Raw genomic sequence first — 55445 nt, 5'->3', positions numbered from 1 at the left:
ACAGCGGACAGGCTCGCCGACGCCTCGCCGAGCCAACGCCCGAGCTGCCGAAGGGCGGCCACGGCGCCGGGATCCTCGGAGGCGATCAGTGCGCCCACGATCGTGCCGTCGAGCGCACCGTGCTCCTCGCGGGCTCGCGCGAGGCTCTGCCCGATGCCACCGGCATCCGCGATCTCGTTCGCCATCCGCAGCAGCGCCCGTCCTGACCCGTACTGCTCGAGGCATCCGTGCTGGCCGCAGCCGCAGGCGACACCGTTCGGCACCAGTCGGATGTGACCGAGTTCGGCCCCTGCACCGAAGCCGCCGCGGAAGAGCCGATCGCCGGCGACGATCGCGCCGCCGACCCCGGTGCCGATCGTGAGCATGACCATGTCGCTGACCATCCGCCCCGCACCGAACCGGAACTCGGCCCAGCCGGCGGCGTTCGCGTCGTTCTCGACCACGACGTTGCCGCCGACGCGGGCCTCGAGCTTCTCGCGGAAGGGCTCGTTCCGCCAGTCGATGTTCGGTGCGTAGTACACGGTCGACTGGGCGGCGTCGATGAAGCCCGCTGCGGCGACCCCGACCGCGTCGATTCGCTCCCCGCCGGCGAGCTCGCCGATCATGGCGACCACCGAATCCTCGAGGGCCGCGGTGTCGACGGGCGTCGGCACCCTGGCCGAACGGACGATGGCTCCGAGCTCGTCGACCACGGCGCCCGCGATCTTGGTGCCGCCGATGTCGATGCCGATCGCGTGCACGTCGAACGCCTTTCGCCAGGGGTGGGTGGGTGCGAACCGCCGGTCCGGCCGGTGCCGCACCGACTAGAGTGTAGTCAACCCCACTGCCGTGGTCGTGCGGCCCGAACCCGCCGACCCTCCCGGTGCCGAAGGAGCTACCGTGATCGAGTTCACCACCGCGCCCCTGGTCCCCGCCGACCCCGACGCGAACACCACCGACCTCCTGGTCGAACGGGTCAGGGCGACGCCCGACTCCGTGCTCTTCTCGCTGCCCACCGCCGATGGCGGCTGGAGCCCGGTCACGACGCGCGAGTTCCACGAGCAGGTCGTTCGCCTCGCGAAGGGCTTCGTCGCGGCCGGCATCCAGCCCGGCGACAAGATCGGGCTCATGAGCAAGACCCGGTACGAGTGGACCCTCATCGACTTCGCCGCCTGGTTCGCCGGCGCCATCCTCGTCCCCGTCTACGAGACGAGCTCGCCCGCACAGGTCCGCTGGAACCTCGGCGACTCCGGCGCCATCGCCGTGATCCTCGAGACGGCCGACCACTTCGCCCGGTTCGACGAGGTGCACCCCGACCTCCCCGCGATCCGCAACGTCTGGCAGATCGACCTGGGCGACCTCGACAAGCTCGCCTCGTCGGGTTCCGAGGTTCCCGACGATGAGATCGAACGACGCCGCAACCTCGCCGTCGGCTCCGACATCGCCACGCTGATCTACACCTCGGGGTCCACCGGCAAGCCCAAGGGCTGCGTGCTCACCCACTCGAACTTCGTCGAGCTCTGCCGCAACTCCGCAGTCGCGCTCGAAGAGGTCGTGCTCGACCCGAACGGCGCCTCGACGCTGCTCTTCATCACCACGGCGCACATCTTCGCCCGATTCATCTCGGTGCTCTGCGTGCACGCCGGCGTCCGCGTCGGCCACCAGCCGGACACGAAGCAGCTCCTCCCCTCGCTCGGCAGCTTCAAGCCGACGTTCCTCCTCGCGGTGCCGCGCGTGTTCGAGAAGGTCTACAACGTGTCCGAGCAGAAGGCCGAGGCCGGCGGCAAGGGCAAGATCTTCCACGCGGCGGCCGAGACGGCCGTCGCCTACTCGACCGCACAGGAGGCCGGCGGCAAGATCCCGCTCGGGCTCCGGCTCAGGTTCGCGCTGTTCGACCGCCTCGTCTTCTCGAAGCTGCGCGCGGCGATGGGTGGCAACGTCAAGTACGCGGTCTCGGGGTCCGCTCCGCTCGGCCCCCGACTCGGCCACTTCTACCACGCGCTCGGCATCACCATCCTCGAGGGCTACGGCCTCACGGAGACCACCGCTCCGGCGACCGTGAACCTCGCCACCCGGTCCAAGATCGGCACCGTCGGTCCGGCGCTGCCGGGCGTGTCGGTCCGCCTGGCCGACGACGGCGAGATCCAGGTCAAGGGCGTCAACGTCTTCAAGGAGTACTGGAAGAACCCCGAGGCCACCGCCGAGACGTTCGACGGCGAGTGGTTCAAGACCGGCGACATCGGCGAGTTCGACACCGACGGCTTCCTCACGATCACCGGCCGCAAGAAGGAGATCATCGTCACGGCCGGCGGCAAGAACGTCGCTCCCGCCGCACTGGAGGACCCGATCCGCGCCAACCCGCTCGTCGGACAGGTCGTGGTGGTCGGTGACCAGAAGCCGTTCATCTCGGCGCTGGTCACCCTCGACCCCGAGATGCTGCCGGTCTGGCTGAACAACCACGGCGAAGACGCCGGGATGAGCGTCGACGACGCCGCGAAGAACCCCGTCGTCCTCGCCGAGGTGCAGCGTGCGATCGACGCCGCGAACGAGAACGTGTCGCGCGCCGAATCGATCCGGAAGTTCGTCATCCTCCCGATCGAGTTCACCGAGGACAGCGGGCACCTCACTCCGAAGATGAGCATCAAGCGCAACGTCATCCTCGACGACTTCTCCGCGGAGATCGACGGGCTCTACTCGGGCGCGCCGGCGACCGAGGGCCACTCGATCATCAGCTGATCGACATCGGACTCGGATGCCCCGCGGCTCGTGCCGCGGGGCATCCGTCGTCTCCGGACCGTGTTCGCCCGCTCAGCCGAGCGAGCCGGAGCACGGTCGACTCAGAACCAGTCGGATTCGCGGACGGCACGCATCGCCGCGCGACGCTCGTCCTTCTCGAGGCGGTCGAGATAGAGCACGCCGTCGAGGTGGTCGGTCTCGTGCTGGAGCGCCTGGGCCATCAGCCCCTCGCCGGCGAGCTCGATCTCGTTCCCGTCGAGGTCGATGCCCCGCACGCGGGCGAACGGATGCCGCGGAGTCTTGTGCCAGAGACCCGGCACCGAGAGGCAGCCCTCGTCGACGAGCTCGGGATCGCCCACGACCTCGACGAGGACCGGGTTGATGATGTAGCCGATCTCGCCGTCGACGTTGTAGCTGAACACACGGAGGTTCACGCCGATCTGGGGGGCCGCGACGCCAGCGCGCCCGGGAAGCCGGACACTGTCGACGAGGTCTTCGACGAGTGATCGGACGCGGTCGTCGACGAGGTCGACAGGGCTCGAGACGGTCTTCAGGACGGGGTCGCCGAACAGGCGAATGGGACGTTCCGGCAATGATGCTCCGTGTTCAGTGCCCGCGTTCGACGGGCAGGCCTTCCACCACGAGGGCGGCGAGTTCGCGGGCCGAGTGCTGGGTCACCGGACGCAGGTCGCTCCAGTTCACCACCGACCCCGCTGCGAGCTGCGGGTCGTACGGGATCCGTACGATCTCGCGCACGCGAGACTGGAAGTGGGCCTCGATCTCGTCGACCTTGACGAGGTGAGTCCCCTGCGTGGCGAGGTTGATCGCGACGACGGCATTGCGGACGAGTTCCCCGTACCCGTTCGCCTCGAGCCAGGTGAGCGTCTCGCTGGCGAGTCGCGCCTCGTCGACGCTGCCGCCCGAGACGATCACGATCGAATCGGCACGCTGCAGCGTCGCCCGCATCACCGAGTGCACGATGCCCGTACCGCAATCGGTGAGGACGAGCGAGTAGTAGCGCGCCGCAAGCCCGGCGACGACGTTGTAGTCGTTGTCGTCGAACGCCTCGGAGAGCGTGGGATCGGTGTCGGAGGCGAGGATGTCGAGTCGGGTCTCATCACGCGAGACGAACCTCGAGAAATCGGTGTAGCCGCCGATGGACGACGCCTTCGCGACGACGTCGCGCACGGTTTCCCTCGTCTGCCGGTCGACCCGTTCCGCCAGCGTGCCGCGATCCGGGTTCGCGTCGATCGCGATGATCCGATCGTCGCGTGCATCCGCGAGGGCCATGCCGAGCAGTGCGGTCACCGTCGTCTTGCCGACGCCGCCCTTGCGGGTCAGCACCGGGACGAAGCGCGCCCCGCCCTCGAAACGGCGACGGATGCGCTCGCTCATCTCCTTGTGCGCTCGGACCTTCGCGGAGTCACCGAGGTTGACCAGGTGGAAGGTGGCCTCGTAGAGGAAGCGGTTCATGCCGCCCTGGGGGGCCGGTCGCGTCGTGCGGTTGAGGTCGATGAGGCGGTCCGCCGTCAGTGACTCCGCGGTCTCCGGCACCTCGGCCGGTGCGACCGCCGACTCACCGTCGGCGACGATCGCGACATGCGAGCCGGTGTCGGTCGTGACCCGCTCACGGCGAAGCCGTGCACCGTCGGCGGCGAGGAGCGCCCCGTACGGCGACGCGTCGTGCCGGCCGGCGGATCGGTAGCCGGCTCCCGCGAGAGCGGGCACCACGTCGACCGAGGTCGTTCCCGTCGTCACCGCCGTCAGATCGCCCGGGTCGACGGCGACATCGTCGATCGCGACGGCCACCTCTTCGTCGGGCATGACGCGAGCCGGGGCCGGCGGAAGGTCGACGTGCACGTCGATGTCGTCGGCCGCGTGCGCACCGCCCGACCGCGCACGGTCGGCGGTGGTGCGGGAGACGGGACGGCGTGGTCCGCGGTTCGTATCGTCATCGTGCTCTGCCACCGATTCCCCTCCTCATCAGTGCGGAACAGTCCCGAGTCTAACCCGGGCGTACGACGACGAGCAGATCACCCGCCTCCACCTGCTGGGTCTTCGGGATGGCGACGCGCTCGACGACGCCGGCGACCGGCGACGTGATCGCGGCCTCCATCTTCATCGCCTCGATGGATGCGACGGCCTGGCCTGCCTCGATCCGGGCGCCCGCCTCCACCTGCAGGGTCACCACGCCGGAGAACGGGGCCGCGATGTGGCCCGGCTGCGAGGCATCCGCCTTCTCGGCCGCGCGGGACTCGACGGTGATGCTGCGGTCGCGGACGAACACCGGCCGGAGCTGGCCGTTCAGGATCGTCATGACGGTTCGCATGCCCTTGTGGTCGGCCTCGCCGATCGCCTCGAGACCCGCGTAGAGGCGAACGCCCCGGTCGATCTCGACGACGTGCTCGGAACCGGGCCGCAGGCCGTACAGGTAGTCGGCGGTGTCGACGACCGAGAGGTCGCCGAACAACTCGCGGATCTGCTCGAACTGGCGCGTCGGCGCGGGGAACAGCAGCGAGTTGAGCAGTGCCTGACGTTCGACTCCCGGTTCGGACAGCCCGCGACGCTGCGCGTGGGTGAGTTCCGTGACCCCGACGCGGACGTCGCGCCCTGCGAGCACCTTCGTGCGGAACGGCTCCGGCCAACCGCCCGGCAGGTCGCCAAGCTCGCCCGCCATGAAGCCGATGACCGAGTCGGGCACGTCGTACTTCTCGGGGTTCTCCGCGAAGTCCGCCGGGTCGGCCTTGACGGCTGCGAGGTGGAGCGCCAGGTCGCCGACGACCTTCGACGAGGGCGTCACCTTCGGCACGCGACCGAGGATCTCGTTCGCCGCGGCGTACATGTCCTCGATAAGCTCGAAGTCGTCGGCGAGCCCCAGTGCGATCGCCTGCTGGCGGAGGTTCGACAGCTGCCCACCGGGGATCTCGTGGTGGTACACCCGACCGGTCGGGCCGGGCAGGCCCGACTCGAACGGCCGGTAGATTCGTCGCACGGCCTCCCAGTACGGTTCGAGGTCGGACACCGCGTCGAGCTGGATCCCGGTGTCGCGGTCCGTGTGCGCGAGCGCGGCGACGAGCGCGGACGCCGAGGGCTGGCTCGTGGTCCCCGCCATCGGCGCACTGGCCACGTCGACCGCGTCGACTCCGGCCCGGCTGGCGGCGAGCAGCGTCGCGAGCTGTCCGCCTGCGGTGTCGTGCGTGTGCAGGTGCACGGGCAGGTCGAACCGCTCACGGAGGGCCGCGACGAGCTTCTCGGCCGCGGCCGGACGAAGCAGGCCGGCCATGTCCTTGATGGCGAGCACGTGGGCGCCGGCCGAGACGATCTCGTCGGCGAGGCGCAGGTAGTAGTCGAGCGTGTAGAGGTCCTCGCGCGGGTCGAGCAGGTCGCCGGTGTAGCACACCGCGACCTCGGCGATCGCGGTCTCCGTGCCGAGCACGGCCTCGATCGCCGGACGCATCTGAGCGACGTCGTTCAGCGCGTCGAAGATCCGGAAGATGTCGACGCCCGTCGCGGCCGCCTCCTGCACGAACGCGTCGGTGACCTCGGTCGGGTACGGCGTGTAGCCGACGGTGTTGCGGCCGCGCAGGAGCATCTGGATGTTGATGTTCGGCAGGGCCTCGCGCAGCGCACCGAGCCGCTCCCACGGGTCCTCGCCGAGGAAGCGCAGGGCGACGTCGTACGTCGCGCCGCCCCAGGCCTCCACCGACAGCAGCTGCGGCGTCATGCGGGCGACGTACGGCGCGACCGCGACGAGGTCCTTCGTCCGGACGCGCGTCGCGAGGAGCGACTGGTGCGCGTCGCGGAAGGTCGTCTCGGTGACCGCGAGCGGCGTCTGGGCGCGGAGCGCCGCCGCGAAGCCCGCCGGCCCGAGCTCGAGCAGGCGCTGGCGCGACCCGGCCGGAGCGGGCGCGGTCAGGTCGATCTCGGGCAGCTTCTCTGCCGGCGACACGGTCGTCGGCGCCGGGCCGTTCGGCTGGTTGACCGTGACATCGGCCAGCCAGTTCAGGATCTTGGTCCCCCGATCCTTCGAGACGCGCCCGCGCACGAGCTGCGGTCGCTCGTCGATGAACGAGGTGCTGAGGTCGCCGCTCATGAAGTGCGGGTCGTCCATCACCGCCTGGAGGAACGGGATGTTGGTGGAGACGCCGCGGATCCGGAACTCGGCGAGGGCGCGCTTCGTGCGCGTGACCGCCTGCTGGTAGTCGCGGCCACGGCAGATGAGCTTCGCGAGCATGGAGTCGAAGTGCGGGCTGATCTGCGCGCCCGGGTTGACCGTGCCGCCGTCGAGACGGATGCCGGCACCGCCCGGCGAGCGGTACGTGGTGATCTTGCCCGTGTCGGGGCGGAAGTTCGCGGTGGGGTCCTCGGTCGTGATGCGGCACTGCAGCGCCGCGCCGCGCAGGTGGATGCGATCCTGCGTCAGGCCGAGGTCCGAGAGGCTCTCCCCCGCCGCGATGCGCATCTGCGCGACGACCAGGTCGACGTCCGTGACCTCCTCGGTCACGGTGTGCTCGACCTGGATGCGCGGGTTCATCTCGATGAAGACGTGCTGGCCGGCGCGTTCACCCGCCGTGTCGAGGAGGAACTCGACCGTCCCGGCGTTCGCGTACCCGATCGACTTCGCGAAGGCGACCGCATCGCGGTAGAGCGACTGACGGATCTCGTCGGAGAGGTTCGGCGCGGGCGCGATCTCGACGACCTTCTGGTGACGACGCTGGACGGAGCAGTCGCGCTCGAAGAGGTGCACCGTCTCGCCGGTGGCATCCGCCAGCACCTGCACCTCGATGTGCCGCGGACGGAGGACGGCCTGTTCGAGGAACATGGTCGGGTCGCCGAACGCACTGTCGGCCTCGCGCATCGCCTCCTCGAGGGAGCGGCGCAGGTCCTCCCGACGGTCGACGCGACGCATGCCGCGGCCACCGCCGCCCGCCACGGCCTTCGCGAAGATGGGGAAGCCGATCTCATCGGCCTGCGCGAGGAGCGCCTCGACATCGGTCGACGGCTCGGTCGACTTCAGCACCGGCACGCCCGCCGCGATCGCCTGCTGCTTCGCGGTCACCTTGTTGCCCGCCATCTCGAGCACACGCGTCGGCGGGCCGATGAAGGTGATGCCGGCGTCGGCCGCGGCCTGGGCCAGCTCGGGATTCTCGGACAGGAAACCGTACCCGGGGTAGATCGCGTCCGCGCCCGACTCCTTCGCGACGCGGATGATCTCCGAGACGTCGAGGTACGCGCGGACCGGATGTCCCTGCTCGCCGATCTGGTACGCCTCGTCGGCCTTCAATCGGTGCAGCGAGTTGCGGTCCTCGTAGGGAAAGACGGCGACGGTCTTCGCACCGAGTTCGACGGCGGCTCGGAACGCGCGAATGGCGATCTCACCGCGGTTGGCGACCAGGATCTTCGAGAACATGCAGGCCTTTCCGATGGGGGTCTTCCGCACAGCGAACATTTAGGTATCGCCGTGCGAGTAACGGTAACGTATTCGCTCGTGCACGTTCTCTCGGTCAGTTCCCTGAAGGGCGGGGTCGGAAAGACCACCGTCACCCTCGGGCTGGCGTCGGCTGCCTTCGCGCGAGGCGTGCGAACTCTGGTGGTCGACCTGGACCCGCAGTCCGATGTCTCCACCGGCATGGACATCCAGGTGTCGGGTCACCTCAACGTGGCCGACGTTCTCGCGTCGCCGAAGGAGAAGATCGTCCGCTCGGCGATCGCTCCCAGCGGATGGACGAGGTCGAACCCGCAGTCGACCATCGACGTCATGATCGGCAGTCCGTCCGCGATCAACTACGACGGACCGCACCCGTCGATCCGCGACATCTGGAAGCTCGAGGAGGCGCTCGCGAACGTCGAGTCCGACTACGAGCTCGTCCTCATCGACTGCGCGCCGTCCCTGAACGCCCTGACCCGCACGGCATGGGCGGCGAGCGACCGAGTCGCGGTCGTCACCGAGCCCGGGCTCTTCTCCGTCGCGGCCGCCGATCGCGCGCTCCGCGCCATCGAGGAGATCCGGCGAGGACTCTCCCCGCGCCTCCAGCCGCTCGGCATCATCGTGAACCGCGCACGTGTGCAGTCGCTCGAGCACCAGTTCCGCATCAAGGAGCTGCGCGACATGTTCGGACCGCTCGTCCTCAGCCCGCAGTTGCCGGAGCGTACGTCGCTGCAGCAGGCGCAGGGTGCGGCGAAGCCGCTGCACATGTGGCCCGGCGAGAGCGCCGAGGAGATGTCGAGCCACTTCGACCAGCTGCTCGAGCGGGTGCTCCGGGCCGCTCGAATCGGCGAGTACGGGCCGTCCAGCGCCGCCCGGATGGAGCTGGACGCGCCGCAGCGCTGACCCGTTCGGCCGACGTCACACGGCGTCATCTCCCGCCGCGGGCGCAGTCGCCGGCCGATCGCGGCGTCCGGTGCACCGGGGTCACTCGCGCACGAGCGCGGTCGACGTCAGGAGATCCTGCGCGATGCGCGCGCCCGCCGGGCCGCGAGTTCGTCGACCTGGTCGGACGACTGCGTGTCCAGCTGGACGAGCGTCGACTCGACCTCGCGCAGCACCTTGCCGACCGCGATGCCGAAGACGCCCTGGCCACGGTTCACGAGGTCGATGACCTCGTCGTCGGACGTGCACAGGTACACGCTCGCGCCGTCGCTCATGAGGGTCGTCTGCGCGAGGTCGTCGATCCCCGCCTCGCGCAACTGGGTCACGGCGACCCGGATCTGCTGGAGCGAGATGCCCGTGTCGAGCAGTCGCTTCACGAGCTTCAGGACCAGGATGTCGCGGAAGCCGTACAGCCGCTGCGAACCGGAGCCCGCCGCACCGCGCACGGTGGGCTCGACGAGCTGGGTCCGAGCCCAGTAGTCGAGCTGGCGGTAGCTGATGCCCGCGGCGCGTGCGGCGACCGCGCCGCGATAGCCGGTGCCGTCGTCGTGTTCGGGGAGGCCGTCGGTGAAGAGCAGTCCGAGGTCGTAGCGTGTTCGTTCGCTCCGATCGAGCTCGCTCATCCGATCGCCCCTCTACTCTCGTCGTCGCCGCGGCGGCGCGGAGTCAACGCTACCCACGGCGACCACCGGAGTCGAGGACATCGGGCCGAGCGTCACGGCGTGTCGCCCGCTCAGTGCGCGTGGCGGTCGAGCGTGTCGCGGAGCACGGCGGCGTGGACGACCGCGAGCCGATCGCCGAGTTCCCTCGCGCGCTCCGCGCTCCGGGCCCGGCCGGCCGGGTCGGGACGACGCTCGGGCGCGATCGCCCGTTCGACCAGTTCGGCCTGGCGCTCGACCGATGCGCGCAGCCCGCGCAGGTGTCGCGGCTCGATTCCGCTGGCGCGCAACGCGGCCAACGCCGTGAGCAGGTCCCTCACCTCCGGACCGTACACCTCGGCGGGACGGATCAGCGAGGCACCGATGGCCTCGTCGAGGAGCGCAGCACCGGCGCCCGCAGCTCGAAGCAGCTCGTCGCGGGAGTACCTGGTCGCCGTCGCCCGGAACGCCGCCGCGTCGACGACGCCCGGCAATGCCGGCGTGCGACCCGCGTCGATCTCGTCGAGGTGGGCCCGGATGACCTTCAGCGGCAGGTAGTGGTCGCGTTGGATTGAGAGCACGACCGTGATCCGCTCGATGTCGGACGGGGAGAACTTGCGGTAACCCGCCGCCGTTCGCGCGGGGGTGATGAGGCCCTGTTCCTCGAGGAAGCGCAGCTTCGACGGAGTCAACTCCGGGAACTCCGGCTGGAGTCTCGCCAGGACCTGACCGATGCCGAGCAGCGGTGGGGCATGAGCCGGACGCCGCGCCGCGGCGCCCTCGCTCACCCGGCACCCGTCGGAGCGAGGTCGTGTCGCGATGCGTAGAACGTCAGACGGTACTTGCCGATCTGGACCTCGGCGCCGTCGCTCAGCAGCGCGGTCTCGATGCGGATGCCGTCGAAGTAGGTGCCGTTCAGCGAATTGAGGTCGCGGACCTCGAACGCCGTACCGTGGCGCACGAACTCGGCGTGCTTGCGGGAGACCGTGACGTCGTCGAGGAAGATGTCGGCGTCGGGGTGCCGACCGACCGAGGTGACCTCGGTGTCGAGCAGGAATCGCGCGCCGACGTTCGGACCGCGCCGGACGATGAGCAGGGCGGACGCGGACGGCAGCGCCGCGATGGCCTCCTGTTCGGCCGCGCTCACGTCGGCGTCGAGCGCGCTCAACTGCGCCGCAGCCTCGCGGCTGAACCCCATCGTGGTGTCGTTCGGCTGGCCGACGCGATGCGCCGACGTATCAGCCGACGGCTCGCGCTCCTCGCCGTTCGCGCCGGTCTGGGTCATGTCGGAATCCGTCACCGCTAACCTCCCGGCTCAAGCGTATCGGATGCCGGTGGCCCGGACACCCGCGTCGCACGGACGACACGCGCGGTCTCGATCGCGTAGATGACCCCGGCCCACCAGTACAGGAACGCACCCCAGATCGTGACCGCCCACCCGAACGGCTCGCTGACCGGGAGCAGGGCCGGGAACGCCAGCCCGAGCATGATGATCGGGATGCCGGTGAAGAGGGCGAACGTCGCCGCCTTGCCGAGCTGGTGGACCGGGAGCGGCCCGTACCCGTGGTTCGCGAGCACCACGCCGAGGACGATCAGGAACGCGTCGCGTGCGACGATCACCACCACGATCCACCATGGGACGAGGTCGTTCGCGGCCAGGCCGATGAGCGCCGCGAAGATGTAGAGGCGATCGGCTGCGGGATCGAGCAGTTGGCCGAGCCTCGTGACCTGGCCGAGCCGGCGCGCGAGGAACCCGTCGAGCAGGTCGGTGAGGCTCGCGACGACGAGCACGACGAGCGCGGGCACGTACTCGCCGAGGATCACGAGCACGAGGAATACCGGCACGAGCAGGAGCCGGAGCATGCTCAGCACATTGGGCAGCGTCCAGACCCGGTCCGACACCCCCGTGCTCTTCTCGGCCACGTTCCGATCCTAGCGAGCAGACGGGTCCCGGAGCCGCGCGCGCAACGCGGGCCATGCCTCGGCGAATCGCGGATGCAGCGCAAGACCGTCCACTGCGGCGAGCGGTGTCCACCGCAGGGCGATGCTCTCGGGGTCGGCGAGGCGGGGCTCGAAGCGCCTCGTGGCATCGGCCACGACCGTCGTATACGACCAGAATCCGAGGTCGAGCACGCTCTCGAACCGCGCTTCGACGATGCCCGACGGCATCCCCGTCTCCTCGGTCGCCTCGCGCACGGCCGCGTCCAGCGCCGACTCGCCGCGATGACGCGCCCCGCCCGGAATCCCCCAGGTCCCTCCGAAGTGGCTCCACGCCGCGCGGTGCTGCAGCAGCACCGAGCCGCCCGGTTCCACGAGCAGCAGTCCGGCCGCACCGTACAGACCCCAGTACCGGGCACCACCGGGTCCCTCGGCCCAGCCGTCCCCGCTCTCGCCCGTCACCCGTCCAGCATGACGCACGATGCACCCTGCGCGACATCCGTCGACCGCCGCGCCGCCGCGGTCCAACTTTCGGTTGTTCCGCCACGGTCGGGCCCGCTGCTAGCTTCGGGGACACGAACCCCGGTTCGTCGCATCGCCCAACGGACGAGGAGGCCGACATGAACCACACGACCGAGACCGTCGAGGACGAGGTGGTCCTGCTCGACGAGTCGGGCACGCCCATCGGCCGAGCCCCGAAGAGCGCGGCGCACGGACCCGACACCGCGCTGCACCTCGCATTCTCCTGCCACATCGTGAACCCGATCGGCGAGGTGCTCGTCACGCGGCGCGCCGTCACCAAGCAGACCTGGGCGGGCGTCTGGACGAACTCGTTCTGCGGGCATCCCAAGCCGGCCGAGCCGCTGCTGCACGCCGTCCGTCGCCGTGCCGACTTCGAGCTCGGGCTCGAACTCGACACCGTCGAGCTGGCGCTGCCGCTCTTCCGGTACCGGGCGACGGACGCCAACGGCATCGTCGAGAACGAGGTGTGCCCGGTGTACCTCGCGACCGCAGCCGGCGAGCCCGACCCGAATCCGCGCGAGGTGGCCGAGTACCGCTGGGTCGACCCGCGAGCCCTCGCCACCGCGGTCGACGCGGCGCCGTGGGCGTTCAGCCCGTGGCTCGTGCTCCAGGCGAAGGAACTGGAGCTCTTCCGTGCCTGAACTCCTCGATTCCGCGATCGACGAGGAACTGCGCCGGTTCTTCGCCGACGCGCGAGGCCGGGCCGGCGCGTACGGCAGCCACTACACGGCGCTGTGGGAGTCGATCGAGCAGCAGAGCTCCGGAGGCAAGCGCGTTCGACCGCGGCTCGTGTGGGCCGCCTATCGCGGGTTCGGCGGATCGGACCGTGCGCTCGTCACGCGCGTCGCCCTCGCCTTCGAACTCCTCCACACGGCGTTCCTGATCCACGATGACCTGATCGATCGCGACACCGTCCGGCGGGGTGAGCCGAACGTGGCGGGGCGCTTCGCGGCGCGGGCGCAGAAGCACGGCGGCGACGCGCGAACGGGCGAGGTCTGGGCGGCGACCGCCTCCGTGCTCGCGGGAGACCTCGCCCTCAGCCGGGCGCACCGCGAGCTCGCGATGCTGCCGGTCGACCGACCGTGCCGCGAGTCGCTGCTCGACATCCTCGACCACGCGGTGTTCGTCTCGGCCGCCGGTGAGCTCGCCGACGTCGTCTCGGCGCTCGACGGATCGACGCCGGCCCTCGAGGGTGTGCTCGCGACGCTCGAGCAGAAGACCGCCGTCTACTCGTTCGAGGCGCCGCTCGCCGCCGGCGCGGTGCTGGCGGGTGCGCCGGAGTCGGCGGTGGAGGCGCTGTGCCGCTTCGGCCGTCTCGCGGGGGTCGCCTTCCAGATCGTCGACGACGTCCTCGGAGTCTTCGGCGACCCCGTGGTGACGGGCAAGTCCGCCTCGGCCGACCTCCGCGAGGGCAAGCGCACCGCGCTGATCGCGCACGCCGCGACCACGCCGTCGTGGCCGAGCATCCGGGAACGACTCGGCGACCCGTCGCTCGACGACGAGTCCGCGGCCGGACTCCGTGAGGAGCTCCGCGCCTGCGGCGCCCTCGACGCCGCCCTGGCCCTGGCCCACGAGCACGTCACCCTCGCCCGGTACGAGCTCGACGCCGCCGACCTGCCGCAGGAGCTCCGTGCCGAGCTCGGCGAGTTCGCGCAGCGCGCGACGGAGCGGGTGCGATGAACCGACGGCACGATCCCACGCTGCTGGAGCGGTACTCGGATGCCGCCGAGGCGAGTTCGGCCACGGTCATCGCCCGGTACTCGACCTCCTTCGGCGCGGCGGCCCGGCTCCTCGACGCGGAGTCCCGTCGGCGGATCAGGTCGGTGTACGCACTCGTCCGCGTCGCCGACGAGGTCGTCGACGGCGCCGCCGCCGAGGCGGGGCTGACGATCGACGAGCAGCTCGAGGTCCTCGACGGGCTCGAGGCGGAGACGGAGCGTGCGATGGCGTGCGGCTACTCCGCGAACCTCGTCGTGCACGCGTTCGCTGGCGTCGCCCGTGACACCGGGTTCGCCACAGAGCTGACGCGGCCCTTCTTCGCGTCGATGCGGCGCGACCTCGATCCCGCTCCGTTCACCCCGGAGGAGATCGGCCCGTACATCCACGGCTCGGCGGAGGTCGTCGGCCTGATGTGCCTGCAGACCTTCCTCGCCGCCGAACGGCACGGCTCCGCTCCGGTCGTCGAGGCCGAACGGCGCGAGCGCCTCGAGCGCGGCGCGATCCACCTGGGCGCCGCGTTCCAGAAGATCAACTTCCTCCGGGACCTCGCCGTCGACTGGCGGACCCTCGGTCGGAACTACTTCCCCGGTGTCGATCCCGACGCCTTCACCGAGGCCGACAAGACCGCGATCCTCGACGACATCGACCACGACCTCGCGATCGCCGGCGACGCGCTCCCGGAGCTGCCGCGACGAGCGCGGAGCGCGGTCGCCGCGGCGCACGGCCTCTTCGCGAGCCTGTCGGCGCGATGCCGCGCCACGCCGGCGGCCGAGATCATCGCGACGCGGATCCGCGTCCCGGACGGCGAGAAGCTGGCGATCGCCGTCCGTTCAGCGCTCACCACGGGAGGGAATCGACGATGATCGGGACGTCCGAGCGGATCGTGGTGATCGGCGGCGGGATCGCGGGACTCGCGGTCTCCGCCCTCCTCGCCCGCGACGGCCACCGCGTGACGCTGCTCGAAGCGCGTGATGAGCTCGGCGGCCGGGCGGGGTCCTGGTCGAGCCACGGCTTCCGGTTCGACACGGGGCCGTCCTGGTACCTGATGCCGGAGGTCTTCGACCACTTCTTCCGCCTGTTCGGCAGCAGCGCCGCGGCCGAGCTCGACCTCGTGCAGCTCGATCCCGGCTACCGGGTGTGGGCCGACGGTCACGACGAACCGCTCGACGTGCAACCGACCCGCGCCGGGAACGTCGCGCTGTTCGAGTCCATCGAGCCGGGCGCCGGTGCCGCCCTCGAGCGATACCTCGACTCGGCGGCATCCACGTACGACATCGCGCGGCGGCGCTTCCTGTACACGAACTTCGACGATCCCCGGTCGCTGCTCTCCGGCGAGGTCCTCCGCCGGGCGGGGCGGTTCGCGACGCTGCTCACGACGCCGCTCGAGCGGTTCGCGGCCCGTGCCGTCCACGACCGACGACTCCGCCAGGTGCTCGGCTACCCGGCGGTGTTCCTCGGCTCGTCGCCGGATGCGACGCCGTCCATGTACCACCTGATGAGTCACATGGACCTCGAACAGGGCGTGTTCTACCCGCGCGGCGGGTTCGCCGAGCTCATCGAGCGCGTCGCCGCGACGGCTGTCGCGGCGGGGGTGGACATCGTCACGGGGGCCCGGGTCGAGTCGATCGAGCTGTCCTCGGCGGGCGCCCGGCCCGCGGTCGCCGGGGCGCGCTTCCGGACGGCGTCCGGCCGCAGCGTCGTCGCCCCGGCGCACCGCGTCGTGTCCACCGCCGACCTGCACCACACCGAGACCGAGCTGCTTCCCCGCCACGCACAGACGTACCCGGAATCGTGGTGGCGCCGCCGCAACCCGGGCCCAGGAGCGGTGCTCGCCATGCTCGGCATCCGCGGTCAGGTGCCGGGCCTCGCGCACCACACGCTCTTCTTCACCGAGGACTGGCACGCGAACTTCGGCGCGATCTTCGGGGCCGACCCGCACGTGCCCGATCCGGCCTCGTTCTACGCGTGCATGCCCAGTGCGACGGATGCCTCGGTGGCACCCGCCGGAGACACGAACCTGTTCCTCCTGGTGCCGGTACCCGCCGACGCGGCGATCGGACGCGGCGGCGAGGACGGCACGGGCGACCGGCTCGTCGAGGAGACCGCCGACCGCGCCATCCGCCGTGTCGCCGAGGTCTCGGGCCTCGACGATCTCGAGGAGCGCATCGTCGTGCGCCGGACGGTCGGCCCGGCCGACTTCGCGGCCGACCTCAACTCGTGGCAGGGCGGAGCGCTCGGTCCCGCGCACACGCTCCGGCAGTCGGCCATGCTGCGCGGAACGAACCGGTCGCGCCGTGTCGACGGACTGTACTACGCGGGCGGGTCGACCGTGCCGGGCATCGGTCTGCCGATGTGCCTGATCAGCGCCGAGAACGTCCTGAAGCGCGTTCGCGGCGACCGATCGCCGGGGCCGATCGCGGAGCCCGCCGCCACGGTCGCGCACGAAGCCGCAGACCCGACCACGACCGTCGCATGACGGCCTTCGCGTACCTGGCCGGCCTCCTCGTCGTCATCGGATGCATGGTGCTCATCGACGCCCGCTGGCGCCTCGTGTTCTGGCGGGCCCCGCTCGCCGGCGCACTCACCGTCGCGACGGGCGTGGCGTTCTTCCTCCTGTGGGACGCGGCGGGAATCGTCACGGGCGTCTTCTTCCGCGGCACGTCGGAGATCGTCACCGGGATCGAGCTCGCACCCGAGCTCCCCCTCGAGGAGCCGGTGTTCCTCGTCTTCCTCTGCTACCTCACGCTCGTGCTGGTGCTCGGCGGCGAACGCGTCCTGGCGTCGCGGGGCCGCCGGACCGCCGCCGCCGAACGGGAGGAGCGCCGGTGACGTACCTGCTGATCAGCGTGCCGTTCCTCGCGGTCGCCGCGATCGCCGCGTGGGCCGCACGACCTCGCGATCGCGGGGCGTTCCGACTGCGGGCGATCGCCACCGCGATCGCCGCGGCGGTGCTCCTCGTCCTCACGGCCGTCTTCGACTCGCTCATCGTCGGGACGGGCATCGTCGCGTACGACGACGAGCACCGGTCGGGTTGGACGGTCGGGCTCGCCCCGGTCGAGGACTTCCTGTACCCGCTCGCCGGGGTCCTGCTGCTGCCCGCCGTCTGGAGCCTCAGCGCTCGCGCAAACCGGAAGCGCACCGCGGAGGTCGACGGATGACCGCGGCGGAGGCCCGCGGCGGACCGGCGCACCGGGCAGGCCAGGTGCTCCTGTCGTCGCGGCCCGTCAGCTGGATCAACACGGCCTTCCCGTTCGCCGCCGCCTACGTGCTCACGACCGGTCGGGTCGACGCCCTCCTCGTCGTGGGCACGCTGTTCTTCCTCGTGCCGTACAACCTGCTGATGTACGGCGTGAACGACGTGTTCGACTACGAGTCCGACCTGCGGAACCCGAGGAAGGGCGGCGCCGAGGGGGCGCTGCTCGATCCGAGCCTCCATCGCACCGTGGTCTGGGCGGGCATCGTGACCGCTGCGCCGCTCGTGGCGGTCATGCTGTGGCTCGGCGGCACCGGGGAACCAGGGTCGTGGCTCGTACTCGCGGTCAGCCTGTTCGCGGTGTTCGCCTACTCGGTCCCCGGTCTGCGCTTCAAGGAGCGCCCGGTGCTCGATTCGGTCACGTCGAGCACCCACTTCGCCAGCCCGGCGGTGTACGGCCTCGCGGTCGCCGGCGCGGACTTCACCTGGCCGCTGATCGCGCTGCTCACCGCGTTCTTCTTCTGGGGCATGGCCAGCCACGCGTTCGGTGCCGTGCAGGACGTGGTCCCCGATCGCGAGGCCGGCATCGCGTCGATCGCCACGGCGCTCGGCGCGGCGACCACGGTGCGGATCGCGCTCGGGCTGTGGGCGGCGGCCGGCCTCCTGATGCTCGCGACGGAGTGGCCGGGGCCCCTGGCGTCGGTGCTGGTGATCCCCTACCTCTGGGCGGCGTGGCCCTACCGCTCGGTGACGGATGCCGCGTCCGGCGCGTCGAACCGCGGCTGGCGTCACTTCATCCTCATCAACTACGTCGTGGGCTTCCTCGTGACGATGCTGATGATCTGGTGGGCGTTCGTGCGCTGACCCGGAGCCCCGAGCTCCGATGCGGTCATAGGCTGAGGGGATGGCGGAACTCGACGCGGCGCGCGTTGATGCGTGGCTCTGGGCGGTCCGGGTGTGCAAGACGCGCTCGGCGGCGACCGCTGCCTGCCGCGCCGGCCACGTGCGGGTGAACGGCGAGCGCGCGAAGGCGGCGCAGCCGGTTCGGCCCGGCGATGAGGTACGCGTCCGGCTGCACGGGTTCGACCGGATCCTCATCGTGCGTCGGCCCATCGTGAAGCGCGTATCGGCCGACCTCGCGGCGGCGGCCGCCGACGACCGCACGCCCGCACCGCCTCCCCGGGAGGCCGTGGCATCCGTTCCGCTGCGCGACCGCGGAACCGGGCGACCGACCAAGCGCGAACGGCGCGACCTCGATCGACTCCGAGGTCGCTGACCCGTGACGAGCCCGGGCGGGCGTACCCTTGGGCGCGTGAAGGACCTCGTGCACGAACCCGAACTGCGCCGGTACCTGCTCCGGATCGACGGTCAGGTCGCGAGCGTGCTGGACTACCGCGAACTCGGCGACACGGTGGCGTTCGTGCGGACGTTCACCAATCCGCCGTATCGCGGTTGCGGCCTCGCGGCCGAACTGGTGCGCTTCGCGGTCGACGACGTCGAGTCGCGGTCGAAACTGCGGATCGTTCCGAGCTGTTGGTACGTCGAGCACTGGTTCGACCGGCACCCCGATCGACGAGCGCTGCTCGACCCGAGAACGGCGTGAGCCGCCGACCCCTCGGGTCGGCGGCTCACTCGACGCGCTCGGCGATCAATACCAGTTCACGGACTGCGAGTGCCCCCACGCGGCGCACGGGCTGCCGTACCCGCGAGCGATGTAGTCGAGGCCCCACTTGATCTGGGTCGCGGCGTTGGTGCGCCAGTCGGCTCCAGCCGTCGCGAGCTTCTCGGCGGGCCAGGCCTGGACGATGCCGTACGCCCCACTCGAGGCGTTCACGGCCTGGTAGTTCCAGCCGGACTCCTTGGTCCAGAGCTGCACGAGGCACTGGAACTCGGCCTCGCCCCAGCCGTACTGCGAGGCGGCCATGGCGCGCGCGGTCTGCTTGGCGCCCTCCGGGGTGTTGGCTCGGGCGAGCGCCTCGGCGGCCTCGCGCTCGGCGACCTCGCGGTCGTGGGCGGCTGCAGCCTGCTCCGCCTTCTGGATCTCGGCGCGGGTCGAGAGCGTGAGTTCGCGGACCTCGTCGATCGGCAACGCCTCGTAGTCGCCGAGGGTCGCGACCGACGACGCGAGCGTCTCGGCGTCGATCTTGCCCTCGACGTCGGAGAGCGTGTCCTCGGCGAGGGTCAGCGTGTCCTCCGCCTCGGCATGCACCTTCGACTGCGCGACGCCGGCGTAGGCGCCGAGCTGCTCGGCTGCGAGGCCGGTGGACGCGGTGAGTGCGCTGGTCTCCGCGACGCGCTGTGCGGCGAGCGACGAGTTGACGGTGAGCCCGGTGCCGGCGACGGCCCCGACGGCGACGAGCGCACCGGCGAGGATGAGGCGACGGCGGCGGACGAGGCGGTTCCGGCGGGCGAGGCGACGGGTCGCGGCATCCGTGCGGAACGGCGCGGGCTCGTCGGCGACGGTCGCCGAGGTGGTGCCGGTGGAAACGGTGGTCTCGGTGGAGGCAGGCGTGATCGAATTGGAGTTCAGCATAGGCATGGGTTTGCTCGGATCCTGGGGGTTGATGGCCCTCCGAGCCGGGGCATGGGCGGGCCCGAACCGACGGTCCGGGCACACGAATCCCCTACTCTGCACGGTATTCCTGAACGGAACCTCGACTTCTGCTGGGCAGACCATGACCGTGCCTGCGGGAGACTGGGCTCCATGGTTCCCGACCGGATGTTCTCGACGCCGCCCGACGACAGCCGCTGCCCGTGCGGGAGCGGGAGCACGTACGGCGAATGCTGCGGTCCCCTGCTCGACGGACGCGCCGCGCCGACGGCGGTCCAGCTCATGCGGTCCCGCTACACGGCGTTCGTCGTCGGCGATCGCGCGTACCTGCTCGCCACGTGGCATCCGTCGACCCGACCGGATCGCCTCGAACTCGATGCGGAGCTCAGCTGGCGCGCGCTCGAGATCGTGCGCACCGAACGCGGCGGTCCGCTCGACCGCGAGGGCCTCGTCGAGTTCGCCGCGCGCTACGCGCATGGCGACGAGCGCGGGGTGCTGCGCGAGACCAGCCGATTCGTGCGCGAGGATCGCTGGCGGTACCTCGACGGCGCCTGACGTGCCGGAGCGTCCGACGGCTCGCGACCGCGCGACGGCCACGCATGGCGGGCGCATCGGTCCCGCAGAGCGAACACCGAGGTTGGCACCGTAGCGTGGGCCGCGTGACGCCGCTCGACGGAACCCCGCCAGCCCGACCCGCCCCGCAGCCGATGCTGACCGACCGGGCGCAGCGCACGCTCGACACCATCGACGGGCAGACCCTCGATGAGATGCGTGCGCTGCGCGATGAGACCGAGCGCTTCATGCAGCGCTACAAGTTCGGCATGGACGAGGTGATCACGAAGCTGTCGATCCTCCGCGAGGAGTTCAGCCAGGCGCATTCGTACAACCCGATCGAGCACATCTCGAGCCGGCTGAAGAGCCTCGACAGCGTCATCGACAAGATGCGCCGGAAGGGCATCGCCCCCTCCTTCGAGGCGATCCGTGCGACGATCACCGACATCGCCGGGGTCCGTGTGACGTGCAGCTTCGTCTCGGACGCGTACCGGATCGCCGAACTCCTCACCGCGCAGGAGGACGTGCGCGTCCTCAAGGTGAAGGACTACATCGCCGAGCCCAAGGCCAACGGGTACCAGAGCCTGCACCTCATCGTCGAGGTCCCGGTGTTCCTCTCGACGGGGGCGCATCCGGTTGCCGTCGAGGTGCAGATCCGCACGATCGCGATGGACTTCTGGGCGAGCCTCGAGCACAAGATCTACTACAAGTTCGATCGCATGGTCCCCGACGAGCTCCTCGACCAGCTGACCGACGCCGCGCGCACGGCCGCAGAGCTCGACACGCGCATGGAGCGACTGCACCGCGAGGTCCACGGGCCGCCGCCGCCGGCCCGCGGTGCACTCTCGACCGAGGTCTGAGCCTCAGTCGTCGTCGGGCCGGCGTGCGCGGCTCGGCTGCACGCGAGTCGGCTCGCCGGGCATCTTGGGGAAGTCGGGCGGGAACGGCAGTTCGCCGAGGCCGGAGTCGAGGTCGCGCTGCCACCAGTCGAGCAGCGTGTCGATCCGGCCCGGTGCGTCGTGCATGCGTGCCCAGGGGTCGCCGTGCGCGGCGAGACGCTCCGGCACCGTTCGAACCGTGTAGGACGCGGGATCGGCGCCGTCGAGCTCGTCCCACTCGAGCGGGCACGAGACCGCCGCGGTCGGCAGTGCCCGAGGGCTGTAGGCGCCCGCCATCGTGCGGTCGCGGTTGGCCTGGTTGAAGTCGACGAAGATGCGCTCGCCGCGCTCCTCCTTCCACCACGCGGTCGTGATCCGGTCGGGCATCCGACGCTCGAGCTCGCGACCGAGCGCGATGACCGCGTGCCTGACGTCGAGGAACTCGTGCTCGGGCTCGATCGGGGCGAAGACGTGGATGCCGCGGTTGCCCGAGGTCTTGACGAACCCCGTCAGGCCGACCTCGTCGAGCAGGTCCCGTAGGGCGAACGCCGCCGGGACCGCGTCGGCGAAGCCCGTGCCTGGCTGCGGATCGAGGTCGACGCGAAGCTGGTCGGGCAGGTCGGGCGCCCCCGCCCGGGAGGCCCAGGGGTGGAAGACGATCGTGTTCATCTGCGCGGCCCAGACCGCTCCGGCCGGTTCGTCGATGACGAGCTGCGGATGGCTCCGACCGCTCGGATACGTCACCGTCACGTCGCGCATCCACTCGGGCGCACCCTTCGGCGGGTTCTTCGAGAAGAAGGACTCGCCCCCGATGCCGTCGCGGAAGCGCTCGAGCGACACGGGCCGATCGCCGTTCGCGGCGACGAACGCCGCTCCGACCGCGACGAAGTACTCGGCGAGTCGGAGCTTGGTGATGCCGGCATCGGGCCAGACGACCCGCTCGGGGCTGGAGACCCGGACGACGCGCACGCCGTCGGGTCCGTCGATCTCGAGGGTCGTCGCGTCGCGGGCCATGTCGGCGACGCTACCGCGCTCCCCCGACGGCGCGGCTCATGTGCTCGCCGTGGCGTAGCGCTGGGCGGCTCGGGCCCGTGCCTTCGCGGCCTCCACCTCGCGGTCCTTCGGCGGCGCCGAGGTCACGAGGTGGTCGAGGAGATGCTGTGTGATGTGCGCGATCTCCTCCACCGCCTCATCGAACGCCGCCTGGTTGGCCTTCGAGGGGTGCGTCGATCCGCTCACCTTCCGGACGTACTGGAGCGCCGCCGCGCGGACCTCGTCGCTCGTCGCGGCGGGTTCGAAGTTGTGGAGGGTTCGGATGTTCCTGCACATGCGGTGCAGCCTAATCCGGGTCGGATGACGCGTCGAGGGGTCCGTCGGCGGACGCGTCCGCCGCTCGGGGTGGTCGTGCCACCTCGGCGATCGGCTGCAGGAGGAACAGCCGGACCACTCGACCGGAGTCTCGCTCGTATCCGCGGTAGCCGGGCCACTGGGCTTCGATCCGCGCCCATGCCGCGTCGCGGTCGGCGGCCGCGATGCGGCCGGCACGGATCCGCAATGTCCGGTCGCGCACCGTGATCCACGCGTCGGGGTGCGCGATGAGGTTGTACGTCCAGCCCGGGTGGCGGTCCCGAGCGAAGCTCGTGCCCGCCACGATCGCGCATCCGTTGCCGTCCGGCGTGTACATCAGGTGCACGTCGCGCCGAGCTCCGGTCCGGGCCCCGAGGGTGTGCAGGACGAGCGACGGCACGAGCAGCGACGCGAGCTGCAACCGACCGCCGCTCAGCGCGCCGAGCGCCGCCTCGATCGGCGGCAGGAGCGTCGGGGCGAGACGTCGGAACAGGCGCGTACGTGTGAGCGCTGCGACGACGGACCGGGTCAGCTGCAGGGCGGTCGGCACGCGACCAGTGTGGCGTGCGAACGACCCACCGCGCCACCGATGCGCTACCGGGGCGGCGCACGAGCGTCAATCCCCTGACGGTCCGTCGTCGGGCTGCCTAGCGTTGATCCGTCCGCCTGACGTGGCGGACCGCCGAAACGGAGAAGGAGGGCGAATCATGGCCGCACGAGTACCGCACGACCCGACGGAGGGCGAGTACACCGACTCCGACCTGCCGCCGGATGCGGAGGTTCCCAAGGACGACGAGGGCCTCGTCGACGACCGATCGGGCACGGAGGACGTGGACGCGGTCGTCATCGAGGAGGTCGAGATCGTCGAGATCGACCGCAATCCCGACGCGATGCGCTGAGCCGATGCGCTGAGCCGCTCGACCGCGGACCGTGTCCGATCGGTCCGCCCCGACACCGCGGCGGAATCCGCCGCGGTGTCGGCATCAGCGCGTGGTGCGCGCGGCCGGGTCGTGCACTCCCGGCAGGGCGTCACGCGCCGCGGCGACCTCCGCCGCGGCATCCGCGGCCCGCCGTTCTGCACGCTTCAGCCGCCGCAGCGCCATCGACGTCGCGCCGTAGCGCACCGCGACGCGATCGCGTTCCTCCTCGACTCCGGTCACGACGTACGCGCTGGCGATGAGCACGACCTGGCTCGACAGGTTCAGCCAGATCAGCAGCGCGATGAGCGAGCCGAACGAGGCGAGCAGCGGATTGCTCGTGGCACCGCCGACGAAGAGCCCGGAGAGCACCTGCAGCACGGTGAGCCCCGCGCCGCCGACGAGCGCCCCCGACCACAGGGCCCGCGCGCTCGGGCGCAGTCCGGCCAGCAGCCGGAACAGGCCGACGATGACGACCGTGTCGATCGCGAACGCGACGAGCACCGAGAGCGTCCGCGATCCGGTGTCGAACAGGACGTCGCCGAACGGGAGTCCGAGCCAGCGGACCACCGTGTCGAGCGCGCCCGTGCCGACGACCGTCACGACCGCACCGGCCACGAGGAGCCCGCCGAAGCCGATCGCGATGGCGAGGTCGCGGAGCAGCTGCCAGAGGAAGAAGCTCGTGTCCTCGGGGCTCCCGGCCAGCTGGCGGAGCGCGATCCGGAGCGAGCGGATCGCGCCGATCGCGGCTCCGATGAGGCCGATCAGCGCGAGCGTTCCCGCGATGCTCAGGGTGATGGGCTGGATGAGCGCGTCCGGGTCGATCACCGCCCCCTCCCCGATGAGGCCGGGGATGACCCCGCTCACGGTGGCCGTGATGGCCTCGATCGCGTCGGGGTTGCCGGCCAGCCAGATACCCGCGACCGCGAACCCGAGGAACGTTCCGGCGAACACCGAGAACAGCGTGCGGTAGGTCACGCTGTCGGCGAGCATCGCCCCGTGCTGCTCCTGGTAGAGCAGGAACGCCCGAGCGGGCTTCGTGCTCAGCACCCATTGCACCACCCGCGTCAGGCGTTCCCGGATGCCGCCTCCGGCGGTCGACTCCCTCGTGCGCTCGTCGCCCGTCTGCTCGCTCATCCCGTCAGGGTAACGACCGCGGTGCGACGGATCACGGCCTTGACGCGCGTGCCGCCCGGCCTCGGGGCGGACGCGCGGCGCGATCGGCCTTCGCCTCCGCGCGTGCGCGGGCGGACAGCTCCGCCGCGATCCCCTTGGTCTCCTCGACGTCGCCGGTCGCCGGTCGCCACCACGCCAGGGACGGGTCGGCGTCGAGCAGGACCGCGCGCACCAGGAGCGTGAGCGGCACGGCGAGCACGGCGCCGATCGGCCCGACCACGAGGGCCCAGAACAGCACGGAGACGAACGTGATCGTCTCGCTCAGCCGGACCGCGCCGCCGACCACCTTGGGCTGCACGATCGACTGCACCACCGCGTTGACGACGCCGTACACGAGGAGCACGGCGATGAAGACCGGCCAACCGCCGGACAGGAGGCCGAACACGAGGGGCGGCACGATCGCGATGAAGTACCCGATGTTCGGGATGAAGCTGCAGATGAAGGACAGGACGCCCCAGAGCAGTGCACCCGGCACCTGGAGGATGAGCAGCGCGATCCAGTTGAGCACGCCCTGCGCGACGCCCAGGCCCGTCGTGACGACCATGTACCGCCGGACGTTGCGCGTGTAGAGGACGAGCGCGTCGACGAGCGCAGGGCGGCGCGGACGCATCTGCGCGAGGATCGCCGGGCCGTAGGTCCCGTCCATCGCCATGAGGATCAGCAGCGTGAGGATGACGACCAGCGAGAATGTGATACCGGCGACACCCCCGAGCACCGTGCCCACGACGTCGATGATCCGCGACGGTTCGAGCCCGTCGACGATGGTCTGCGCCTGCTGCGCGCCGATGCCGAGGCTCTCGAGCGCGTCGCTGAGGTCGGCGCCGGCCGCCTGGATCTGCGGGGCGTACTCGGGCAGCAGGGTCGTGAACTGCGCGAGTGCGAAGACCAGCGTCGCCACGAATCCGGCGAGGAGGGCGAAGACCGCGACGATCGCGGCACCGGTCGCGAGGCCGACGGGAACGCCGCGTCGCACGAGTCCGATCCGCACCGGGTGCACGCAGATCGTCAGCACGAGCGCGAGGAAGGCGGGGGCGACGACCGAACGGGCGGCCGCGAGTCCGAACATGACGACGACCGCCCCGGCGAAGCCGAGCAGGATGACCGCCGCGCGCGGCAGCGCCACCGAGACGGGGGCCCTCGATGCCGTGCCGCCGTCGGCCGGTTCGATGTCAGACGCGGACGCATGCTTCCGCCGCCACCAGCCGAGCGCCATGATCCCCCCGATCCGCCGCCGCCGGAGCCGTGGGCGCGGCACTTGGGGCGCACGTTAGCAGTCGGCGGCCAGGGGCGCACGGACTTCGGTCCGCCGTGCGCTCGCGACCAGCGGACCCCGGGCCCCGGCGACTGCACGTCTGCCGGTCCGCCTGCGGACACGGTCGAGGGACCGTCGGGCGACCGGTCGTCCGAGGACGACTCCGACGAGCACGATGGCGAGACCGGTGAGCTGCCACCCGTCGAGCCGCTCCCCCGCGACGAGCACACCGAGCAGCACGCCGGTGACCGGGTTCAGCAGCCCGATGAGTCCGACCGTGCCGGCGGGCAGGCGTGAGAGTCCGACGAACCAGGCGACGAAGGCGACGGCGGTCGCGATCACGCTCAGGTAGGCGAAGGCGACGACGGCCGGGCCGTCCACCGGCGGCGGCGCTCCTTCCACCGCGAGCGCGACCGGCAGCAGGAGGAGACCGCCCGCGAGCAACTGCCACGACGTGACCGAGAGGACGTCCGAGCCCTCGCGCCAGCGCTTGGCCAGGATGTAGCCGAGCGAGGACAGGAGCATCGCGAGTACGGAGGCCGCGATGCCGAGCGGTGCCGCAGTCGGACCGTTCCCCGCGAGCATGAGTGCGACGCCGGCGATGCCGAGGCCGGCGCCCACGAGCGGGACGACCCTCAGCCGCTCACCGGCGAAGATCCACGCGAGGAGCATCATCGTGGCGGGCGACGTGGCCATGATCGTCGAGGCGAGGCTCGTCGGCAGGAGCTGGGCCACGAGGTAGACGAGCGCGAAGAACGCCCCGACGTTGAGGATTCCGAGGACCGCCGCCCGCCACCACCACGCGCCGCGCGGGCGCCGCGGCCGGAGCGCGAGCAGCAGCAGGCCCGCCGGGAGCGCGCGGAGGACGGCACCCCAGAGCGGAGCGTCAGCCGGGAGGAACTCGCGCGTCACCCAGTACGTGCTGCCCCACGCGACCGGCGCGATCATCGTCACCAATACCCACCGCCATGTAGTTTCCATGGAAGACAGTATAGCTTCCATGGAAGATATACTGGTGCACATGACGACGGATGTCACGGAGGATCGGGTCGCCCGCATCATGCGCGAGTGGCGCCGCGAGCGCCCCGACCTCGACGTCTCCCCCCAGGGCGTGATCGGCCGCCTGCATCGGTTGGCGAACGCGCTCACCGACGAGCTGGTCGCGGTCTACGACCGGTTCGGGCTCTCCGAGGGCGAGTTCGACGTCATCGCCACGCTCCGCCGGGCGGGCGAGCCGTTCGAGCGGACGCCCGGCGACCTGGCATCCTCCACGATGGTGACGAGCGGCGCCGTCACCAAACGCGTCGACCGGCTCGTCGCACGCGGACTCGTCACGCGACGCACGAGCGAGGTCGACGGCCGCGGCCGGGTCATCGCCCTGACCCCGAGCGGCCGAGAGCTCATCGACGATGTCATGACGGCGCACATGGCGAACGAGCACCGCCTGCTCGCGGCGATCGACGCCGACGAACGAGCGGTGCTCGAGCGAGTGCTCACCCGGTGGCTGTCGGCGTTCGAGACGCCGTCGGCCACCGGGTGAGCGGGATCCGACCGGATCCGACGATCAGTACCAGCCGACGGACACCGAGTGCGACCACGCGCCGCACGGAGTGCCGTAGCGACCGGCGATGTAGCCGAGGCCCCACGTGATCTGGGTGGACGCGCTCGTCGCCCAGTCGGCGCCGGCGGTCGACATCTTCGATCCGGGCAGCGCCTGCGGAATGCCGTACGCGCCGCTCGAGGGGTTCTGGGCGTAGACGTTCCAGCCCGACTCCTTGTTCCAGAGATCGACGAGGCAGCCGAACTGGTCGGAACCCCAGCCGTACATGGAGGCCATGAGGTCGCGGGCGATCGCCTGCGCACCGCTCGGGTTCGCGGGACCGCTCGGGTAGGACGGCGTCGAGGGGGCCTGCTGCTCCGCGGCCGCGGCTGCAGCCTCGGCGGCGGCCTTCTCCGCCGCGGCCTTCTCCGCCGCAGCCTTCTCGGCGGCCTTCCGGTCGAACTCGGCGACCTTCGCCGCCACGTCGTCGGCCTTCGCGGAGGTCAGGCTGGCAAGCTCGAAGACGCGCTCGGGCGCCAGATACGTGTAGTCGGAGAGAGTGGCGACGGTCGAGGCGAGCTCGGTGGCATCCGCCTTGCCCTTCGCCTTCGCGATCGTGTCGCCGGCGACCTTCAGCGTGTCCTCCGCCGTCTTGACGGCGTGGGCCTCGAGCAGGCCGCCGGCCGCGTCGAGCTGGTCGATGCCGCGGTCGGCGCCCTCGGCGATCGCCGCGGTCTCGGCGACACGACGCTCCTGGTCGGCAACCGCCGACTGGACCGCGAAGCCCGAGCCGACGAGCGCGCCGATCGTCACGACCGCGCCCGAGGCGATCCAGGCGGCACGTCGGTTGCGACGCGTGCGGCGGACCCGGGCACGCGTTGCGTCGAGGGTCTCGTCGGAGGTGGTCAGGGTGGTACTGGGGGAACTGTTCTGGTTGCGCATAGATCTCACGGGCGACGCGCGAGGTGCTGCCCTCGGGCGTCGCGGTTCTCGTCTCGGTGCTTGGAGGATCGGGGGGTCGCCGCGGCGAAGTCGCCAGTCTGCACACCCTTCCTCCACGAGTCGTGCCCGTTCCCTGTGAAAGTCATCCGAACAGTCGACGGATGCTCACGTCCGTGAGAGAGGGATCCTCACGGCTCAGCAGGCGAGAAATCGGGGTATCCCTGCCATTCCCCGGGCCCGTGCGAACGCACGAACGCATGGTGGACGCGCTCGCACGCGCCGCGCAGCGTCGTGCCCCATCCGATCAATCGCCCCTCGAATTCGGCGCGGTATCGGACGTCGCCGCCCATGCGCACGATGCTGACGCGGCCGTACTCGCGGCCCAGCGAGTCGACGAGTCGCCACCGCCCCGGTTCGGGCTCGTCGGCGGCGAGGATCGGATGCCAGGTGGCCAGTGGTGCTCCCTCCAGAGCGCCCCGGCCGGCGTGCCTCGATCGTATGTCGGGCCGCCCCGGTCCGTCACATCGCGGCGGACGCACGGTGCACGTGGCTCCGCGCGTGCGCGACCGCGCTCGGCAGGTCGTCGAAGAGGTGGTTGCGGTGACGCAGCGAGTCGATGACGCCGACACGGCGGGCGAGCTCCAGATGGCGGGCCTGGATGCCCTTCACGAGCACGGTCACTCCGCGGCGCTCGAGCGCCTGGACCAGCTCGGTGATCACCTGCGCGCCCGTCGCGTCGAGGATCTGGAGCTGCGACATCCGGATGATGACGACGTCGACGTCGCGCATGGCCCCGACGCGTTCGAGCATGCGCTCGGCCGCCCCGAAGAAGAGGGCGCCCTCGAGTCGGAACAGCCCGACGCGTTCGTCGCCGGGTTCGGCCGGCCCGGGCAGTTCCTCCCGGTGCACGCCGCTCGAGCGCGCGAGCGCGCGCAGCGCGAGGAAGGCGGCGACCGCGATGCCGACGAGCACCGCGGTGATGAGGTCCACGCTCACCGTGATGATCGCGGTCGCGACGAAGACGATCGCATCCGCGCGGGTCGAGCCGACGACCGAGCGGACGGTCGCGACGGAGATCATGCGCGTGGCGGTGACCATGAGGACGCCGGCGAGCGCCGCGAGCGGGATCGATGCGACGACGGACGCCCCGACGGCGACGATGCCGCCGAGCAGCACCGCGTGCACGATGGCCGAGAGCCTCGAGCGACCGCCCGTCCGCACGTTCACGGCGGTCCGGGCGATGGCGCCCGTGGCGGGCATGCCGCCGAACAGCGCAGAGGCGATCGAGGCGAGCCCCTGGCCGACGAGTTCGCGGTCGGCGTCGTAGGGCCCGGTGTCCGAGATGGACGCCGCGACCCGTGCCGAGAGGAGGGACTCGATCGCGGCGAGCGCCGCCACGGTCGCCGCGGGCAGCACGAGCGCGGCGAGCGTGTCGGGCGCGAACGAGGGCAGGGTCGGCGCGGGAAGCCCGCTCGGCAGCGCGCCGATGGTCGCGACCGGGATCCCGGCCAGCACGACGACGACGGTCACGACGAGGATCGCCACGATGGAGCCCGGCACGAGCGGGTGGATGCGCGGCGCGACGAGCATGATCGCGGCGACCGTCGCGACCACGGCGAGCGACCACGCGACATCCGGCCACGACGCGGCGAGCACGGCGTCGATCGCCCCGACCACCGCGTTCGCGCCCTCGGTAGCGGTCACGCCGACCGCCGCGGGGACCTGCTGCAGGAAGATGATGACCGCGATCCCGAGCGTGAAGCCCTCGATCACGGGCCACGGGATGAAGGTCACGGCCCGGCCGAGCCGCAGGATTCCCGCGACGAGCACCATCGCGCCCGCCAGCAGACCGACGACCGCGAGTGCGCCGAGGCCGTGCGCGGCGATGATCGGCGCCAGCACGACGACCATGGCGCCCGTGGGCCCGGAGACCTGCACGTTCGAGCCGCCGAAGACGGCCGCGACGACGCCGGCGACGATCGCGGTCACCAGCCCGCTCGCGGCGCCCGCGCCCGAACTCACGCCGAACGCGAGCGCGAGCGGGAGTGCCACGATCCCGACGGTGACGCCCGCGACGAGGTCGCCCTTCCAGCTGCGGCGGAGATCGCGGTAGTCCGCGGCGCCGGGCAGCAGCGAGCGGATGCCGCGTGCGGCGCGCTGCACGGCCGAGGCCGTGCCCGTCCCCGCGGCCGTCACGACCCTGCCGCCGCTCCGGTCGTCGGGCGCCCGTGCCCGTTCGACTCCGCAACGGATGCCTCCGGGGCATCCGTCGACGCGGCGACCGGGACCGGGATCGACGGCAGGCCCGCCTGCTCGACGAGTTGGCGCTCCGTGGCCTGCAGGATCTCGCCGAGGAGTGCGCGGGCGACGCGGAGGAGGTCGGCGACCTGCGGGTACGCCAGCCGGTACGACACCTGGTTGCCGCGGCGCTCGGCGGTCACGAGCCGGTAGTTGCGGAGCACCGCGAGGTGCTGCGAGAGGTGCGACGCCTCGAGCCCCGTGGCCTCGAGCAGCACGGAGACCGGTGTCTCGCCGTCGGCGCTCGCCGCGAGCACCTCGAGCACGCGAACCCGCAACGGGTGGGCGAGCCCCTTGAAGAGGTTGGCCTTGACCTCGTACAGCGGACGGCTGGCGTCGGTGAACACGCGAACTCCTCCGTGGATTGATGGATCCATCAATCCATTATGCGCCTGTCGCACATCACCCGGTCGCACGCCGGGCACCGCCCAGGCACTATGGTCGTGCCGACGGCGGTGGCGCGACCGCCGCGCTCCCGGATGTTCGCTGGAGGAGACCGTGACCGAGGCCCCCACCGCGCACGCGACGGCGGCGGCGACCCGCGAATCCCGGGACCGCACCGCGATCGCGATCATGGCCGTGGGAATCGCGGCGCTCGTCATCCGCGTGGCGGGGTTCCTGGCCCCGGGCGCCCTGCTCTGGACCCGCGAGAACGACGACGGCGTGATGTTCGCCGGGGCGATCTCGATGCTGCACGGGCTCCTCCCCTACGCCGACTTCGGGTACGTGCACCCGCCGGGCTCGCTCCTCCTCCTCGTGCCGTTCGCCGCGTGGGGCGAGGCCACGACCGAATCCGTCGGCCTCGCCGGAGCGCGGTTGCTCACCGCAGGGGTGGGCGCGCTGAACACGGTGCTCATCGGAATCCTGCTGCGCCGGCACGGCGTGCTCGCGATCCTCGTCGGAGCCGGCCTCTACGCCACCTGGGGCATGGCCGTCGCCACCGAGCGCACCTACCTGCTCGAGCCCTACCTCAACCTCGGCCTGCTCATCGCGCTGATCGTGGTGCTCCGCGGGCGACGTTCCGCGCCGATCGTCGCCGGCATCGCCCTCGGGGTCGCGCTCATGGTCAAGTACTGGGCCGTGATCGACGTGGTCCTCGTCGGCTGGATGATCTGGAGCCGGCTCGGACGCGGAGCGGTGCTCCGCTACCTCGCCGCGGGCGGCATCACGGTCGCGGCCATCGGCCTGCCCTTCCTCCTCACCGACCCGTCCGCCATGTGGCAGCTCACCGTCAGCGCGCAACTCGGGCGCGCGGGGAACGACGTCGACCTCGCCGAACGCGCGGACTACCTCTCCCCCTACTTCGCGTTCCCCGCGATCCGCGACGTCGTCCCGACCGCGGCATCTGCGGCCGGCGTCGTCGCCGCGCTCGTCATCGCCGCGTTCCCCCTCGTCGGCGCACTCGCACGTCGCGCTCGTCCGCGCGCCTGGCCGCCCGAGGCGTGGTGGGCGATCGCGGCCCTCGCCCACGCCGTCGTGCTCGCGGCATCCGGAGTCTCGTACTACCACTACGCGGTGTGGCTCATGGCGCCCCTCGCGCTCTGCCTCGGTGCGACCGTCGGCAGCATCCGGCGGACGCCCGCGCGACGGATCGTCGCGGGCGGTGCCCTCGCCGTCATCACGCTGATGGCCGTCGGCGATGTCGTCGTCATCGGCCCGCGGCCCGCGGCATCCGTCGTCGAGGACTGGGCCGCGGACCTCGAGTGCGTCGCCGGGATGCCGTCCCGGCTCGTCGTCGCCGACCACGTCGGGGCGAACCTCGACGCCGGCTGCACGATGGACGTCGACCCGATGAGCCTCGCACTGGTCATGCCGGACGCGCGATCGCTCACCCGCGAGCGCTTCCTCGATTCGGACGAGTGGCGCGACCGCTGGTGGTCCTACCTCGACGGCGCCGACGGCGCCGTGCTCGACCCGGAGGAGGTCGAGTGGCTCGACGACGAGCGCCGCGAGTCGTTCGAGCGCGAGTTCGAGGTGGTCGAGCGCATCGGCCGCCTCGAACTCTGGAGCCGCCGAGACCGCTGACCCGTCAGCCGGCCGGGGGTTTCGCGACGATGCCTGCGGCGAGTGCGGGCGCCGCATACGCGCGCGCGAGATCGGCCACGGTCGCGTGCGCGTTGAGCCCGCTCGGGTTCGGCACGACCCAGAGCTCGGCGCCCCCGATCGGTTCCTCCTGCCGTCCCGCCCGCGCCTTCGGGCGGTCGAACCCCTGCCGGTACGCAGTGAGTCCGACGACCGCGACGACGATCGGATGCCACCGCGCGACGTCCCGCTCGAGCCGCGCCGCACCCTCGCGGAGTTCGCTCCGGTCGAGTTCGTCAGCGCGAGCGGTGGCACGATGCACGAGGTTCGAGATCCCGATGCCGGCGTCGAGGAACATCCGGCGGTCCTCGTCGGTCATGCCGTTCGCGAAGTCGGGCAGGCGCGGGAGGATGCCCGCGGCGAGGAGCGCCGGGTAGAAGCGGTTGCCCGGGTGCGCGAAGTGCGTTCCCGTGGCAGCGGTCCAGAGCCCCGGATTGATGCCGACGAAGACGAGGCGCGGGTGCTCGGGCATCAGGTCGGCGACGCTCGCACCGCGGTACGACTCGAGTTCTGCACGCGTGAAGCCCACGGCGGATCCCCCTTCCATGGCTGCACGCGCAGCATACTGGGCGGGCGCGCGGACCGGTGCGGGACCTTCGCGCCGGTCAGGCGCGGAGACCGGGTGCAGCCTCGGCTCGTCGACGCACGGCACGGAGCATCCGCCGCGTCGCGGCTCGGTGCAGGCCGAGCCCCATGAGCACGGCGCGGTAGACGGCGCCGCGCCGGCCGGGGAAGATCGCCCGGGTCTCGGCGCGGAGGAGACTCCGCTCCCGCCCGAGCGGATCGATGCGGAACGTGAGCTCGTAGTCCGAGAACCGGTGCCTGCCGGCGAGCGACAGGCGCTGTGGCGGCGTTGCCGCGACGACGTGGAAGCCGGGAACCACGGCACCGAGCTCGGGTACGACGCGGTCGTCCGCCGTGACGTCCTCCGCGCCGAGCAGGCGGGCGAACGCTGCGGATGTCGCGTGCGCGACGACCTCGGCGAGCGCCTGCCACACGACGTCGCGACCGGCCGCCACCTCGTCGACATGCTCGTCCACGTGCGGGAGCGGATCGACCACGCCGGCCTGCCTGAGGTGCGCGACGAGGTGCGTCGTGACTCGCAGCCGATGCAGCGTGTCGGGTGCGATCCAGCGCGCATCGGCGGCGTCGTCGCCCGCGGCAAGGACGCCGTCGACGACGGTTGCGGCGAAGTCGTGGATGTCGAACTCCCGCCCGTCCCCCGTCGGCAGCCGGAGGCGCCACAGTTCGCGCCCGACGGCCACGCGCAGCCCGGTCTCCTCGAGCACCTCGCGGGCCGCGGCATCCTCGAACGACTCCCCCGGCTCGAGACGACCGCCCGGCACCGTCCACCGGTCGCGCTGCGGCGGCGCCCCGCGCCGGACGAGCAGCACACGACCGGCCTCGTCGGTGATCACGGCGCCCACCGCCGGGACGATCTCCATGGCTTCACGATAGGGCGGTGGCGTCGGCCTCATGCGGCTCGAATGCGGAAGTCCCGGCAGATCGCGATCTGCCGGGACTTCCATCGGTCGGGCTGACAGGATTTGAACCTGCGACCCCTTGACCCCCAGTCAAGTGCGCTACCAAGCTGCGCCACAGCCCGATGCCCTCAGCGTCTCCGTCGAAGGCAACTCGACCATCATAGCCGCATCCGGAGGGGTGCTCGTGCACGCGGGCGGGGCAGCGGCGAGCCGGCGAGGCGGCGTCCGCCTGCGTCAACCGAATCCGGGCGCGCCTCAGATGTGCCGCCGCACCGCGGCCATGAACCCGTCGACGTCGTCGACCCAGATCCGCACCTCGTCGACGACCTGCGCGCCGCCTTTCGCCCCCGCGCCCGGCAGGCGCACGCGTGTCGGCCGTTCCAGCTCGATGGCGACGGCGGTCTCGTGCTGCATCCGGAGCGACAGCGTGCGCGTGCCGTCCGTCTCGGTGATCTTCGGCGTCTTCGGCTCGTCGACGCGCGTGGCGCGGGCGACGGACGCGATGTCGTCCCAGGCGAGCAGGAGTCGGTCTCGAGGCCCTCGCGCACCCTGATCCCCTCGGGGCCGACGGTGTGCGGCCGCATGAGGTACGCGGCGAGGAGCCCGAACATCCACGTGAGGCCCCAGATGCCGACGATGAGCACGACGATCCGGACGACCGGCCAGCGGTGCACGATGAGGTCGAGGATCGGGATCTCGACGGCTGAGAGCACGATGAAGATCCACAGGATCGTGATGACGGGAGCGTGGTAACCGAATCCGGTGGCGCCGGGCGCGATGGCAGGCCGACGGGCGATGAGGCGCCCGATGCTCGCGTAGATGCGCAGTTCGAGCTGCAGGGCGCGCAGGGCGACGCCGCCGATGCGGCGGGCGACGGATGGCGCGGGCGCGCGATCGACGTCGGCGGTCACCGCTCGACCCCGGCTCGCGCTGCGGTCCGGCCCGCCTCCGCCGTCTCGACGAGGTCGCGCAGCCGGTCGGCGACCGCGTCGACGCCGCGCAGGAACGCGTCGCGGTCCGCGGGTGCGACGGCACCGAGCAGCGTGTCGGAGAGCTCGGCGTGGTCGCGCTGCATCTCGTGCATCAGTTCGGCGGCCGACGGCGTCAACGAGACGAGCACGGCACGCCGATCGCCGGGGTACGGCTCGCGCCGGACGTATCCGGACGCCTCCAGCGCGTCGACGAGCCCCGTGATGTTGCGCGGGCTCACCTCGAGACGCGTGGCCAGCGCGTGCTGGCTGGACGGCCCCGAGTGGACGAGGTCCCAGAGCACGCGGGTGCGTGCCGGGGTGAGCGAGCTGCCCCCGAATTCTCGGGCGAGGTCGCGCTGGAAGAGGTCGCTGATCTCGAGGAGTCGATCGAGCACGGTCACCGGAGCATCCATATCATGATGGTACTTCACTATCACCCTGATGCACGATTCTGGGCCGGACCGCGGCCGCGTGCCATCCGCTCGCCCCGATGCGCCACGCATAGTCTGGCGGGATGGCGATGTCCAAGCCCGGTCCCCTGCTCGCCTGGTTCTACCGCGCGCCGTCGGCACTGTATCGAGCACGCCTGGGCTGGATCATGGGCGGCCGTTTCCTCATGCTGACGGCCGTCGGCCGCGCGTCCGGGATCGCACGGCGCACCGTGCTCGAGGTCGTCAGGCGCGAGGGCGCCGCGGCGCCATCCGCTCCCCCCACGCTCTGGGTGGTCGCAAGTCGCGGACCGAAGACGGACTGGTGGCGGAATGCGACCGCGAACCCGGAGGTTCGCGTCGACTGGCGATCACGGCGGTTCGACGCACTGGCGGTCGACCTCGACGAGGAGGCCCGCGCGGACCTGCTCGCCGACTACCAGCGCAGGTACCCGCGCGCCGCGGCCATGCTCGGAAAGGCGGCGCTCGGCGAGGCGTTCACGGCGGACCCCGACGACCTCCGCGTGCTCGCGCAGGACCTCCGTGCCCTGCGCCTCGACCCGAAGCCGGTGTGACGGATGTCACCGAAGCGCGTTAGCGTCGCCCCATGAGCGATGCTGCGACCCCTGCCGACGCTGCTGCCGCATCGGAGGCGGCTGCCCCGAGCCTGCGCGTGGTGCCGGCATCGACGGTGCCGTTCGCCGATGTCGAAGCCGTGTTCGGCACGCGCGGCGACCCGGCGACCTGCTGGTGCCAGTGGTACAAGCTGCGCGGCTCCCAGTGGGAGTCCGCAACGCGCGACGAACTCCGGAGCCGCCTCGCGGAGCAACTGGCCGCCCCCGGCACCGGGCCGGGCCTCATCGCGTACGACGGCGAGACCCCCGTCGGCTGGTGCGCGGTCGAGCCGCGAAACGGGCTCGAGCGGCTCCGCCACAGTCCGGTCGCGTCGGCCTCACCCGACGACGACTTCGACGACCCGAAGATCTGGGCCGTCACCTGCTTCGTCGTGCCGCGCGCGCACCGACGACGCGGCGTCGCCCGCGCGCTCGCGGCGGCGGCCGTCGAGACCGCGCGCGAGCACGGTGCGACCCTGCTCGAGGGCTACGCGGTCGATCCGTCGGCGCGCACCAGGCCGCCCGCCGCCGACCTCTTCCCGGGCACCGTGTCGATGTTCGAGGCCGCAGGATTCAGCGAGGTGGCGCGGCCCAAGCCGCACCGGGTGGTCATGCAGCATCCGCTCGGCTGAGCACCCGCACGCGGCCTTCCCGATCGTTAGTGCGGCCGGTGCGAGTGCCAGGCCGACGCGGCCTTCCCCAGTTCGTCCGCCGCGTCCGAGAGCTTCGCGAGGTGCGCGGCGGCGCGGGCGTCGGCGTCGGCGGCGAGGTGGTGCAGCACCTCGGCCGGATCGCCCGCGTGCGCGGCATGGGCGGCGGCCCGCCGCAGGTGCTCGGCGAAGAGCAGTTCGTCGCGATGGTCGCCGAGCACGTCGTGGATGTCGTCGCCGGCGTCGGCGAGGGCACGCGCTCGTGCGCCGAACGCCTCGACGGGCGGCTCGGTGACCGCCTCCGCGGCATAGCGAAGGCGACGGGACGCCTTGCGGAGGTCGTGCAGCTCCTCGAGCGAGGGCTCGGCGGGCAGCCGGCTCGCGCGTCGCGCGGCCCGCCCCGCCTCACGGTCGAGCAGCTTCCCGAGCTCGGCGGTGGCGTCGCGCGCCGCCCGCTCCGTGAACGGCGGCGCGCCGAGCACCCGGTCCAGCTCCTCGAGCCGCTCGACGGCCCGCGGCAGCCGCTGGCGCTCCACGAACCGCGCGTGCGCGCGGTCGTGAGCGGCCTGCTCGTCATCGATCAGAATCCCGCGGATCCGGTCGCGCTCGGCCGCTGAGGTGAACCTGCCCGCCTCGTCGGCGTCGACGAGTGCCGATTCCGCGACCTGGACGCGCACCTCGAGGTCGCGCACCGTGCCGAGTTCGTGCCCGAGCTCGCGCAGTCGTCGGCGGAGCCCGGTGACGACCGCATCGTCGAGCACTGCGCCGTACGCGGCGAGCACGCTGCGCAATCGCCGGACGTTCGTGCGCAGCTGGTGCAGCGCGTCGGGCTCGTCGGCGAGCGCTGCCGGAAGGAACGCGTGGAACCGGTCGCGGACCGCGACGAGCGCGGCGACGAGCGCCGTGCCCGCATCGGCACCGGCATCGACCGCGTCGGGCACGTCTCCGGACTCCACGCGACCATCGTCCGGCGTGGCCCCGTCGCGCGTCAACGGCACGACGCCCCTTCCACTCGAAGCGTCCGGCGCGCGAGGATGGCCGCATGCAGGGACTGCCGTCCGCGAGCCCGCCGCTGCCCGGCCGCGTCGTCGTCGAGCAGCGCTGGCGCGATCTCGTCTTCCTGCACTGGCGCGTGGACCCTGCGCTCGTCGAACCGCATCTCCCGCCGGGCGTCCGCCCCGACCTGCTCGACGGCGCCACCTGGGTGGGCCTCATCCCGTTCGTCCTCGCCGACACGCGATTCCCGCCGCTCCCGCCGATGCACCGCCTCGGCACGTTCGTCGAGGTGAACGTGCGGCTCTACTCGGTCGACCACGACGGCAACCGCGGGGTGGTCTTCCGCACCCTCGAGGCGGGGCGCCTGCTCCCGGTGATCGCGGCTCGGGTCGCATTCGGTCTGCCCTACCACTGGGCCGGCTCGCGCGTCGTCCACACCGTCGATGCCTCCGGCCACGAGCTCGATTTCCGGAGCCGCCGGCACGGTCCCGGCGGTCCGTCGACTCGCATCCGCGCGCGCCTCGGCGCGCCCCTGCCGTCGGACGCGCCCGACGTGGCACTCGCGCACTACCTCACCGCGCGATGGGGCTTCCACGAGCAGCACCTCGGCCGGACGATGTGGGCACGGAACACGCATGACCCGTGGCCCCTGCGTCGCGCCGAACTCCTCGAGATCGACGACGAACTGCTCGCGGCGTCGGGCTTCGGGGACCTCGCGGCGCGCCCGCCCGACTCGGTGCTCGCCTCCTCAGGCGTGGCGACGGCGTTCAGCCGGCCACGGACGATCGAGGCGCCGGCGTGGCGTCTCCAGCCCGTCACACGCCGTCGACCCGCACCCGCTTGATCCTCGCGGTGTGCCCGCGCACGATCTCGACGTCGGCTCGGCGCACCCCGTAGTGCGCGGCCAGTGCCGCGACGACGCCCGCGTTGGCCGCGCCGTCGACCGCGCGCTCGCGCACGTGCACGGTGGCGGATGCCGCGGGGTCGGCGGGCGTCGCCTCGACCAGGGGTCCCCGACGGCTGCCCGGCTTCACGCGCACGGTCAGTTCCATCGCGATCCGTTCCGTCGAGGCATCCGCTCGGCTCGGCCGACCAATCGCGCTACGGGCGCTGGCGACGCTCGCGAACGCGCATGTTGAGCTGGATCGGCGTGCCGACGAAGCCGTAGATCTCGCGCAGGCGCCGCTGGATGAACCGGCGGTAGCCGGGGTCGAGGAACCCGGTCGTGAACAGCACGAAGGTCGGCGGCCGCGTCGCGGCCTGCGTGCCGAACAGGATGCGCGGCTGCTTGCCGCCCCGGAGCGGGTGCGGGTGCGCCTGCACGAGCTCGGTGAGGAAGGCGTTGAACTTGCCCGTCGGGATGCGCGTGTCCCACGACTCGAGGGCGGTCTCGAGGGCGGGGACGAGCTTCTCGAGGTGACGTCCGGTCTTCGCCGAGATGTTGACTCGCGGCGCCCACTGCACATGGTGGAGGTCCTGCTCGATCTCGCGCTCGAGGTAGCGGCGACGGTCGTCGTCGAGGAGGTCCCACTTGTTGTACGCGAGCACGAGCGCGCGGCCCGACTCGAGCACGAGGTCGATGATGCGCACGTCCTGCTCGGAGATCGGCTGCGAGACGTCGAGCAGCACCACCGCCACTTCGGCCTTCTCGAGGGCGGCCTGCGTGCGCAGCGACGCGTAGAAGTCGGCGCCCTGCTGCAGGTGCACGCGGCGGCGGATTCCGGCGGTGTCGACGAAGCGCCAGATCTTGCCGCCGAGCTCGATCTGCTCGTCGACCGGGTCGCGCGTGGTGCCGGCGAGGTCGTTCACGACGACGCGCTCCTCGCGGGCGGCCTTGTTCAGCAGGCTCGACTTGCCCACGTTCGGGCGGCCGAGGATCGCGACGCGACGCGGACCGCCGAACTCGTCCTTCGCGACGGCGGAGACCTGCGGGAGGACCTTGAAGACCTCGTCGAGCAGGTCGGCGACGCCGCGGCCGTGCAGAGCGGAGACGGGGTAGGGCTCGCCGAGGCCGAGGTTCCAGAGCGCGGCCGCCTCGGGCTCCTGGCGGGCGTCGTCGACCTTGTTGGCGACGAGGAAGACGGGCTTCTTCGTCTTGCGGAGCAGCCGCACGACGTGCTCGTCGGTCGCGGTCGCGCCGACCGTGGCGTCGACCACGAAGAGCACGACGTCGGACAGGTCGATCGCGACCTCGGCCTGAGCGGCGACGGACGCGTCGATGCCCTTCGCGTCGGGCTCCCATCCGCCGGTGTCGACGAGCGTGAAGCGTCGGTCGAGCCACTCCCCCTTGTACGACACGCGGTCGCGGGTGACGCCGGGGGTGTCCTCGACGACCGCCTCGCGGCGACCGAGGATGCGGTTGACGAGTGCCGACTTGCCGACGTTCGGTCGACCGACGATCGCGATGACCGGAAGCGCCGGGAGGTACCGGATGCCCTCTTCGCCCTCGTCGGCGAGCTCGAGGAGGTCGAGGTCCTCGTCCTCGAGGTCGTAGTCCTCGAGACCCGATCGGAGGGCGGCGGCGCGCTGCTCGGCGAGCTCGTCGTCGGTGGCGGCGAGGCGCTCGGCGAGGTCGTCGTCGGTGGCGTCGAACTCGTCGTCGCGATCGGTCATGGCAACTCCTGGGTGGTCTCGGGGTCGCGCGCGCGAGCGCACAACCTGTCTATTCAACCAGTTCGAACCTGAGCGTCCCGGATGACGGCGAGCACCGCCTCCACGGTCTCGTCGAAGTCGAGGTCGGTCGAGTCGACCGTCACGACGCCATCCGCGGCGTTCATGAAGTCGACGACCTTCGAATCGGCGGCGTCGCGCGCACGGAGCTGCTGACCGGTGGCCGCCGCCGAGTGGCCGACGAGCTCGGCCGAGCGACGCGCCATCCGCACCTCCTCCGAGGCGGTGAGCAGGATGCGGGCCGGCGCGTCGGGCGCGACCACGGTCGTGATGTCGCGACCCTCGACGACGATCCCACCGCGCCGCTCGGCGGCCATGATGGCGCGGAACAGCTCGATGAGGTGGGTGCGCACCTCCGGCACGCGGGCGACCAGACTCACCACGCCCGAGATCCCGGGCTCCCGGATCGCCTGCGTCACGTCGGTCGACCCCACATGAACGGCGTACCCGGTCGGGTCGGTGCCGATCCGGTAGTCGAACGAATCCAGGCAGGAGACGACGGATGCCGCGTCCGCCGTGTCGACGCCGGACGCCGCGGCGTGCCAGGCGAGTGCCCGGTACGCGGCCCCCGTGTCGAGGAAGCCCCAACCGAGACGGCGCGCGACCTCCTTCGAGACGCTCGACTTGCCGCTGCCGGCGGGTCCGTCGACGGCGACGACGAACGGGTGGACGGGGTCGTGCGGCATGGTCATCCTGCGATCCGCCAGCCGCGCGCGGCCAGCTCGGTGGTCAGTCGGTCGGCCGCCTCGGGCACGACCTGCACCTCGGCGAGGCCGACCTGGCGGCCGGGTGAATGCTCGAGGCGGAGGTCTTCGAGGTTCACGCCGATCTCGCCGATCTCGGCGAGGAGGCGTGCGAGCTGCCCGGGACGGTCGTCGATCATCAAGACGATCGTCGTGAAGCGCTTGTCGGTGCCGTGCTTGCCCGGCAGCCGGGCCACGCCCGTGTTGCCGCCGGTGAGCTCCTCCGCGACGCGCCGCCGCGCGCCCGGTGCGGCAGGGTCCGCCAGTGCATCGATGAACCGGTCCAGGTCGTCGCGGTAGGCCATGAGGATGTCGCGCACAGGTGACGCGTTGGCGCCGAGGATCTGCACCCAGAGGTCGGGGTCGCTCGCAGCGACCCGCGTGACGTCGCGCACGCCCTGCCCGGCGAGGCCGAGCGCCGCGTTCGGCGCGTCGAGGAAGCGGCGCGCCATGATGCTCGAGACCACCTGCGGAACGTGCGAGATGAGCGCGACGCCCGCGTCGTGCTCCTCGGGCGTCATCTCGACGAGCGTCGCCCCGAGGTCGAGGATGAGGTCGTCGATCGCGCTCGCGCGCCGGTAGCTGATCTCGTCGTGCGCAGCGACCACCCACGGGCGGCCGGCGAAGAGGTCGGCACGAGCCGCGAGCGGTCCACCGCGTTCGCGGCCCGCGAGCGGGTGCGACCCGATGTACCGCGACACGTCGGCGCCCGCGGCCTCGAGCTCGGCGAGGATCCCGGACTTCACGCTCGCGACATCCGTCACGATCGCCTCGGGGAACGCGGCGAGCTCGGCCGCGACGACGATGGCCGTGACATCCGGGGGCACTGCGACCACGACGAGCTGCGGCGCATCGTCGGGCTGCGCGGGCCGGCCGGCGCCGAGGTCGACGGCGATCGCGACGTGCGTGGGCGACGCGTCCGCGAGGATCACCTCGATGCCGCGCGTTCGGAGTCCGAGCGCGACGCTCGTGCCGAGCAGCCCGGCACCGACGACCCGCACCGGTCCGATGAGCCGTGACTCGACCACCTACTCGTTCCCCTTCCGCCCGGCGTCCGCCGCGCGCACGATGGTGAGCAGCTGGCCGAGTTCGACTCTAGTCAACTCGCGCACCGCGCCCGACTTCAGGGTGCCGAGATGCAGCGGCCCGAACTGGCGTCGCACGAGCTCGACCACCGGATGGCCGACGGCCTCGAGCATGCGCCGCACGATCCGGTTGCGACCCGAGTGCAGCGTGACCTCGACCATCGTGTGCCGCTGGTCGCCCTGCGCCTGCAGGATCTTCGCGCGATCGGCGCGGATGGGACCGTCCTCGAGCTCGACGCCGCGCTTCAGGCGCTGGAGGGTCTGCGGCGTCATCCGCCCGGCCACCTTGGCGATGTAGGTCTTCTCGACGCCGAACGACGGGTGCGCGAGCACGTGCGCGAGCTCGCCGTCGTTGGTGAGCAGCAGCAGCCCGCTGGTGTCGCCGTCGAGGCGGCCGACGTTGAACACGCGGACCTCGAGCGGGTCCGTGAATCGTCGGAGGTCGGGCCGGCCCTGCTCGTCGCGCATGGTCGAGACGACGCCGCGCGGCTTGTTCAGCATGAAGTAGCGCTTGTCCTGATCGAGCTGCACGGCGACCCCGTCGACCGAGACCCGGTCTGCGAGCGGGTCGATGCGCGTGCCGAGCTCGGTCACGACCCGGCCGTTCACCTCGATACGCCCCTCGACGATCATGTTCTCGACGACGCGACGGCTCGCGACGCCGGCGGCGGCGAGCGCCTTCTGCAGCCGGACACCCTCGGCCGGGCCGGCCTGGCCGCCCGGACGGTCAGACGAGGTCACGTTCGAATCCCTCCTGGCCGCCGTCGAGGAGCGGCGAGATCGGCGGCAGGTCGTCGAGCGATGCGATGCCGAGGTTCGTGAGCAGCAGGTCGGTGGTGCCGTACAGGATCGCACCGGTCTCATCGTCGGTGTCGACCTCGGTGATGAGGCCGCGACCGTAGAGTGTGCGCACGACCGAGTCGACGTTCACCGCCCGGATCGACGCGATCGACGACCGTGAGATCGGCTGCTTGTAGGCGATGACGGCGAGCGTCTCGAGCGCGGCCTGCGAGAGCTTGGTCGAGGTCTGCGCGAGCACGGCGTCGGTGATCAGCGCGTCGTACTCGGTGCGCGCATAGAAGCGCCAGCCGCCACCCACCTCGCGCAGTTCGAAGGCGCGACGGATGCCTCCGGGCGCAGCCTGCCCACCGGTGTCCGTTCGCGGCTCCCCCGACGGCGCCCCGCCGTCGTAGTCCGCGACGAGGCGCGCGATGGACGCCTTCACCTCGGCGGTCGGACGCGCGACCGCGGCCGCGAGGTGGACGAGTCCCTGCGGCTCGTCGGCGATGAACAGCAGCGCCTCGATCGCTCGATCGAGGTCGAGGCGGGCTTGCCCGGGCACATCCAACGGGGTCGCGACCGAGACCTCCGGAGCGGTGTCGGATGCGCCGTCGGCGTCGGGCGCGGCATCCGTCGGCGGCTCGGTCGTCAGGCCGCTCTCGTCGCGTCGGCCCGAGGCCCCCGTCAGCGACTCGTCGCCGGCCGGCACCGCGGCATCCGCTTCGCTCGTCTCATTCGTCATAGTCGGCTCCCAGGCTGTCCAGTCGGTCGTCGGACCAGTTCTCGTTCGCCGCCCAGCGCAGCGTCAGCTCCCCCAGCGGTTCGAGCTGCTCGAATCCGATCGCGTTGTGCCGGTAGAGCTCGAGCACGGCGAGGAACCGTGCCACGACGACCCCGGGCCGGTCGACGCCCGCGATGAGTCGCCGGAACGTGACCGGCTCGCCGCGGCGCAGCACCGCGACGACGTGCGCCGCCTGCTCGCGGATCGACACGAGCGGCGCGTGCAGGTGGTCCAGCCCCACGGTGGGCAGTTCGCGTGGCGTAAGCGCGAGCGTCGCGAGCGCGGCGAAGTCGGCCGGCCCGAGCGTCCACCGCAGCTCGGGCGTGCGCTGGCGGAACCGCTCCTCGAGCTTCACCGTGCGCGCATGCCGCGACGACTCGAGCTCGATGCGGCCGCCGAACCAGCGTGCCGCCTCCTTGAACGCCCGGTACTGCAGCAGGCGGGCGAAGAGCAGGTCGCGCGCCTCGAGCAGTGCGACGTCCTCGGCGTCGACCAGCTCGCCCTGCGGGAGGAGCCCGGCGACCTTGAGGTCGAGCAGCGTCGCGGCCACGACGAGGAACTCGCTCGCCCGATCGAGGTCCTCGTCGGTCTCGATGCCGCGGAGGTAGGCGATGAACTCGTCGGTCACCGCGGAGAGCGAGACCTCGGTGATGTCGAGTTCGTGCTTGGCGATGAGGGAGAGCAGCAGGTCGAACGGACCCTCGAAGTTCGTCAGCGCGACGCGGAACCGGGCTTCGGCGACGGGCGAGCCCGCGCCACCGGCCGCATCGGCGGCACTCGGATCGGGCGCGTCGGGCGCGCCGCCGGCCTCGCCCGCCGGACCGATCGTCGCCGCCCTCGGCTCAGGCGACCGCGCCACGGTCGACCAGCTCCCTCGCGAGCTGACGGTACGCCCGCGAGGCGGGATGCTCGGGCGCGAACTCCGTGATCGGCGTCGCGGCGACCGTCGCATCCGGGAACTTCACGGTGCGCGTGATGACGGTCTCGAGCACCCGGTCGTCGAACGCGTCGACGACCCGTTCGAGCACCTCGCGCGAGTGAAGCGTGCGCGCGTCGTACATCGTCGCGAGGATGCCGTCGAGGGTGATCGCCGGGTTCAGCCGGTCGCGCACCTTGTCGATGGTCTCGATGAGCAGCGCCACACCGCGGAGCGCGAAGTACTCGCATTCGAGCGGGATGACCACCCCGTGGCTCGCCGTGAGCGCATTCACGGTCAGCAGGCCGAGCGACGGCTGGCAGTCGATGAGGATCACGTCGTAGTCGGACGAGACCTTGCGGAGCACGCTCGCGAGGATCTGCTCGCGGGCGACCTCGGTGACGAGATGCACTTCGGCGGCCGACAGGTCGATGTTGGCCGGGATCACGTCGAGCCCCTCGACCGCGGTCCGCTGGATGGCATCGGCCGGGGCGACACCCCGGGAGAGCAGCAGGTCGTAGATCGTGGGCACCTCGTGCGTCGGCACTCCGAGGCCCGCCGACAGCGCGCCCTGCGGGTCGAAGTCGACCGCCAGCACGCGGCGGCCGTACTCGGCGAGCGCAGCGCCGAGGTTGATCGTCGTCGTGGTCTTGCCGACGCCGCCCTTCTGGTTGCAGAGGGCGATGATCCGCGCGGGGCCGTGGGAACGCAGCGGCTCGGGCTCGGGGAACTCGCGGACGGGGCGACCGGTGGGACCGAGGTCCGACGACTCCAGCGTGGCGGTGCCGTCCGCCGGGTCGTGTTCGTAGGTCACGGTGCGGCTCTCTCTCCCCGTCGATTCCGGAATGCTTGGTCGATTCTAACGAGCACGAGGGTGGGCGACCGTGTACATCTCACGGAGTGTATCGGCCGTGACCAGCGTGTAGATCTGCGTGGTGGAGACGGACGCGTGCCCCAGCAGCTCCTGGACGACGCGCACGTCGGCGCCGCCGGCGAGCAGGTGCGTCGCGAACGAGTGCCGCAGCGTGTGCGGTGAGACGGATGCCGCGACCCCGGCGCGCTCCGCGGCATCCTGCAGCACCTGCCAGACGGCCTGGCGCGACATCCGCCTGCCGCGGACGCCGAGGAAGAGTGCCGGCGTCGCGCTCCCCCGGGCCGAGAGCACCGGGCGGGAACGGACGAGGTACGCGTCGAGCGCGGCCCTCGCGTAACTGCCGACGGGAACGATCCGCTCGGTGCCGCCCTTGCCGAAGAGCCGCACGACCTCCTCGTCGACGAGGTCGTCGACGTTGAGCCCCGTGGCCTCGGAGACGCGGGCGCCGGTCGCGTAGAGCAGTTCGAGGAGCGCGGTGTCGCGCAGGGCGGTCACCTCGTCGCCGACGCCGGCCGCCTCGATGATCGACGCGACCTCCTCGACCGGGATCGCCTTCGGCAGCCGCATCGGCAGCTTGGGCGGGCGGAGGTCCTTGGCCGGGTCGGTCGGCGTGCGCCCCTCCTCCGCGAGGAACCGGTGCAGACCCCGGACGGCGGAGAGCACGCGGGCGATCGACGAGACGGCGAGCGTGGGCTCGCGCTCGGCGCCGAGGTAGCGGACGAACGCCGGCAGGTCGGCGTCGGTGACGGCCTCGGGTCGGGCGATGCCCGCGCGGTCCAACCAGTCGGCGTAGATCGCGAGGTCGCGCCGATACGAGGCGAGGCTGTTGCGCGCGAGTCCCCGTTCCACGGTGAGATGCCGCAGGTAGTCGTCGACCGCGCGCGAGTTCACCCGGCGTCCGGCCTGTGGTTCGGGTGTGCGGGCCACGGCGCGTCGGCGGGGCCGAGCGTCGACCACGCACGGGCGCGTGCGGCCACCGCAGCGAGCACGCCGACGGTGAGCGAGGGGTTGCCGACCCGGCGAGCGAGGACGGCGTCGACGCAGTCGTCGAGCGCCACCCAGCGCAGCTCCATGTCCGCCTCCTCGTCCTCGCGCGCGTGCGCCTCCGGCGCCGCCGCGAGTCCGCGGGCGAGGAAGATGCGGATCGCCTCGTCGCTGCCGCCCGGCGTCGTGAAGTAATCGGCCAGCACGGCCCAGTCGGATGCCACGAGGTCGGCCTCCTCGGCGAGCTCGCGCCTGGCCGCCTCGACGAGCGGTTCGTGCGCGACGTCGAGCAGGCCCGCCGGGATCTCCCAGTCGCGGGCGCGCACCGGCTGCCGGTGCTGCTTGATGAGCAGAACGCGGTCGTCGTCGTCGAGCGCGAGGATCGCGACCGCCCCGGGGTGCGCCACGTACTCGCGGACGATGCGGGTCCGGTCGGGGCCGTAGACGAGCGTGTCGCGGCGCACGTCCCAGATGCGACCCTCGAACACGGTCTCGCGTTGGAGGACCGGCAGGTCGACGTACTCGTCGGCCGGCAGGGCCGCGGTCGGATCGGCGCTGCGGTCCGCCGGCCCGCCGACCTCGCCCGTCACGTCAGGCGTCCTCGACGTCGTCGAACAGCAGGCTCGCCTTCCGGCGTTCGAGCGCCGCGCCGACGAGGCCGCGGAACAGCGGGTGCGCATCGTTCGGCCGGCTCCGGAGCTCGGGGTGCGCCTGCGTGGCGACGTAGAACGGGTGCACGTCGCGCGGGAGCTCGACGAACTCGACGAGGTGACGGCTCGGCGACATGCCGGAGAAGGTGAGGCCGGCCTCGGCGATGCGATCGCGGTACGCGTTGTTCACCTCGTACCGGTGACGGTGCCGCTCGGACACCTCCGTTGCGCCGTACAGCTCGGCGACGATGGAGCCCTCGTCGAGCGCGGCCGGGTAGAGGCCGAGGCGCATGGTGCCGCCGAGGTCGCCGCCGGCGATGATCTCGACCTGCTCCTCCATGGTCGCGATGACCGGGTACTCGGTGTCCGGGTCGAACTCGCTCGAGGACGCGCCGGGGAGCCCGGCGACGTTCCGGGAGTACTCGATCACCATGCACTGCAGGCCGAGGCAGAGGCCGAGCGTCGGGATGCCGTTCTCACGCGCGAAGTGCAGCGCGCCGAGCTTGCCCTCGATGCCGCGCACGCCGAAGCCGCCCGGCACGCAGATGCCGTCGAGGTGCGACAGCTTCTCCTTCGCGCCCTCCGGGGTACGGCACTCATCGGACGGGATCCATTCGATGTTGACCTTCGTGTCGTTGGCGAACCCGCCGGCGCGGAGCGCCTCGGTGACCGAGAGGTAGGCGTCGGGGAGGTCGATGTACTTGCCCACGAGGCCGATCGTCACCTCGTGCGCCGGGTCGTGCACGACGCGCAGCAGGTCGGCCCACCCGGACCAGTCGACGTCGGCGGCCTTGTCGTCGAGCCCGAGCGCCTCGATCAGGTACGCGTCGAGGCCCTGCTCGTGGAGCATGGTCGGGATGTCGTAGATCGACGGAACGTCGACGGCGTTGACCACGGCGGCCTCGTCGACGTCGCACATGAGCGCGATCTTGCGCTTGTTCGCCTCGGTGACCGGTCGGTCGCTGCGCAGCACCAGCGCGTCGGGCTGGATGCCGATCGAACGGAGCGCGGCGACCGAGTGCTGCGTCGGCTTGGTCTTCTGTTCGCCCGAGGCGCCCATGAACGGCACGAGCGAGACGTGCACGAAGAACACGTTCTTACGGCCGAGTTCGTGGCGCACCTGGCGCGCGGACTCGATGAACGGCTGCGACTCGATGTCGCCGACCGTGCCGCCGATCTCGGTGATGATGACGTCGGGCTTCGGCGTCTCGGTCGCCTGCAGGCGCATGCGGCGCTTGATCTCGTCGGTGATGTGCGGGATCACCTGCACCGTGTCGCCGAGGTACTCGCCGCGACGCTCCTTGGCGATGACGGTCGAGTAGATCTGCCCCGTCGTGACGTTCGCCGCCTGCGAGAGGTCGATGTCGAGGAACCGCTCGTAGTGGCCGATGTCGAGGTCGGTCTCGGCGCCGTCGTCGGTGACGAAGACCTCGCCGTGCTGGAACGGGTTCATGGTGCCCGGGTCGACGTTGAGGTACGGGTCGAGCTTCTGCATCACCACCCGCAGACCCCGAGCCGTGAGCAGGTTGCCGAGGCTTGCCGCCGTCAGGCCCTTGCCCAAAGAGGAAACGACACCACCAGTCACGAAGATGTGCTTGGTCGTGCCGTTCGAGTTGTCTGCGCCGCGATCATCCACCACGGGCTTGTAGTCTATCCGACTCCCGGCTGTGAATGGCCCGAACCTCTTCCGAGTACCCGTGACGGATGCCGCGGGCGGCGCGATCGCGGGCGAGTTCGGAGTGGATCCCGGGGCGAGGATCTCCCACCGCCGGGCGTGTCGCCGGGCGGCGACGCGGTCAGGCGGCGTGACCCTCGGCGATCTCGAGCAGTTCGCGCGCGTGGGCGAGCCCGGACTCGGAATCGGCGAGCCCCGACAGCAGGCGCGCCATCTCCGCCTCGCGTTCGACGCCCGCCAACTGGCGCACGCTCGATGCGGTGACGCGACCGTCGGTGCCCTTCACGACGCTGAGATGGTTCGACGCGAACGCCGCGACCTGGGCGAGGTGGGTGACGACGATCACCTGGGAGCGCTCGGCGAGTCGCGCGAGGCGGCGGCCGATCTCGATGGCGGCGGCGCCGCCGACACCCGCGTCGATCTCGTCGAAGACGAACGTCGGCACGGGATCTGCGCCGGCGATGACGACCTCGATGGCGAGCATCACGCGCGAGAGCTCCCCGCCGGAGGCCCCCTTCGCGACGGGACGCGGCTCGGCCCCGGGGTGCGGGCGCAGCCGGATCGCGACCCGGTCGCGTCCGTGCGAGGTCGGCTCGGCGAGGGGCTCGACCTCGACGGCGAGTTCGGCGTCGGGCATCGCGAGGGCGGCGAGTTCGGCCGTGACCGCGGCGGCGAGACGGGATGCTGCCTCGGTGCGCAGTGCGCTGATCCGGCCGGCCAACTCGTCGACCTCCTCGGCGCGTCGCTCGACCGCCCGCTCGAGGCGTTCGATCCGTTCGTCGTCGCCGTCGAGCTCGACCAGTCGGAGACCGCCGTCGTGCCGGAATGCGATCGCGTCCTCGAGCGTGCCGTGCCGGCGCACCAGGCTCGCGAGCACGGCGCGCCGCTCCTGCACCGCCTCGAGCTCCGCCGCGCCGTCGGCATCGAGGCCGGCGAGGTAGCCGGAGAGCTCGGTGGCCGCATCGGCGAGCGCGAACCCGGCGCTCGCGACAGCCTCCGCGATGGGCGCGAGGGCGGGGTCGTGTGCGACGACGCGGTCGACGTGACGCCGCGCGGACTCGACGAGCGTGATCGCGTCGGGCGTGTCGTCACCGGCGACCTCGGCCGAGATGAGCTCCCGGGCCTGAGCCGCGGCGAGACGCAGGTCCTCGAGGTTGGTGAGCCGGTCGGCGCGTTCCTGCAGTGCGTCGTCTTCACCCGGTCGCGGGTCGGCGGCCTCGACTTCGTCGAGCGCGACGCGCAGCTCCTCCGCCTCACGGAGCCGCTCGTCGTGGTGCTCTCGAAGTGATCGGAGCTCGTCGGCCTCGGCACGCCAGGCGCGGTAGGCGTCGCGGTACGCGTCGAGCACGTCGGCGAGATCGGTCCCCGCGAATCGGTCGAGCGCCTCGCGCTGCGCCGTCGCCGAACGGAGTCGCTGCTGGTCTGCCTGACCGTGCACGACGACGAGGTGGTCGGCGAGCTCCGCGAGCACGCCCACCGGGGCGCTACGGCCGCCGACGATCGCCCGGCTCCGACCCTCGGCGGACACCGAGCGGCCGAGGAGCAGCTCTCCCGCGTCGATCTCGCCGCCCGCATCGGCGACGCGCTCGGCCACCGCCGCGGAGTCGGCGAGCAGCCATCGGCCCTCGACCCACGCCTGCTTCGCGCCCGAGCGGACCGTGCCGGCGTCGGATCGGGCCCCGAGCAGGAGCCCGAGCGCCGTGACGACCATGGTCTTGCCGGCGCCGGTCTCGCCCGTGACGGCGGTGAAGCCGGGACCGAGCGGCAGGGTTGCGTCGGCGATGACCCCGAGATCACGGATTCCGAGTTCCTCAATCACCGGCGACGGGCCCCTTCCAGCCCGTGACGGGCAGCTGGAACTTGTTCACGAGTCGGTCGGTGAACGGTGCCTGGTGCAGCCGCGCCAGGCGGACGGGTACCGACGAGCGACGGACGATGACCCGCGCGCCCGGCGGCAGTTCGAACATCCGCCGGCCGTCGCACCAGATCACGGCCGTCGCCTCCGTCCGCTGCAGCACCTCCACGGCGAGGGAGGAGTCGGGGCCGACGACGAGTGGGCGCGCGAACAGCGCGTGCGCGCTCAGCGGAACGAGCAGGAGCGCCTCGACCGCGGGCCAGACGACCGGTCCGCCCGCCGAGAACGAGTAGGCCGTGGAACCGGTCGGCGTCGACATCACCACCCCGTCGCAGCCGAACGACGAGAGGGGGCGTCGGTCGACCTCGATGACGACCTCGAGCATGCGCTCGCGTTCGGCCTTCTCGACGGTCGCCTCGTTCAGCGCCCAGCCCTCGTAGACCACCTCCTCGCCGACCTTCGCCCGCACGGAGAGCGTCATGCGCTCCTCCACCGTGTAGTCGCGCGCGAGGGCGCGACCGACGGTGTAGCCGAGGTCGTCGCGCTCGCTCTCGGCGAGGAACCCCACGTGACCGAGGTTCACACCGAGGAGCGGGACCGGATGATCGCGCGTCAACTCCGCGGCGCGGAGGATCGTTCCGTCGCCGCCGAGGACGATGACGAGCTCGATGTGCTTCGGCGAGACCTCCTCGAAACGCTTGACCATGCCCTCGAGTTCGGGGAGCGCGGTCATGACGTCGTGCCACTGCTCCGCGGCGACCACCGGCACAGCTCCGGCAGCGACCAGCTGACCGCACACGTCGGCGGTCGCTTCGAGCGCCGATGACCGACCGGTGTGGGAGACCACGAGGAAATGCCGTGCATCGCTCACGCCGTGACGCCTCCCGTCGCTGCTCGGACCTGACTGGACCATTCTGACGGATCCGCGCCGCGCGTCGGGCTGAGCAGGACGACGACCTCGCGGTTGCCGTGGGTACCGGCGATCGGGGAGGACAGGACGCCCGCCGTTCGCAGGCCGAGGTCGTGGGCCGCCCACAGCACGTTCATCACCGCATCGCCCCGCGCCGCGGGATCGCGCACGACCCCCTCGCGCGTTCCGCTCCGCCCGACCTCGAACTGCGGCTTCACGAGCAGCACGAACTCGGCGTCGGGCGAGGCCGTCGCGTGCAGGGCCGGCAGCACGGTCGTCAGCGAGATGAACGACAGGTCGGCGGTGACGAGCGCGGGTCGCTCGTCGACACCGGTGAGTCGGGCGAGCGCCGCCGCGTCGAGGTGTCGGACGTTGCAGCCCTCCACGAGGACGAGACCTGGACGGCCGTGGAGTTCGGCCGCGAGCTGATCGTGCCCGACGTCGACCGCGAGCACGGTCGCAGCGCCGCGCTCGAGCAGCACCTGCGTGAACCCGCCGGTCGAGGCGCCCGCATCGAGCACGACACGGCCCGCGGGGTCCACACCGAACGCGTCGAGGGCCGCGATGAGCTTGTGTGCGGCACGGCTGACGTAGTGGTCGGCGGCGGCGACCTCGATCACCGCGTCCTCCGCCACGCGATGCGCGGCCTTCGTGACGGGTTCTCCGTCGACACGCACCGCACCGTCGGCGATCAACGTCGCCGCATGCGTGCGGGACCGCGCGAGCCCTCGCGCCGCCAGCGCCGCGTCCAGTCGCCGGGTGGTCACCGATCAGCCCGCGGAACGCGCCGGATCGGAACGCTCGAGCTCGCGTCTGAGCCGCTCGGCCATCGCGTCGAACCCGGCGGCGCGTTCCTCGAGCGGCGACGCCTCGACGGACGAGAGGGCATCGGCGGCAGCCGCCGCGAGATCCTCCGGCATCCCCACCGGGTCGTCAGCGTCGAAGTCTCCAGTGCTCACACGTCAACGCTACCCGGTGCGGCCGTCAACACGACCCGACCCGGCGCGCGCCGAGGCGAAGCCACCGGGGCCTCGCGCACGATCAGCGGTAGAGCCGCTCCGGCACCTCGAGCCCGTGGATCGCCGTCCCGCTCTCCCAGATCGCGGTGCACGCGGCGCGCAGCAGGTCGAGCGCGTCCTCGCCGTCCCGTTCGATGACGACGCGGCGGCCGTCCACGCGCACCTCCGCACCGCGGACGCGGACGCCGCCGCGGCGACGCTCGACCTCCGGGTACGGCTCGTGCAGCTCGCGGAGATCGGCGAGGATGAAGTCCGGGCGGCTCGCGGCATCCGCTGCCAGCACCTGCTTCGCGCGGTCGATGCCCGTCAGCACGACGACCGATGCGATGCCGGCCCGATTGGCTCCGCGGATGTCGGTGTCGAGCCGGTCGCCGATCATGAGCGGTCGCTCCGCTCCGAAGCGCTCGCGGGCCTCGTCGAAGATCGGCGTCTCGGGCTTGCCCGCCACCTCCGGGAATCGCCCCGCCGCGGTGTGCACCGCGGAGACGAGCGTGCCGTTGCCGGGAGCGATGCCGCGCTCGACCGGGATGGTCCAGTCCATGTTCGTCGCGATCCAGGGGATGCCGCCGGGCTCCCCCGGCCCGCCGTGCGCGTTCAGCGCGAACGCGGCCTCGGCGAGCTCGCGCCAACCGACGTCGGGGTGGAACCCCTGCATGACGGCGTCGGGAGCGTCATCGGCGGAGCGGGTGACACGGTAGCCGGCGCGTTCGAGCTCGACGACGATGCCGTCGCCGCCGACGACGAGCACGAGTGCGCCGGGGGCGACGGATGCCGCGAGCAGCCGCATCGCGGCCTGGGGCGAGGTCACGACGTCGCGAGGAGCGGGCGACAGCCCGAGCGATGCGAGATGCGCCGCGACCTGCTCGTCGCTGCGCGAGGCGTTGTTCGTGATGTAGGCGACCGGGAGCGCGGCGGCGACCCGGTTCAGGCTCTCGACCGCGTGCGGGATCGCGCGGGGTCCGGTGTAGACGACGCCGTCGAGGTCCGCGAAGACCGCGTCCACGCCGTCGAGCGGCGTCGAGGCGGTGCGACGCGAGGCGAAGAGTGGACTCATGCCCGGTCGGGCCGGGGATCTGCGACCGGCTCATCCTCGAGGTCCGCGGTCTCGGCGAGGATCGCGGCTACCTCGGGCTCGATCGCGTCGGCCGGGTCCTGCTCGGCCTCGGGGTCGGCCTCCACGCTCTCGGCCGGCGCCGCGCCGTCGTCGATTACGACCGGCTCCTCGTCGACATCGAGTTCGAACACCTCGATGAGATCCGGACGGGCGCCCTCGAGGGCCGCCTCGGCCCGCTCGGAGAGTGCACGCCAGTGCGCAGCATCCGTGTCACGACCGAGCTCATCGAGGACCTCCGCGTACGCGGAGAACAGCGCGGGACTGTACGAGAAGGCGCGGTTCGGATCGAGCTGCGGCACCTCGAGCTCCGCGAGGGCCAGTTCGGGCTGTTCGAGGTCGAGGCGCGCCCCGGACATCGCGATCGCGAGCGCGGCCTGGACCGCGGGCGGAAGCGAGGAGCGTTCGACGGAACGGCCGAGCTCGAGGGCCCGGTCCGGGCGTCCGACACCGCGCTCGCTGTCGACCATGAGCGCGATCTGGTCGTCGCTGCCCGAGATCCGACGGTATGTGCGGAGCTCGCGGAGCGCGAGCGCGAAGTCGCCCGTCGCATACGCGGTGATCGCGAGCGTCTCCCGCACGACGGCGACACGGCCCGCACGTCGGGAAGCGGACAGCGCATGCCGGTGCGCGAGCGCGGGGTCGTCCTCGAACGCCTCGGCAGCAGCGACGAGGTGACGCGCGACCCACTCCGCGTTCTCCTTGGAGAGCGTCTTCAGCTCGGCACGAGCGGCCGAGTCGAGATCCCTCGGCGTGATGCGCTCGGCGATCGGCGGGTCGTCGTGGCGCGGACGGACGGAGAGCTCGGCCGCGCCGTGCACGGCCTGACGCGGAGCATGCTCGCGATCCGACGAGCGCTGGGCCGGACGGCCGGCGACTCGACCGTGCGAGCGATGCTCACGCGAACCTCCGGTGCGATCCGAACGGCGGTCGTCCCGGCCGGGGCGCTCGTCGCGCGACCCGTAGCGGCGCTCACCGGTGCCACGCGGCGTGAACTTCCGTTCTCCGCCACGATCATCCCGGGAGCCGTACTTCCGGTCGCCACGGTCGTCACGCGACCCGTACGAACGCTGACCGCCACGATCATCACGCGACCCGTACTTCCGGTCACCCCGATCATCACGCGACCCGTACGAACGCTGACCGCCACGATCATCACGCGACCCGTACTTCCGGTCACCACGGTCGTCACGCGACCCGTACGAACGCTGACCGCCACGATCATCACGCGACCCGTACTTCCGGTCACCGCGATCGTCACGCGATCTGGAGGGGCGGCCTGCATCCTGGCCGGCCGCCGAACGGCCACTGCCCGACCGATCGCCCTGTCCCGAGCGCCCTCCGCGGCGTTCGTCGTCTCGGCCCTTCCGGCGATCGCCGGGTTCCTGCGTGGAGTCGCTCACGGGTGCTTCCTGTCGTCCTGCCTGGGAGTCCTGCGGACTCAACCGTACTCTCGGGCACGCTGCGAGCGGCCCGTTAACGAAGAATGGCCACCCGCCAGCATTCGCTGTTGAATGCTGTGGGTGGCCACTCTGCAATGAATGTCCGGCGGTGTCCTACTCTCCCACAGGGTCGCCCCTGCAGTACCATCGGCGCTGCGAGTCTTAGCTTCCGGGTTC

The 55445-nt window shown here is 71.7% G+C and carries 61 protein-coding genes, 1 tRNA gene and 1 rRNA gene (1 of these 63 running past the window's edge); 19 read left to right on the top strand and 44 right to left on the bottom strand.

The window, feature by feature from the left end:
• On the bottom strand, positions 1–740 hold the 5' portion of the coding sequence (locus tag ACIQH8_RS10285; protein WP_400999784.1) for an ROK family glucokinase. It extends 208 nt beyond the left edge of the window; 740 of the gene's 948 nt are visible here — the first part of the coding sequence; the start codon lies at positions 738–740; its stop codon lies off the left edge, out of view.
• A 139-nt stretch (positions 741–879) separates the two neighbouring features.
• Here ACIQH8_RS10285 and ACIQH8_RS10280 point away from each other — a divergent pair, with 139 nt between their 5' ends.
• Positions 880–2715: an AMP-dependent synthetase/ligase gene (locus tag ACIQH8_RS10280; protein ID WP_400998066.1), complete on the top strand. Its 1836-nt coding sequence runs from the start codon at positions 880–882 to the stop codon at positions 2713–2715.
• Between the two features lie 101 nt (positions 2716–2816).
• On the opposite strand, the gene def is transcribed toward ACIQH8_RS10280, so the two are convergent.
• Genes def through ACIQH8_RS10265 form a run of 3 tightly spaced genes read right to left on the bottom strand, consistent with a single transcriptional unit; the run spans position 2817 to position 8125 of the window.
• A complete protein-coding gene (def, locus tag ACIQH8_RS10275) occupies positions 2817–3308 on the bottom strand; it encodes a peptide deformylase (RefSeq protein ID WP_155051361.1) in 492 nt (163 codons plus the stop codon).
• Positions 3309–3321: 13 nt separating this feature from the next.
• Entirely contained in the window at positions 3322–4683 is a 1362-nt protein-coding gene (locus ACIQH8_RS10270; RefSeq protein WP_400998062.1) for an AAA family ATPase, read from the bottom strand.
• A gap of 37 nt (positions 4684–4720) precedes the next feature.
• Complete coding sequence (locus tag ACIQH8_RS10265) at positions 4721–8125, bottom strand: pyruvate carboxylase (RefSeq protein WP_400998060.1); 3405 nt, start codon at positions 8123–8125, stop codon at positions 4721–4723.
• Between the two features lie 78 nt (positions 8126–8203).
• On the opposite strand from ACIQH8_RS10265, the gene ACIQH8_RS10260 reads away from it, so the two are divergent.
• Entirely contained in the window at positions 8204–9046 is an 843-nt protein-coding gene (locus ACIQH8_RS10260; RefSeq protein ID WP_400999782.1) for a ParA family protein, read from the top strand.
• 107 nt (positions 9047–9153) lie between these two features.
• Here ACIQH8_RS10260 and ACIQH8_RS10255 read toward each other — a convergent pair whose 3' ends face one another.
• The 5 genes from ACIQH8_RS10255 to ACIQH8_RS10235 form a co-directional block, all read right to left on the bottom strand.
• On the bottom strand, positions 9154–9708 hold the full coding sequence (locus ACIQH8_RS10255; RefSeq protein ID WP_400998057.1) for a MerR family transcriptional regulator: 555 nt from the start codon (positions 9706–9708) through the stop codon (positions 9154–9156).
• A gap of 110 nt (positions 9709–9818) precedes the next feature.
• Positions 9819–10511: a MerR family transcriptional regulator gene (locus ACIQH8_RS10250; protein ID WP_400998055.1), complete on the bottom strand. Its 693-nt coding sequence runs from the start codon at positions 10509–10511 to the stop codon at positions 9819–9821.
• The gene (locus tag ACIQH8_RS10245) at positions 10508–11008 is read right to left on the bottom strand and encodes an FHA domain-containing protein (RefSeq protein WP_400998052.1); all 501 of its coding nucleotides are present in this window, start codon (positions 11006–11008) and stop codon (positions 10508–10510) included. The genes ACIQH8_RS10250 and ACIQH8_RS10245 overlap by 4 nt, the downstream gene beginning before the upstream one ends.
• A 17-nt stretch (positions 11009–11025) precedes the next feature.
• Positions 11026–11646 (bottom strand): CDP-alcohol phosphatidyltransferase family protein, encoded by a 621-nt coding sequence (locus tag ACIQH8_RS10240; protein ID WP_400998049.1) that lies wholly within the window; start codon positions 11644–11646, stop codon positions 11026–11028.
• A 9-nt stretch (positions 11647–11655) separates the two neighbouring features.
• On the bottom strand, positions 11656–12123 hold the full coding sequence (locus tag ACIQH8_RS10235) for an NUDIX domain-containing protein (RefSeq protein WP_400998046.1): 468 nt from the start codon (positions 12121–12123) through the stop codon (positions 11656–11658).
• Positions 12124–12281: 158 nt separating this feature from the next.
• Here ACIQH8_RS10235 and idi point away from each other — a divergent pair, with 158 nt between their 5' ends.
• Genes idi through ACIQH8_RS10190 form a run of 9 tightly spaced genes read left to right on the top strand, consistent with a single transcriptional unit; the run spans position 12282 to position 18698 of the window.
• Entirely contained in the window at positions 12282–12824 is a 543-nt protein-coding gene (idi, locus tag ACIQH8_RS10230) for an isopentenyl-diphosphate Delta-isomerase (RefSeq protein ID WP_400998043.1), read from the top strand.
• Complete coding sequence (locus ACIQH8_RS10225; protein ID WP_400998040.1) at positions 12817–13863, top strand: polyprenyl synthetase family protein; 1047 nt, start codon at positions 12817–12819, stop codon at positions 13861–13863. Before idi ends, ACIQH8_RS10225 begins: the two co-directional genes overlap by 8 nt.
• Entirely contained in the window at positions 13860–14765 is a 906-nt protein-coding gene (locus tag ACIQH8_RS10220; RefSeq protein WP_400998037.1) for a phytoene/squalene synthase family protein, read from the top strand. The genes ACIQH8_RS10225 and ACIQH8_RS10220 overlap by 4 nt, the downstream gene beginning before the upstream one ends.
• Positions 14762–16378 carry a phytoene desaturase family protein gene (gene crtI, locus ACIQH8_RS10215; protein WP_400998034.1) on the top strand — a complete coding sequence of 539 codons (1617 nt, stop codon included), beginning with the start codon at positions 14762–14764 and terminating at the stop codon, positions 16376–16378. Before ACIQH8_RS10220 ends, crtI begins: the two co-directional genes overlap by 4 nt.
• Positions 16375–16731: a lycopene cyclase domain-containing protein gene (locus ACIQH8_RS10210; RefSeq protein WP_400998031.1), complete on the top strand. Its 357-nt coding sequence runs from the start codon at positions 16375–16377 to the stop codon at positions 16729–16731. The genes crtI and ACIQH8_RS10210 overlap by 4 nt, the downstream gene beginning before the upstream one ends.
• Positions 16728–17060 carry a lycopene cyclase domain-containing protein gene (locus ACIQH8_RS10205; RefSeq protein WP_400998029.1) on the top strand — a complete coding sequence of 111 codons (333 nt, stop codon included), beginning with the start codon at positions 16728–16730 and terminating at the stop codon, positions 17058–17060. Before ACIQH8_RS10210 ends, ACIQH8_RS10205 begins: the two co-directional genes overlap by 4 nt.
• Complete coding sequence (locus ACIQH8_RS10200) at positions 17057–17959, top strand: prenyltransferase (protein ID WP_400998026.1); 903 nt, start codon at positions 17057–17059, stop codon at positions 17957–17959. The genes ACIQH8_RS10205 and ACIQH8_RS10200 overlap by 4 nt, the downstream gene beginning before the upstream one ends.
• Positions 17960–17999: 40 nt before the next feature.
• Positions 18000–18371: an RNA-binding S4 domain-containing protein gene (locus ACIQH8_RS10195; RefSeq protein ID WP_400998024.1), complete on the top strand. Its 372-nt coding sequence runs from the start codon at positions 18000–18002 to the stop codon at positions 18369–18371.
• A gap of 36 nt (positions 18372–18407) precedes the next feature.
• Positions 18408–18698 (top strand): GNAT family N-acetyltransferase, encoded by a 291-nt coding sequence (locus ACIQH8_RS10190; RefSeq protein ID WP_400998022.1) that lies wholly within the window; start codon positions 18408–18410, stop codon positions 18696–18698.
• Between the two features lie 45 nt (positions 18699–18743).
• Here ACIQH8_RS10190 and ACIQH8_RS10185 read toward each other — a convergent pair whose 3' ends face one another.
• The gene (locus ACIQH8_RS10185; protein ID WP_400998019.1) at positions 18744–19628 is read right to left on the bottom strand and encodes a hypothetical protein; all 885 of its coding nucleotides are present in this window, start codon (positions 19626–19628) and stop codon (positions 18744–18746) included.
• Between the two features lie 171 nt (positions 19629–19799).
• Between ACIQH8_RS10185 and ACIQH8_RS10180 the strand changes: the two genes are divergently transcribed.
• A complete protein-coding gene (locus ACIQH8_RS10180; protein ID WP_400998017.1) occupies positions 19800–20201 on the top strand; it encodes a YchJ family protein in 402 nt (133 codons plus the stop codon).
• Positions 20202–20413: 212 nt separating this feature from the next.
• Entirely contained in the window at positions 20414–21058 is a 645-nt protein-coding gene (locus ACIQH8_RS10175) for a GTP pyrophosphokinase family protein (protein WP_400999780.1), read from the top strand.
• 3 nt (positions 21059–21061) lie between these two features.
• Here the strand turns inward: ACIQH8_RS10175 and ligD are convergent, their stop codons facing one another.
• Genes ligD through ACIQH8_RS10160 form a run of 3 tightly spaced genes read right to left on the bottom strand, consistent with a single transcriptional unit; the run spans position 21062 to position 22973 of the window.
• Positions 21062–22090: a non-homologous end-joining DNA ligase gene (ligD, locus tag ACIQH8_RS10170; protein WP_400998015.1), complete on the bottom strand. Its 1029-nt coding sequence runs from the start codon at positions 22088–22090 to the stop codon at positions 21062–21064.
• A 36-nt stretch (positions 22091–22126) separates the two neighbouring features.
• Positions 22127–22405, bottom strand: a complete 279-nt coding sequence (locus ACIQH8_RS10165; RefSeq protein WP_400998013.1) for a DUF2277 domain-containing protein — start codon at positions 22403–22405, stop codon at positions 22127–22129.
• A gap of 10 nt (positions 22406–22415) precedes the next feature.
• Positions 22416–22973 (bottom strand): nitroreductase family deazaflavin-dependent oxidoreductase, encoded by a 558-nt coding sequence (locus tag ACIQH8_RS10160; RefSeq protein WP_400998011.1) that lies wholly within the window; start codon positions 22971–22973, stop codon positions 22416–22418.
• A gap of 157 nt (positions 22974–23130) precedes the next feature.
• Here ACIQH8_RS10160 and ACIQH8_RS10155 point away from each other — a divergent pair, with 157 nt between their 5' ends.
• Complete coding sequence (locus ACIQH8_RS10155; RefSeq protein WP_400998008.1) at positions 23131–23322, top strand: hypothetical protein; 192 nt, start codon at positions 23131–23133, stop codon at positions 23320–23322.
• A gap of 84 nt (positions 23323–23406) precedes the next feature.
• On the opposite strand, the gene ACIQH8_RS10150 is transcribed toward ACIQH8_RS10155, so the two are convergent.
• From ACIQH8_RS10150 to ACIQH8_RS10140, 3 genes are read right to left on the bottom strand one after another with little or no spacing between them, the layout of a single operon-like run.
• Positions 23407–24477 (bottom strand): YihY/virulence factor BrkB family protein, encoded by a 1071-nt coding sequence (locus ACIQH8_RS10150; RefSeq protein ID WP_400998006.1) that lies wholly within the window; start codon positions 24475–24477, stop codon positions 23407–23409.
• A gap of 31 nt (positions 24478–24508) precedes the next feature.
• The gene (locus ACIQH8_RS10145) at positions 24509–25729 is read right to left on the bottom strand and encodes an AI-2E family transporter (RefSeq protein WP_400998003.1); all 1221 of its coding nucleotides are present in this window, start codon (positions 25727–25729) and stop codon (positions 24509–24511) included.
• 54 nt (positions 25730–25783) lie between these two features.
• Complete coding sequence (locus ACIQH8_RS10140; RefSeq protein ID WP_400998002.1) at positions 25784–26749, bottom strand: DMT family transporter; 966 nt, start codon at positions 26747–26749, stop codon at positions 25784–25786.
• A gap of 40 nt (positions 26750–26789) precedes the next feature.
• On the opposite strand from ACIQH8_RS10140, the gene ACIQH8_RS10135 reads away from it, so the two are divergent.
• On the top strand, positions 26790–27308 hold the full coding sequence (locus ACIQH8_RS10135; protein WP_400998000.1) for a MarR family winged helix-turn-helix transcriptional regulator: 519 nt from the start codon (positions 26790–26792) through the stop codon (positions 27306–27308).
• Between the two features lie 24 nt (positions 27309–27332).
• Here the strand turns inward: ACIQH8_RS10135 and ACIQH8_RS10130 are convergent, their stop codons facing one another.
• The 4 genes from ACIQH8_RS10130 to ACIQH8_RS10115 form a co-directional block, all read right to left on the bottom strand.
• Positions 27333–28250: a hypothetical protein gene (locus ACIQH8_RS10130; RefSeq protein ID WP_400997999.1), complete on the bottom strand. Its 918-nt coding sequence runs from the start codon at positions 28248–28250 to the stop codon at positions 27333–27335.
• Between the two features lie 188 nt (positions 28251–28438).
• Positions 28439–28600: a hypothetical protein gene (locus ACIQH8_RS10125; RefSeq protein ID WP_400997998.1), complete on the bottom strand. Its 162-nt coding sequence runs from the start codon at positions 28598–28600 to the stop codon at positions 28439–28441.
• A 169-nt stretch (positions 28601–28769) separates the two neighbouring features.
• Complete coding sequence (locus ACIQH8_RS10120; protein WP_400997997.1) at positions 28770–30446, bottom strand: SulP family inorganic anion transporter; 1677 nt, start codon at positions 30444–30446, stop codon at positions 28770–28772.
• The gene (locus ACIQH8_RS10115; protein WP_400997994.1) at positions 30443–30895 is read right to left on the bottom strand and encodes an ArsR/SmtB family transcription factor; all 453 of its coding nucleotides are present in this window, start codon (positions 30893–30895) and stop codon (positions 30443–30445) included. Before ACIQH8_RS10115 ends, ACIQH8_RS10120 begins: the two co-directional genes overlap by 4 nt.
• A gap of 151 nt (positions 30896–31046) precedes the next feature.
• Here ACIQH8_RS10115 and ACIQH8_RS10110 point away from each other — a divergent pair, with 151 nt between their 5' ends.
• Positions 31047–32573 carry an ArnT family glycosyltransferase gene (locus tag ACIQH8_RS10110; RefSeq protein WP_400997991.1) on the top strand — a complete coding sequence of 509 codons (1527 nt, stop codon included), beginning with the start codon at positions 31047–31049 and terminating at the stop codon, positions 32571–32573.
• Between the two features lie 4 nt (positions 32574–32577).
• Here ACIQH8_RS10110 and ACIQH8_RS10105 read toward each other — a convergent pair whose 3' ends face one another.
• The 5 genes from ACIQH8_RS10105 to ACIQH8_RS10085 form a co-directional block, all read right to left on the bottom strand.
• Complete coding sequence (locus tag ACIQH8_RS10105; RefSeq protein ID WP_400999778.1) at positions 32578–33159, bottom strand: mismatch-specific DNA-glycosylase; 582 nt, start codon at positions 33157–33159, stop codon at positions 32578–32580.
• Between the two features lie 76 nt (positions 33160–33235).
• Positions 33236–34075, bottom strand: a complete 840-nt coding sequence (locus tag ACIQH8_RS10100; protein ID WP_400997988.1) for an NUDIX hydrolase — start codon at positions 34073–34075, stop codon at positions 33236–33238.
• 87 nt (positions 34076–34162) lie between these two features.
• Positions 34163–34236, bottom strand: a tRNA-Pro gene (locus tag ACIQH8_RS10095).
• Positions 34237–34369: 133 nt separating this feature from the next.
• Positions 34370–34528: a hypothetical protein gene (locus ACIQH8_RS10090; RefSeq protein ID WP_400997985.1), complete on the bottom strand. Its 159-nt coding sequence runs from the start codon at positions 34526–34528 to the stop codon at positions 34370–34372.
• A 493-nt stretch (positions 34529–35021) separates the two neighbouring features.
• A complete protein-coding gene (locus tag ACIQH8_RS10085) occupies positions 35022–35498 on the bottom strand; it encodes a MarR family winged helix-turn-helix transcriptional regulator (protein ID WP_400997982.1) in 477 nt (158 codons plus the stop codon).
• A gap of 101 nt (positions 35499–35599) precedes the next feature.
• On the opposite strand from ACIQH8_RS10085, the gene ACIQH8_RS10080 reads away from it, so the two are divergent.
• Together ACIQH8_RS10080 and ACIQH8_RS10075 are read left to right on the top strand one after the other, a co-directional pair.
• Complete coding sequence (locus ACIQH8_RS10080; protein WP_400997979.1) at positions 35600–36088, top strand: nitroreductase family deazaflavin-dependent oxidoreductase; 489 nt, start codon at positions 35600–35602, stop codon at positions 36086–36088.
• Between the two features lie 32 nt (positions 36089–36120).
• Positions 36121–36759, top strand: coding sequence for a GNAT family N-acetyltransferase (locus tag ACIQH8_RS10075; protein WP_400997976.1), 639 nt, complete (start codon positions 36121–36123; stop codon positions 36757–36759).
• Positions 36760–36785: 26 nt separating this feature from the next.
• Here the strand turns inward: ACIQH8_RS10075 and ACIQH8_RS10070 are convergent, their stop codons facing one another.
• The gene (locus ACIQH8_RS10070) at positions 36786–37733 is read right to left on the bottom strand and encodes a CHAD domain-containing protein (RefSeq protein WP_400997973.1); all 948 of its coding nucleotides are present in this window, start codon (positions 37731–37733) and stop codon (positions 36786–36788) included.
• A gap of 86 nt (positions 37734–37819) precedes the next feature.
• On the opposite strand from ACIQH8_RS10070, the gene ACIQH8_RS10065 reads away from it, so the two are divergent.
• Positions 37820–38617 carry a YqjF family protein gene (locus tag ACIQH8_RS10065; RefSeq protein WP_400997970.1) on the top strand — a complete coding sequence of 266 codons (798 nt, stop codon included), beginning with the start codon at positions 37820–37822 and terminating at the stop codon, positions 38615–38617.
• Here ACIQH8_RS10065 and ACIQH8_RS10060 read toward each other — a convergent pair.
• The 18 genes from ACIQH8_RS10060 to rrf all read right to left on the bottom strand — a co-directional run.
• The gene (locus tag ACIQH8_RS10060) at positions 38589–38825 is read right to left on the bottom strand and encodes a DUF167 domain-containing protein (protein WP_400997967.1); all 237 of its coding nucleotides are present in this window, start codon (positions 38823–38825) and stop codon (positions 38589–38591) included. The two genes, ACIQH8_RS10065 and ACIQH8_RS10060, sit on opposite strands and share 29 nt — an antisense overlap.
• A 49-nt stretch (positions 38826–38874) precedes the next feature.
• Positions 38875–40386 (bottom strand): ribosome biogenesis GTPase Der, encoded by a 1512-nt coding sequence (gene der / locus ACIQH8_RS10055; protein ID WP_400997964.1) that lies wholly within the window; start codon positions 40384–40386, stop codon positions 38875–38877.
• A 53-nt stretch (positions 40387–40439) separates the two neighbouring features.
• Positions 40440–41135, bottom strand: coding sequence for a (d)CMP kinase (gene cmk, locus ACIQH8_RS10050; RefSeq protein WP_400997962.1), 696 nt, complete (start codon positions 41133–41135; stop codon positions 40440–40442).
• Positions 41132–42214, bottom strand: coding sequence for a prephenate dehydrogenase (locus ACIQH8_RS10045; protein WP_400997959.1), 1083 nt, complete (start codon positions 42212–42214; stop codon positions 41132–41134). Before ACIQH8_RS10045 ends, cmk begins: the two co-directional genes overlap by 4 nt.
• Positions 42215–43012 carry a pseudouridine synthase gene (locus tag ACIQH8_RS10040; RefSeq protein WP_400997957.1) on the bottom strand — a complete coding sequence of 266 codons (798 nt, stop codon included), beginning with the start codon at positions 43010–43012 and terminating at the stop codon, positions 42215–42217.
• Positions 42999–43703, bottom strand: a complete 705-nt coding sequence (locus tag ACIQH8_RS10035) for an SMC-Scp complex subunit ScpB (protein ID WP_400999776.1) — start codon at positions 43701–43703, stop codon at positions 42999–43001. Before ACIQH8_RS10035 ends, ACIQH8_RS10040 begins: the two co-directional genes overlap by 14 nt.
• A gap of 79 nt (positions 43704–43782) precedes the next feature.
• The gene (locus ACIQH8_RS10030; protein WP_400997954.1) at positions 43783–44691 is read right to left on the bottom strand and encodes a segregation and condensation protein A; all 909 of its coding nucleotides are present in this window, start codon (positions 44689–44691) and stop codon (positions 43783–43785) included.
• Positions 44675–45562, bottom strand: a complete 888-nt coding sequence (locus ACIQH8_RS10025; protein WP_400997952.1) for a ParA family protein — start codon at positions 45560–45562, stop codon at positions 44675–44677. Before ACIQH8_RS10025 ends, ACIQH8_RS10030 begins: the two co-directional genes overlap by 17 nt.
• A gap of 45 nt (positions 45563–45607) precedes the next feature.
• Positions 45608–46513 (bottom strand): site-specific tyrosine recombinase XerD, encoded by a 906-nt coding sequence (gene xerD / locus ACIQH8_RS10020; protein ID WP_400997949.1) that lies wholly within the window; start codon positions 46511–46513, stop codon positions 45608–45610.
• Positions 46510–47196, bottom strand: a complete 687-nt coding sequence (locus ACIQH8_RS10015; RefSeq protein ID WP_400997947.1) for an NUDIX domain-containing protein — start codon at positions 47194–47196, stop codon at positions 46510–46512. The genes xerD and ACIQH8_RS10015 overlap by 4 nt, the downstream gene beginning before the upstream one ends.
• Position 47197: 1 nt before the next feature.
• Complete coding sequence (locus ACIQH8_RS10010) at positions 47198–48892, bottom strand: CTP synthase (protein ID WP_400999774.1); 1695 nt, start codon at positions 48890–48892, stop codon at positions 47198–47200.
• A 160-nt stretch (positions 48893–49052) separates the two neighbouring features.
• Positions 49053–50750, bottom strand: coding sequence for a DNA repair protein RecN (gene recN, locus ACIQH8_RS10005; protein ID WP_400997944.1), 1698 nt, complete (start codon positions 50748–50750; stop codon positions 49053–49055).
• The gene (locus ACIQH8_RS10000) at positions 50743–51699 is read right to left on the bottom strand and encodes an NAD kinase (RefSeq protein ID WP_400997942.1); all 957 of its coding nucleotides are present in this window, start codon (positions 51697–51699) and stop codon (positions 50743–50745) included. The genes recN and ACIQH8_RS10000 overlap by 8 nt, the downstream gene beginning before the upstream one ends.
• On the bottom strand, positions 51654–52463 hold the full coding sequence (locus ACIQH8_RS09995; RefSeq protein WP_400997939.1) for a TlyA family RNA methyltransferase: 810 nt from the start codon (positions 52461–52463) through the stop codon (positions 51654–51656). The genes ACIQH8_RS10000 and ACIQH8_RS09995 overlap by 46 nt, the downstream gene beginning before the upstream one ends.
• Positions 52464–52466: 3 nt before the next feature.
• A complete protein-coding gene (locus ACIQH8_RS09990; RefSeq protein WP_400997936.1) occupies positions 52467–52655 on the bottom strand; it encodes a hypothetical protein in 189 nt (62 codons plus the stop codon).
• 82 nt (positions 52656–52737) lie between these two features.
• Positions 52738–53769 (bottom strand): HAD-IIA family hydrolase, encoded by a 1032-nt coding sequence (locus ACIQH8_RS09985; protein WP_400997935.1) that lies wholly within the window; start codon positions 53767–53769, stop codon positions 52738–52740.
• A complete protein-coding gene (locus tag ACIQH8_RS09980) occupies positions 53766–54647 on the bottom strand; it encodes a hypothetical protein (RefSeq protein WP_400997932.1) in 882 nt (293 codons plus the stop codon). Before ACIQH8_RS09980 ends, ACIQH8_RS09985 begins: the two co-directional genes overlap by 4 nt.
• Before the next feature lie 722 nt (positions 54648–55369).
• Positions 55370–55445: ribosomal RNA gene (gene rrf / locus ACIQH8_RS09975) — 5S ribosomal RNA — on the bottom strand; the annotation flags it as partial.

Origin of the sequence: Agromyces sp. GXQ0307 (assembly GCF_044769845.1) — a bacterium.
Taxonomy (GTDB): domain Bacteria; phylum Actinomycetota; class Actinomycetes; order Actinomycetales; family Microbacteriaceae; genus Agromyces.
Note: the sequence above shows the minus strand (reverse complement) of the source record. Positions and strands in the feature narration are given on the sequence as shown.

What these genes read in the sequence shown, in the direction of transcription:
- ACIQH8_RS10265 (WP_400998060.1), bottom strand. Translation starts at nt 8,125, where the DNA reads ATGTTCTCGAAGATCCTGGTCGCCAACCGCGGTGAGATCGCCATTCGC.
- ACIQH8_RS10255 (WP_400998057.1), bottom strand. Translation starts at nt 9,708, where the DNA reads ATGAGCGAGCTCGATCGGAGCGAACGAACACGCTACGACCTCGGACTG.
- ACIQH8_RS10245 (WP_400998052.1), bottom strand. Translation starts at nt 11,008, where the DNA reads ATGACCCAGACCGGCGCGAACGGCGAGGAGCGCGAGCCGTCGGCTGAT.
- idi (WP_400998043.1), top strand. Translation starts at nt 12,282, where the DNA reads ATGAACCACACGACCGAGACCGTCGAGGACGAGGTGGTCCTGCTCGAC.
- ACIQH8_RS10220 (WP_400998037.1), top strand. Translation starts at nt 13,860, where the DNA reads ATGAACCGACGGCACGATCCCACGCTGCTGGAGCGGTACTCGGATGCC.
- crtI (WP_400998034.1), top strand. Translation starts at nt 14,762, where the DNA reads ATGATCGGGACGTCCGAGCGGATCGTGGTGATCGGCGGCGGGATCGCG.
- ACIQH8_RS10210 (WP_400998031.1), top strand. Translation starts at nt 16,375, where the DNA reads ATGACGGCCTTCGCGTACCTGGCCGGCCTCCTCGTCGTCATCGGATGC.
- ACIQH8_RS10200 (WP_400998026.1), top strand. Translation starts at nt 17,057, where the DNA reads ATGACCGCGGCGGAGGCCCGCGGCGGACCGGCGCACCGGGCAGGCCAG.
- ACIQH8_RS10195 (WP_400998024.1), top strand. Translation starts at nt 18,000, where the DNA reads ATGGCGGAACTCGACGCGGCGCGCGTTGATGCGTGGCTCTGGGCGGTC.
- ACIQH8_RS10185 (WP_400998019.1), bottom strand. Translation starts at nt 19,628, where the DNA reads ATGCTGAACTCCAATTCGATCACGCCTGCCTCCACCGAGACCACCGTT.
- ACIQH8_RS10180 (WP_400998017.1), top strand. Translation starts at nt 19,800, where the DNA reads ATGGTTCCCGACCGGATGTTCTCGACGCCGCCCGACGACAGCCGCTGC.
- ACIQH8_RS10175 (WP_400999780.1), top strand. Translation starts at nt 20,414, where the DNA reads ATGCGTGCGCTGCGCGATGAGACCGAGCGCTTCATGCAGCGCTACAAG.
- ligD (WP_400998015.1), bottom strand. Translation starts at nt 22,090, where the DNA reads ATGGCCCGCGACGCGACGACCCTCGAGATCGACGGACCCGACGGCGTG.
- ACIQH8_RS10165 (WP_400998013.1), bottom strand. Translation starts at nt 22,405, where the DNA reads ATGTGCAGGAACATCCGAACCCTCCACAACTTCGAACCCGCCGCGACG.
- ACIQH8_RS10155 (WP_400998008.1), top strand. Translation starts at nt 23,131, where the DNA reads ATGGCCGCACGAGTACCGCACGACCCGACGGAGGGCGAGTACACCGAC.
- ACIQH8_RS10150 (WP_400998006.1), bottom strand. Translation starts at nt 24,477, where the DNA reads ATGAGCGAGCAGACGGGCGACGAGCGCACGAGGGAGTCGACCGCCGGA.
- ACIQH8_RS10145 (WP_400998003.1), bottom strand. Translation starts at nt 25,729, where the DNA reads ATGGCGCTCGGCTGGTGGCGGCGGAAGCATGCGTCCGCGTCTGACATC.
- ACIQH8_RS10140 (WP_400998002.1), bottom strand. Translation starts at nt 26,749, where the DNA reads ATGGAAACTACATGGCGGTGGGTATTGGTGACGATGATCGCGCCGGTC.
- ACIQH8_RS10135 (WP_400998000.1), top strand. Translation starts at nt 26,790, where the DNA reads ATGACGACGGATGTCACGGAGGATCGGGTCGCCCGCATCATGCGCGAG.
- ACIQH8_RS10130 (WP_400997999.1), bottom strand. Translation starts at nt 28,250, where the DNA reads ATGCGCAACCAGAACAGTTCCCCCAGTACCACCCTGACCACCTCCGAC.
- ACIQH8_RS10125 (WP_400997998.1), bottom strand. Translation starts at nt 28,600, where the DNA reads ATGGGCGGCGACGTCCGATACCGCGCCGAATTCGAGGGGCGATTGATC.
- ACIQH8_RS10100 (WP_400997988.1), bottom strand. Translation starts at nt 34,075, where the DNA reads ATGGAGATCGTCCCGGCGGTGGGCGCCGTGATCACCGACGAGGCCGGT.
- ACIQH8_RS10090 (WP_400997985.1), bottom strand. Translation starts at nt 34,528, where the DNA reads ATGCAGCACGAGACCGCCGTCGCCATCGAGCTGGAACGGCCGACACGC.
- ACIQH8_RS10085 (WP_400997982.1), bottom strand. Translation starts at nt 35,498, where the DNA reads ATGGATGCTCCGGTGACCGTGCTCGATCGACTCCTCGAGATCAGCGAC.
- ACIQH8_RS10080 (WP_400997979.1), top strand. Translation starts at nt 35,600, where the DNA reads ATGGCGATGTCCAAGCCCGGTCCCCTGCTCGCCTGGTTCTACCGCGCG.
- ACIQH8_RS10075 (WP_400997976.1), top strand. Translation starts at nt 36,121, where the DNA reads ATGAGCGATGCTGCGACCCCTGCCGACGCTGCTGCCGCATCGGAGGCG.
- ACIQH8_RS10065 (WP_400997970.1), top strand. Translation starts at nt 37,820, where the DNA reads ATGCAGGGACTGCCGTCCGCGAGCCCGCCGCTGCCCGGCCGCGTCGTC.
- ACIQH8_RS10060 (WP_400997967.1), bottom strand. Translation starts at nt 38,825, where the DNA reads ATGGAACTGACCGTGCGCGTGAAGCCGGGCAGCCGTCGGGGACCCCTG.
- der (WP_400997964.1), bottom strand. Translation starts at nt 40,386, where the DNA reads ATGACCGATCGCGACGACGAGTTCGACGCCACCGACGACGACCTCGCC.
- cmk (WP_400997962.1), bottom strand. Translation starts at nt 41,135, where the DNA reads ATGACCATGCCGCACGACCCCGTCCACCCGTTCGTCGTCGCCGTCGAC.
- ACIQH8_RS10000 (WP_400997942.1), bottom strand. Translation starts at nt 51,699, where the DNA reads ATGGTCCAGTCAGGTCCGAGCAGCGACGGGAGGCGTCACGGCGTGAGC.
- ACIQH8_RS09985 (WP_400997935.1), bottom strand. Translation starts at nt 53,769, where the DNA reads ATGAGTCCACTCTTCGCCTCGCGTCGCACCGCCTCGACGCCGCTCGAC.